This window comes from Rhizobium leguminosarum (assembly GCF_001679785.1).
Lineage (GTDB): Bacteria > Pseudomonadota > Alphaproteobacteria > Rhizobiales > Rhizobiaceae > Rhizobium > Rhizobium leguminosarum_R.
Genome location: NZ_CP016290.1, coordinates 399,531 through 457,201 on the forward strand (window position 1 = coordinate 399,531; position 57,671 = coordinate 457,201).

General features: G+C 57.8%; 48 protein-coding genes and 16 pseudogenes (2 of these 64 cut by a window edge). 32 read left to right on the forward strand and 32 right to left on the reverse strand.

Going from position 1 to position 57,671, the window contains the following annotated elements; genetic code table 11:
- The 3 genes and pseudogenes from BA011_RS45735 to BA011_RS43470 all read left to right on the forward strand — a co-directional run.
- Positions 1-1,152, forward strand: the 3' portion of a protein-coding gene (locus BA011_RS45735) for a hypothetical protein (protein ID WP_237352827.1). Its footprint begins 21 nt before the window's first position; 1,152 of the gene's 1,173 nt are visible here — the last part of the coding sequence; the start codon falls outside the window, past its left edge; its stop codon occupies positions 1,150-1,152.
- 13 nt (positions 1,153-1,165) lie between these two features.
- The gene (locus BA011_RS44685) at positions 1,166-1,315 is read left to right on the forward strand and encodes a hypothetical protein (RefSeq protein ID WP_186806625.1); all 150 of its coding nucleotides are present in this window, start codon (positions 1,166-1,168) and stop codon (positions 1,313-1,315) included.
- A gap of 108 nt (positions 1,316-1,423) precedes the next feature.
- Positions 1,424-1,642, forward strand: a pseudogene (locus tag BA011_RS43470) (integrase core domain-containing protein); the annotation flags it as partial.
- A gap of 295 nt (positions 1,643-1,937) precedes the next feature.
- On the opposite strand, the gene BA011_RS36375 reads toward BA011_RS43470, so the two are convergent.
- The 6 genes from BA011_RS36375 to nodD1 all read right to left on the reverse strand — a co-directional run bounded on the left by BA011_RS36375 (position 1,938) and on the right by nodD1 (position 8,896).
- Entirely contained in the window at positions 1,938-2,423 is a 486-nt protein-coding gene (locus BA011_RS36375; protein ID WP_064251338.1) for a MaoC family dehydratase, read from the reverse strand.
- Positions 2,424-2,500: 77 nt separating this feature from the next.
- A complete protein-coding gene (gene glmS / locus BA011_RS36380) occupies positions 2,501-4,327 on the reverse strand; it encodes a glutamine--fructose-6-phosphate transaminase (isomerizing) (RefSeq protein WP_065284383.1) in 1,827 nt (608 codons plus the stop codon).
- 600 nt (positions 4,328-4,927) lie between these two features.
- Entirely contained in the window at positions 4,928-5,500 is a 573-nt protein-coding gene (nodL, locus tag BA011_RS36385) for a nodulation O-acetyltransferase NodL (RefSeq protein ID WP_064251340.1), read from the reverse strand.
- A 382-nt stretch (positions 5,501-5,882) separates the two neighbouring features.
- On the reverse strand, positions 5,883-7,094 hold the full coding sequence (locus tag BA011_RS36390; protein ID WP_065284384.1) for a beta-ketoacyl-[acyl-carrier-protein] synthase family protein: 1,212 nt from the start codon (positions 7,092-7,094) through the stop codon (positions 5,883-5,885).
- Positions 7,095-7,373 carry a phosphopantetheine-binding protein gene (locus BA011_RS36395; protein ID WP_065284385.1) on the reverse strand — a complete coding sequence of 93 codons (279 nt, stop codon included), beginning with the start codon at positions 7,371-7,373 and terminating at the stop codon, positions 7,095-7,097. It lies immediately after the preceding gene.
- Between the two features lie 590 nt (positions 7,374-7,963).
- A complete protein-coding gene (gene nodD1, locus BA011_RS36400; RefSeq protein WP_065284386.1) occupies positions 7,964-8,896 on the reverse strand; it encodes a transcriptional regulator NodD1 in 933 nt (310 codons plus the stop codon).
- A gap of 256 nt (positions 8,897-9,152) precedes the next feature.
- Between nodD1 and BA011_RS36405 the strand changes: the two genes are divergently transcribed.
- The 6 genes from BA011_RS36405 to nodX all read left to right on the forward strand — a co-directional run bounded on the left by BA011_RS36405 (position 9,153) and on the right by nodX (position 14,844).
- On the forward strand, positions 9,153-9,743 hold the full coding sequence (locus tag BA011_RS36405; protein ID WP_065284387.1) for a NodA family N-acyltransferase: 591 nt from the start codon (positions 9,153-9,155) through the stop codon (positions 9,741-9,743).
- A complete protein-coding gene (nodB, locus tag BA011_RS43475) occupies positions 9,740-10,387 on the forward strand; it encodes a chitooligosaccharide deacetylase NodB (protein ID WP_151343752.1) in 648 nt (215 codons plus the stop codon). The genes BA011_RS36405 and nodB overlap by 4 nt, the downstream gene beginning before the upstream one ends.
- A gap of 22 nt (positions 10,388-10,409) precedes the next feature.
- Positions 10,410-11,687 (forward strand): chitooligosaccharide synthase NodC, encoded by a 1,278-nt coding sequence (gene nodC, locus BA011_RS36410; protein ID WP_065284388.1) that lies wholly within the window; start codon positions 10,410-10,412, stop codon positions 11,685-11,687.
- Positions 11,688-11,724: 37 nt separating this feature from the next.
- Positions 11,725-12,759 carry a nodulation factor ABC transporter ATP-binding protein NodI gene (nodI, locus tag BA011_RS36415; protein ID WP_072642689.1) on the forward strand — a complete coding sequence of 345 codons (1,035 nt, stop codon included), beginning with the start codon at positions 11,725-11,727 and terminating at the stop codon, positions 12,757-12,759.
- Positions 12,760-12,762: 3 nt separating this feature from the next.
- Positions 12,763-13,542 (forward strand): ABC transporter permease, encoded by a 780-nt coding sequence (locus BA011_RS36420; RefSeq protein ID WP_062944505.1) that lies wholly within the window; start codon positions 12,763-12,765, stop codon positions 13,540-13,542.
- Positions 13,543-13,740: 198 nt separating this feature from the next.
- The gene (gene nodX, locus BA011_RS36425; protein ID WP_065284389.1) at positions 13,741-14,844 is read left to right on the forward strand and encodes a nodulation protein NodX; all 1,104 of its coding nucleotides are present in this window, start codon (positions 13,741-13,743) and stop codon (positions 14,842-14,844) included.
- Between the two features lie 223 nt (positions 14,845-15,067).
- Here the strand turns inward: nodX and BA011_RS45740 are convergent.
- Positions 15,068-15,258: pseudogene (locus tag BA011_RS45740) on the reverse strand (transposase domain-containing protein); the annotation flags it as partial.
- 93 nt (positions 15,259-15,351) lie between these two features.
- On the opposite strand from BA011_RS45740, the gene BA011_RS44690 reads away from it, so the two are divergent.
- A complete protein-coding gene (locus BA011_RS44690; protein ID WP_186806626.1) occupies positions 15,352-15,510 on the forward strand; it encodes a hypothetical protein in 159 nt (52 codons plus the stop codon).
- Positions 15,511-15,512: 2 nt separating this feature from the next.
- On the opposite strand, the gene istB is transcribed toward BA011_RS44690, so the two are convergent.
- From istB to tnpB (BA011_RS46705), 3 genes are all read right to left on the reverse strand, one after another.
- Complete coding sequence (istB, locus tag BA011_RS36430; protein WP_065284017.1) at positions 15,513-16,289, reverse strand: IS21-like element helper ATPase IstB; 777 nt, start codon at positions 16,287-16,289, stop codon at positions 15,513-15,515.
- A gap of 16 nt (positions 16,290-16,305) precedes the next feature.
- Positions 16,306-17,859, reverse strand: a complete 1,554-nt coding sequence (gene istA, locus BA011_RS36435) for an IS21 family transposase (RefSeq protein ID WP_065279982.1) — start codon at positions 17,857-17,859, stop codon at positions 16,306-16,308.
- A gap of 136 nt (positions 17,860-17,995) precedes the next feature.
- Entirely contained in the window at positions 17,996-18,223 is a 228-nt protein-coding gene (tnpB, locus tag BA011_RS46705; RefSeq protein WP_151343753.1) for an IS66 family insertion sequence element accessory protein TnpB, read from the reverse strand.
- On the opposite strand from tnpB (BA011_RS46705), the gene BA011_RS46710 reads away from it, so the two are divergent.
- The 3 genes from BA011_RS46710 (at position 18,129) to BA011_RS36445 (ending at position 21,539) form a co-directional block, all read left to right on the forward strand.
- Positions 18,129-18,488, forward strand: coding sequence for a DUF5372 family protein (locus BA011_RS46710; RefSeq protein WP_420493456.1), 360 nt, complete (start codon positions 18,129-18,131; stop codon positions 18,486-18,488). The two genes, tnpB (BA011_RS46705) and BA011_RS46710, sit on opposite strands and share 95 nt — an antisense overlap.
- Positions 18,489-18,667: 179 nt before the next feature.
- Entirely contained in the window at positions 18,668-19,129 is a 462-nt protein-coding gene (locus BA011_RS36440; protein WP_065283427.1) for a helix-turn-helix domain-containing protein, read from the forward strand.
- Positions 19,130-19,340: 211 nt separating this feature from the next.
- The gene (locus tag BA011_RS36445; protein ID WP_237352828.1) at positions 19,341-21,539 is read left to right on the forward strand and encodes a recombinase family protein; all 2,199 of its coding nucleotides are present in this window, start codon (positions 19,341-19,343) and stop codon (positions 21,537-21,539) included.
- On the opposite strand, the gene tnpB (BA011_RS36450) is transcribed toward BA011_RS36445, so the two are convergent.
- On the reverse strand, positions 21,510-21,755 hold the full coding sequence (gene tnpB, locus BA011_RS36450; protein WP_151343754.1) for an IS66 family insertion sequence element accessory protein TnpB: 246 nt from the start codon (positions 21,753-21,755) through the stop codon (positions 21,510-21,512). The two genes, BA011_RS36445 and tnpB (BA011_RS36450), sit on opposite strands and share 30 nt — an antisense overlap.
- On the reverse strand, positions 21,752-22,024 hold the full coding sequence (locus BA011_RS36455) for a hypothetical protein (protein WP_237352829.1): 273 nt from the start codon (positions 22,022-22,024) through the stop codon (positions 21,752-21,754). The genes tnpB (BA011_RS36450) and BA011_RS36455 overlap by 4 nt, the downstream gene beginning before the upstream one ends.
- A 147-nt stretch (positions 22,025-22,171) precedes the next feature.
- Here BA011_RS36455 and BA011_RS45745 point away from each other — a divergent pair.
- Positions 22,172-22,503 (forward strand): annotated as a pseudogene (locus tag BA011_RS45745) (hypothetical protein); the annotation flags it as partial.
- A gap of 84 nt (positions 22,504-22,587) precedes the next feature.
- Here the strand turns inward: BA011_RS45745 and BA011_RS36460 are convergent.
- The 11 genes and pseudogenes from BA011_RS36460 to BA011_RS46715 form a co-directional block, all read right to left on the reverse strand.
- Positions 22,588-23,637, reverse strand: coding sequence for a class I SAM-dependent methyltransferase (locus tag BA011_RS36460; RefSeq protein ID WP_065284391.1), 1,050 nt, complete (start codon positions 23,635-23,637; stop codon positions 22,588-22,590).
- Positions 23,638-23,773: 136 nt separating this feature from the next.
- Positions 23,774-23,980 (reverse strand): putative nitrogen fixation protein NifT, encoded by a 207-nt coding sequence (nifT, locus tag BA011_RS36465; protein WP_065284392.1) that lies wholly within the window; start codon positions 23,978-23,980, stop codon positions 23,774-23,776.
- A 272-nt stretch (positions 23,981-24,252) separates the two neighbouring features.
- Entirely contained in the window at positions 24,253-24,447 is a 195-nt protein-coding gene (locus tag BA011_RS43495) for a 4Fe-4S binding protein (RefSeq protein ID WP_017958634.1), read from the reverse strand.
- Positions 24,448-24,463: 16 nt separating this feature from the next.
- A complete protein-coding gene (gene nifB / locus BA011_RS36470; protein ID WP_065284393.1) occupies positions 24,464-25,957 on the reverse strand; it encodes a nitrogenase cofactor biosynthesis protein NifB in 1,494 nt (497 codons plus the stop codon).
- Between the two features lie 214 nt (positions 25,958-26,171).
- Complete coding sequence (nifA, locus tag BA011_RS36475; protein ID WP_065284466.1) at positions 26,172-27,731, reverse strand: nif-specific transcriptional activator NifA; 1,560 nt, start codon at positions 27,729-27,731, stop codon at positions 26,172-26,174.
- Between the two features lie 195 nt (positions 27,732-27,926).
- Positions 27,927-28,223, reverse strand: coding sequence for a ferredoxin family protein (locus BA011_RS36480; RefSeq protein WP_065284394.1), 297 nt, complete (start codon positions 28,221-28,223; stop codon positions 27,927-27,929).
- Between the two features lie 12 nt (positions 28,224-28,235).
- The gene (locus BA011_RS36485) at positions 28,236-29,543 is read right to left on the reverse strand and encodes an NAD(P)-binding protein (protein WP_065284395.1); all 1,308 of its coding nucleotides are present in this window, start codon (positions 29,541-29,543) and stop codon (positions 28,236-28,238) included.
- Complete coding sequence (locus BA011_RS36490) at positions 29,530-30,666, reverse strand: electron transfer flavoprotein subunit alpha/FixB family protein (RefSeq protein ID WP_065284396.1); 1,137 nt, start codon at positions 30,664-30,666, stop codon at positions 29,530-29,532. The genes BA011_RS36485 and BA011_RS36490 overlap by 14 nt, the downstream gene beginning before the upstream one ends.
- Before the next feature lie 17 nt (positions 30,667-30,683).
- Positions 30,684-31,535, reverse strand: coding sequence for an electron transfer flavoprotein subunit beta/FixA family protein (locus BA011_RS36495; protein WP_065284397.1), 852 nt, complete (start codon positions 31,533-31,535; stop codon positions 30,684-30,686).
- Between the two features lie 176 nt (positions 31,536-31,711).
- Positions 31,712-32,257, reverse strand: a complete 546-nt coding sequence (locus tag BA011_RS36500) for a TlpA disulfide reductase family protein (RefSeq protein WP_065284398.1) — start codon at positions 32,255-32,257, stop codon at positions 31,712-31,714.
- A 274-nt stretch (positions 32,258-32,531) separates the two neighbouring features.
- Positions 32,532-32,641 (reverse strand): annotated as a pseudogene (locus BA011_RS46715) (nitrogen fixation protein FixA); the annotation flags it as partial.
- A gap of 907 nt (positions 32,642-33,548) precedes the next feature.
- Between BA011_RS46715 and nifH (BA011_RS43500) the strand changes: the two are divergent.
- From nifH (BA011_RS43500) to BA011_RS36510, 3 genes and pseudogenes are all read left to right on the forward strand, one after another.
- Positions 33,549-33,638, forward strand: a pseudogene (gene nifH, locus BA011_RS43500) (nitrogenase reductase); the annotation flags it as partial.
- 50 nt (positions 33,639-33,688) lie between these two features.
- A pseudogene (locus tag BA011_RS36505) lies at positions 33,689-34,952 on the forward strand (Glu/Leu/Phe/Val family dehydrogenase).
- A 581-nt stretch (positions 34,953-35,533) separates the two neighbouring features.
- The gene (locus BA011_RS36510) at positions 35,534-36,760 is read left to right on the forward strand and encodes an ATP-grasp domain-containing protein (protein WP_065284399.1); all 1,227 of its coding nucleotides are present in this window, start codon (positions 35,534-35,536) and stop codon (positions 36,758-36,760) included.
- A gap of 25 nt (positions 36,761-36,785) precedes the next feature.
- Here BA011_RS36510 and BA011_RS43505 read toward each other — a convergent pair.
- Positions 36,786-36,929, reverse strand: a pseudogene (locus BA011_RS43505) (ISNCY family transposase); the annotation flags it as partial.
- A gap of 194 nt (positions 36,930-37,123) precedes the next feature.
- Between BA011_RS43505 and BA011_RS36515 the strand changes: the two are divergent.
- Both BA011_RS36515 and BA011_RS43515 read left to right on the forward strand, forming a co-directional pair.
- The gene (locus BA011_RS36515; RefSeq protein WP_237352830.1) at positions 37,124-37,642 is read left to right on the forward strand and encodes a peptidase S14; all 519 of its coding nucleotides are present in this window, start codon (positions 37,124-37,126) and stop codon (positions 37,640-37,642) included.
- Positions 37,643-37,995: 353 nt separating this feature from the next.
- Positions 37,996-38,298 (forward strand): annotated as a pseudogene (locus BA011_RS43515) (IS110 family transposase); the annotation flags it as partial.
- Between the two features lie 68 nt (positions 38,299-38,366).
- On the opposite strand, the pseudogene BA011_RS36520 reads toward BA011_RS43515, so the two are convergent.
- Positions 38,367-38,842: pseudogene (locus BA011_RS36520) on the reverse strand (Crp/Fnr family transcriptional regulator); the annotation flags it as partial.
- Between the two features lie 7 nt (positions 38,843-38,849).
- Between BA011_RS36520 and BA011_RS43520 the strand changes: the two are divergent.
- The 11 genes and pseudogenes from BA011_RS43520 to BA011_RS36545 form a co-directional block, all read left to right on the forward strand.
- Positions 38,850-39,055: pseudogene (locus BA011_RS43520) on the forward strand (cytochrome C oxidase Cbb3); the annotation flags it as partial.
- 10 nt (positions 39,056-39,065) lie between these two features.
- Positions 39,066-39,250, forward strand: a pseudogene (locus BA011_RS45750) (hypothetical protein).
- 273 nt (positions 39,251-39,523) lie between these two features.
- Positions 39,524-39,637: pseudogene (locus BA011_RS43530) on the forward strand (4Fe-4S dicluster domain-containing protein); the annotation flags it as partial.
- 225 nt (positions 39,638-39,862) lie between these two features.
- Entirely contained in the window at positions 39,863-41,290 is a 1,428-nt protein-coding gene (locus BA011_RS36525; protein ID WP_065279332.1) for an ISNCY family transposase, read from the forward strand.
- Between the two features lie 252 nt (positions 41,291-41,542).
- Positions 41,543-42,901, forward strand: a pseudogene (locus BA011_RS36530) (ISNCY family transposase); the annotation flags it as partial.
- Positions 42,900-43,145, forward strand: a pseudogene (locus BA011_RS46415) (ISNCY family transposase); the annotation flags it as partial. The pseudogenes BA011_RS36530 and BA011_RS46415, both read left to right, overlap by 2 nt.
- A gap of 246 nt (positions 43,146-43,391) precedes the next feature.
- Positions 43,392-44,402 carry an IS30 family transposase gene (locus BA011_RS36535; protein WP_065284400.1) on the forward strand — a complete coding sequence of 337 codons (1,011 nt, stop codon included), beginning with the start codon at positions 43,392-43,394 and terminating at the stop codon, positions 44,400-44,402.
- A 698-nt stretch (positions 44,403-45,100) separates the two neighbouring features.
- Positions 45,101-45,190: pseudogene (nifH, locus tag BA011_RS43540) on the forward strand (nitrogenase reductase); the annotation flags it as partial.
- 50 nt (positions 45,191-45,240) lie between these two features.
- Positions 45,241-45,375, forward strand: coding sequence for a hypothetical protein (locus tag BA011_RS46205; RefSeq protein ID WP_257785331.1), 135 nt, complete (start codon positions 45,241-45,243; stop codon positions 45,373-45,375).
- Positions 45,376-45,568: 193 nt separating this feature from the next.
- Entirely contained in the window at positions 45,569-46,828 is a 1,260-nt protein-coding gene (locus tag BA011_RS36540; RefSeq protein ID WP_065284467.1) for a Glu/Leu/Phe/Val family dehydrogenase, read from the forward strand.
- 174 nt (positions 46,829-47,002) lie between these two features.
- Positions 47,003-48,859: an ABC transporter ATP-binding protein gene (locus BA011_RS36545; protein WP_065284401.1), complete on the forward strand. Its 1,857-nt coding sequence runs from the start codon at positions 47,003-47,005 to the stop codon at positions 48,857-48,859.
- A 248-nt stretch (positions 48,860-49,107) separates the two neighbouring features.
- Here BA011_RS36545 and BA011_RS45755 read toward each other — a convergent pair.
- Positions 49,108-49,301, reverse strand: a pseudogene (locus BA011_RS45755) (IS30 family transposase); the annotation flags it as partial.
- A 56-nt stretch (positions 49,302-49,357) separates the two neighbouring features.
- Between BA011_RS45755 and BA011_RS36550 the strand changes: the two are divergent.
- Together BA011_RS36550 and BA011_RS44705 are read left to right on the forward strand one after the other, a co-directional pair.
- Positions 49,358-50,353: an IS481 family transposase gene (locus tag BA011_RS36550; protein WP_072641005.1), complete on the forward strand. Its 996-nt coding sequence runs from the start codon at positions 49,358-49,360 to the stop codon at positions 50,351-50,353.
- 83 nt (positions 50,354-50,436) lie between these two features.
- Positions 50,437-50,610 (forward strand): hypothetical protein, encoded by a 174-nt coding sequence (locus BA011_RS44705; RefSeq protein WP_155773459.1) that lies wholly within the window; start codon positions 50,437-50,439, stop codon positions 50,608-50,610.
- Positions 50,611-50,673: 63 nt separating this feature from the next.
- Here the strand turns inward: BA011_RS44705 and BA011_RS36555 are convergent, their stop codons facing one another.
- The 6 genes in view from BA011_RS36555 to BA011_RS36580 are tightly spaced (at most 28 nt apart) and all read right to left on the reverse strand, a layout consistent with a single transcriptional unit that may run on beyond the window.
- Complete coding sequence (locus tag BA011_RS36555; RefSeq protein ID WP_065284403.1) at positions 50,674-51,861, reverse strand: serine hydrolase domain-containing protein; 1,188 nt, start codon at positions 51,859-51,861, stop codon at positions 50,674-50,676.
- Between the two features lie 28 nt (positions 51,862-51,889).
- Positions 51,890-52,816 carry a MurR/RpiR family transcriptional regulator gene (locus BA011_RS36560; protein WP_237352831.1) on the reverse strand — a complete coding sequence of 309 codons (927 nt, stop codon included), beginning with the start codon at positions 52,814-52,816 and terminating at the stop codon, positions 51,890-51,892.
- Between the two features lie 15 nt (positions 52,817-52,831).
- The gene (locus BA011_RS36565) at positions 52,832-54,283 is read right to left on the reverse strand and encodes an amidase (protein ID WP_065284404.1); all 1,452 of its coding nucleotides are present in this window, start codon (positions 54,281-54,283) and stop codon (positions 52,832-52,834) included.
- A complete protein-coding gene (locus BA011_RS36570) occupies positions 54,273-55,937 on the reverse strand; it encodes an ABC transporter ATP-binding protein (protein ID WP_065284405.1) in 1,665 nt (554 codons plus the stop codon). Before BA011_RS36570 ends, BA011_RS36565 begins: the two co-directional genes overlap by 11 nt.
- The gene (locus tag BA011_RS36575; protein WP_065284406.1) at positions 55,934-56,785 is read right to left on the reverse strand and encodes an ABC transporter permease; all 852 of its coding nucleotides are present in this window, start codon (positions 56,783-56,785) and stop codon (positions 55,934-55,936) included. Before BA011_RS36575 ends, BA011_RS36570 begins: the two co-directional genes overlap by 4 nt.
- An 11-nt stretch (positions 56,786-56,796) precedes the next feature.
- Positions 56,797-57,671, reverse strand: partial view of an ABC transporter permease gene (locus tag BA011_RS36580; protein ID WP_062940079.1) — the 3' portion only. The gene runs 64 nt beyond the window's last position; the window shows 875 of its 939 coding nt (coding positions 65-939); its start codon lies beyond the right edge, outside the window; it ends in the stop codon at positions 56,797-56,799.

Consider the following 57,671-nt stretch of genomic DNA (forward strand, 5'->3'; position numbering starts at 1 on the left):
TTTGCAACGGGTGCCGTTTTGGCGTTGGCGTCCATAGCCCTCGACGGCTTCGCCCAGTCGGTCGATGCCAACCTGGCAATCAACAGGCCGGACGAGGCGTCCTGGCGTTTCCTCGCTTATGTCGCTGCTCCCGTCGCGGCGACGCCCGGCAAGGTTTTGTTCGAAACATGGGCTTCGAACGAAGATACATTCACCCCGCACCCAATTTTCCCGGGCGCCAAGGGTGACCCGTCCTGTGGACAGTCGGGTGCGGTCGCTGCAGCGGCGGAAATCGCCACTCCCCTGGCCAGCCCAAAAATACTGAGTCTTCCAGCCCTCCAGCAGTTGGCTCCGATGGGCCTCGTCCCGCATGGGTCGCCCGACGGGAGCGAAGAAGTTCGCCGCAACCAGGCGACTTTCGATTACATCGTTTGCAACCAGCTCTTTACCAAGGCCGGTCTGCGATCCTTCTATAATGCCGGCCGGCCGATCTCAGCTCCTGTCGGCGCCATGGAAGTCAAAGCAAATTGGGTACCCGCCGATGAGGTCGATAGCGCCGATTATTATGTCAGTGAGGCACCTGACGGGAAGAAATACGCGCTAATCGCCATGCATATCAGCAGTAAGGTGCTGCCAAACTGGACCTGGGCAACGTTCGAGCACCAGAACAATCCAGGCCGTTGCGATTATACCGGATGCCATGATGCCTATGGTGCGGTTGTCGCCGACGTGGACGCGAATGACGCCCTTGATCAGACCTACAGCGACTGCGCAAAGAACGACGCACTGAAAGCCATGATGAGATCTGCAGGCCTTCCACCCGTGTGGGAACATTACTGCCTGAAGGGCAGCCAGACCGACTTCATCTCGGCGACCGGCTTGCCGACGCATCTTGGCAATTCGGTAACGGAGGCCGGATTCGCCGACACTTCGTCTTGCATCACCTGCCATGCGCGTGCCGCCGTCAACGCAAAGGGAATAAAGACGACGCCAGCAGGATTTGTCGATCCGCCGATCCCGGCGCTCTGCCCCAATCCATCTGGTTCCTGCAGTCCGAATGGCGCGCCGGATCCGAATTGGTTCTGGACCAGTCCCGGCAAGCTCGACCAGGCCGCCGTTGCCATGCAGACGGATTTCATCTGGTCAATTGCCTGCTTTGCAATTGGGCACTAACACCGGCGCTGCTTTGACGCTGCCCGACAAAGCGAACCGCCGAAAGCTGGCCGGCGATGAAGATCTGCGCATGACCGCTATGTTCGCCATCGGCGCCCGGTCCGGCATCGCCCCGGCAGCGGCAGGGTCTCGCCGCGCATGTTTCGCGGAGGACGAGATCTGATCTTGCGCGCGAGCGGCGCAATGTGCTGTCCCAGCCCTTTTCCGGATTCAGGCGGCTGGCGCGGATATCGAAGACCCGGGTTGTGCGCTTCGATATCATCCGCCGCACCCAGGAAAGCCGACGGACAATGCCTTCATCGAAGCATTCAACGGCCGCTTCCGCGCCGAATGTCTGAACCAGCATTGGTTCCTGACCCTTGCGGATACCCGCGAAAAGATGGAGGATTGGCGCAGAGACTACAATGAGGTTCGGCCACATGGTGCCATCGGCAATAAGGTGCCAATCTTACTGATGAATCCGGGAGGCGCAACCAGCCCACCTCCCTGAATGAAGCCGGAAACTCCAGCCTCCGGTGGTCCAGAATCCTGGGGCGGTTCAACACCCGCCGAGGCTCTAACCGCCGCTGGATGAAAGTTCAGTGACAGGTCAAGCGAGCCTGGTGATCTCGCTGATAACGTTATGTCGCGCATGATGCCAGTCTGCCGCCTTGCTTGCGGCGCAAGTCTGGTCAACCGGCTGAAAGCAATAGGCGTTCGTAAGGGAAAACAGACGCCCAATGCAAAACAGCGCGTAGGTCCATGGCGGTTCTATCCGTAGACCAGGCAACTGGCGCGGGCTGGCGTCAAATCCCTTTAGGCCTGTCGTCCGGGTCAAACTGAATGATCGTGATCCAATTGGCCGTGAGTGCCGGTCGGTTCTCGTTCTCGATCTCGACCGTCACCTCGTAGGTGGTCACCAGCATGCTTGCGCCGCGAAATTGACATTCAGAGAGAACGAAGCGACCGCGCACACGGCTGCCGGTCTTGACCGGTGACATGAAACGCACCCGGTCTAAGCCGTAGTTAAGGCCCATGGTCTGCTCGCGGATCCTTGGCATGCCGCTGAAGTTCATCGCCGACAGAAGCGAGAGTGTCAGGAAGCCATGAGCGATAGTGCCACCAAACGGGCTTTCGACTGCCGCGCGTTCCGGGTGCACGTGGATGAATTGATGATCGTGTGTCGCATCGGCAAAGAGATCGATTGTAGTTTGATCGACGGTGATCCATTCGGATTTGCCGAGTTCCTGGCCAATTCGCGACGGCACGTCGGCGAGCGAAAGTTCGTGCATACGACCTCACTTATTTGATGTCTGATCAAGTCGTGGATTTTCTCGGAGGCGAGATGCGATTTAACCAATCGTCACAATCATTCGACTGTGACCGATTTAGCCAGATTCCGCGGCTGGTCCACATCTGCCCCCATGACGACCGCCGTGTGATACGCAAGAAGCTGCAGCGGCAGAGAAAAGATCATCGGCGCGATAATCTCCTCAACGTTAGGCAACACGATAGTGTGCATGGTGGGGAGTTTCGAGATCGAAGCGCCCGTCTCGTCGGTGATCAGAATGATGCGGCCGCCGCGGGCGGCCACTTCCTGCATATTGGAGACAGTCTTATCGAAGAACCGATCATGTGGCGCAATGACGATGACTGGCATATTTTCATCGATCAGGGCGATCGGACCGTGTTTTAATTCTCCCGCCGCATAACCTTCAGCATGGATATAGGAAACCTCCTTCAGCTTCAGCGCACCTTCCATGGCCAATGGGAAATTCGTGCCGCGGCCGAGATAGAGCACGTCGCGGTAATTCGACAATTCCCGTGACAAGAGCTCGATCTTCGGCTTGATGTCGTTCAGCACCCGTCGCATAACGCCCGGCAACGTCGCCAGACTTTGGACGAGCGCCTGTTCCTCGTCGTCTGTGATTGTGCCCCGCGCCTTGCCTGCGCCGATGGCTAGTGCAGCGAGAACAGCAAGCTGGCAAGTGAATGCCTTGGTCGAAGCAACGCCGATCTCCGGCCCGGCGAGGATCGGAAAGATGGCATCTGCCTCGCGGGCAATAGTTGATTCCCGGGTATTGACGACAGCGCCTATTCTCAGACCTTGTGCTTTGCAATAGCGCAGCGATGCAAGCGTGTCAGCCGTCTCACCAGATTGAGAGATGAAGAGTGCTGCCGACCGCGGCGACAACGGGATTTCTCGATAGCGGAATTCAGAGGCGACATCAATTTCAACCATTAAGCGTGCGTAGCGCTCGAACCAATATTTGCCAACCAGCCCCGCCAGATATGCAGTGCCGCAGGCAGAAATTGCGAGGCCCTCAACCCTGGCAAAACCGATGTCGGTTGTCATGGCATTGACCTGATTATCGTTGACATTGATGTAGTGACCAAGAGCACGGGCGATGACCTCGGGTTGCTCGTAGATTTCCTTCTCCATAAAATGCCGGTGATTGCCCTTGCCGACCAGGCCTGCGGTAGCAAGCGATATGTGCCGTGGGCGCGTAACGACTTTGCCTTCCGTATCGAAAACTTGGACACTCGTTTTGCCGACAACAGCCCAGTCGCCATCGTTCAGATATGTGATGTCATTGGTGAACGGAGCAAGAGCGATCGCGTCGGAACCTAGAAACATCTCACCATCGCCATGGCCTATCACTAATGGTGGTCCATTGCGCGCCACCATAATGGTCGCTGGATCATCCTCAAACAGGATTGCAAGAGCGAATGCGCCCTTGACGCACTTCAGCATGGCATGCATGGCCTCAAGGCATCCCATGCCATCCCGACGGAATTTGGTCAGGAGATGTGCAATCACCTCGGTGTCCGTATCGGTCTTAAACTTGACCCCTACCTTCGCCAATCCGTCCTTCAGCTCGGAAAAATTTTCGATGATGCCGTTATGAACAACGGCTACGCCATCGGCAAAGTGCGGGTGAGCGTTGCATTCTGTCGGTGCGCCATGGGTCGCCCAGCGCGTGTGGGCGATGCCGACGGTGCCGCTCAGGGGCTCTTTTTTCAATCTCGTTTTAAGGTTCACGAGTTTGCCTTCTGCCCGGCGTCGGTGCAATTCTCCCTCGAAGATCGTAGCAACGCCGGCTGAATCATAGCCGCGATATTCCAGTCGCTCCAAGGCTTCGATCAGCCGCTCCGGCACGGGCTTCCGTCCCACTATGCCAACAATCCCACACATGCTCGTCACCCATGTCCCAAGAGCCCCCGACCGTAATCAGGAAGGCGGACGCCGCTCGGTGCGTGTCCTCCAGCGCGTGCTAATAACTCTACACAGATTAGTAAAATTGATTGTTGCGATAGCTATCATCCACGTCATGGATGCGGCGTACTCAGAAGGGTCGATAAACGCTTTTACGCAGCGATTGATGCCTTCTGCCAAGTGTCGACAGATAGGCTACGCCCGGATGATGGGCGCCTGCCTCTGACAAAGATGTTCCAGCCAACAGGGATTGGTATTTGCCGACGACATGCCGGGCGCGCATGTCCATTGGACACAACGAATTGTCTTTCATCGAGCGCACGGACTGAAAAAGCAATTCGTTTTTCTAGAGGTGAAGCGGTCTGTGTCTGCGGGTTGACCTTGAGTCGTAATTGCCCCTTTGCATGCAAACGTGATCACGAACCGGTCAGCTCGACTGCCCAGCCGCATTTGCAAAGAGATTTGCGTCAGAGTGAAAGTGCCGACAGTTGGAACCGCAAGGGCCATGGCGGCCCAGAAGTTCCGTTCGCACAAGCAAAGGAACTACCCCTTACCACCGGATTGCCCCAAAGCCTACTTTTATGATTGCGGCGAGCGTCCACCAGCCCTGACCCGAGCTGGATTTCCCATGGCCGTGCTTCCTGCAGGAACATCTCGCGTGACCACGCTACCAGCGCCAATGACAGCGTGATCGCCGATCGTCACGCCCGGGAGAATGATTGCTCCACCGCCAATCCAGGCGTGCCTGCCAATGCTGACAGGTCGTCCCAACTGCAGCCCAGCCTGGCGCTGCTCTGGATCATGTGGATGGTCCGCGGTATAAATTTGCACAGCGGGCCCTATTGCGGTTCCGTCACCGATAGTCACGGCTGCCACGTCAAGAATGACGCAGTTGAAATTGATGTATACCCAAGCTCCGATCCGGATGTTGAACCCGTAATCGCAGTGGAACGGAGGACGAATAGCCGCTCCAAGCCCGACCGCGCCCAATCGTTCTAACAGGAGCGCATGCCACCGCTCGGCGGTGTCGCCCAGCGTGTCATTGTACCGCTTCAGCCAAGCCCCGGTGAGGAGCAGCTCGGCTTGGATCTCGGGGTCCGCTGCGTTGTACATTTCGCCTGCCAGCATCTTTTCTTTTTGGCTGCGTGTCATCGTCTCTTCTCAGATCTTGTTCGTGCGAGGACGGTACTTGAGTGCGACTACTTCGCGATCAAGCTAGCTAGCACCTGGCACGATATCGGGCGCAGGCGGAGGTGGAATTGATAGTAACACTCCTTGTTCGTGGCAGAAAAGGATGAGGCGTCAACTTTAGTCGACCGGCGAGCCGAGTGAGAGCTCCGGCGACGAAAATAGTCAGGCTCCAGCTCCCCGCGACACGTGGTGAAAGCGGAGTAACGTGGCTGCCCGGCGGAACTTTTTTCAGATGCGCGAGTATCTGGGGAATTGCAGCGAAACCTCACTGACGGGAATCGGGGGGGCCTGCTTCAGGCATTTGAAGCTGCCTTACAAGGGGTCAATCGTGACGATCTTCACCTCATTGCACCTGCTTGAACGCAAGGACAGCATTCATGCCGCCCATGGCGAAGGCGTTGCTCATGGCCACGCGCACCCTGCGCTCTCGGGGCACATTTGGCGTGATGTCCAGATCACAATCGGGGTCTGGCTCGCGATAGTTGGCGGTGGGCGGCACGACATCTTCTTGGATCGCCATCACGCAGGCTATCATTTCGAGCGCACTTGCTGCCCCGAGGCAGTGCGCGTGAGTGGATTTGGTAGAAGAGATGGACATCGATCGAGCATGGTCATCAAAGACGCGCTTAATCGCCGTCGTTTCGATCTGATCGTTGGCCTTGGTGCCGGTGCCATGGGCGTTGAGGTAGTCTACATCCTCGGCATTTAAACCCGCATCAACAAGGCAGGCGCGCATCGCCGCCTCCGGCCCATGCACAGCTGGTGCAGCGATGTGGTAGGCATCGGCGGAAAGGCCGACGCCGGCGACCTCGGCAAGCATCGTTGCACCGCGGGCGGCGGCATGCTCATAGCTTTCCAGCACGGCCATGCCCGCACCCTCGCCCAAAACTAGTCCTTTCCTGTCTGCGGAGAATGGCCGGCAAGTATCTGGAGCGAGTACGCGCATTGCTTCCCATGCCTTAAGCACGATCCAGACGAGTGGCGCGTCACTTCCTCCAGCTAGCATAACGTCCGCCCTACCGAGCTTGATCTGGTCTACCGCTGAAGCGATCGCGTGGTTGGCCGAGGCGCAGGCGGAGGTGGCACCGAAGACTGGCCCCCGCAGCCCGAGGTTCATGCTTACCTGACAGGCAGCCGCGCTAGGCATTGCCTTTACCCCAGTGAATAGCTCAGTGCGGGTCGCGCCGCCCAATAGGAGGGTGCGGTAGGCCTTCTCGGTAGCGTCCCATCCGCCAAAGCCAACGCCCACTGTCGCGCCGAAACGGTGGGCATTTCCTTCATCGCACGAAAGTCCGGCCTGTAGCATGGCTTCTTTAGCTGCAAGCACGGCAAGCAGGCTGAAGCGGTCCATGGAGATGAGCTGCTTGCGATCAATGTCGTGTTGAGGCAGCACCTTGATCTCGGTCCCGATCATCCCCTTCAGCTCATGAATCTCTGAATTTGAAATCGGGCCGATGGCGGAGCGGCCTTCGCGCATCTCCGTCCAGATAGAGGAAGCATCGGTGCCCAGTCCGCACAGTCCGCCCAATCCGGTGATAACGACGCGCTTGTCCATTTAGACCTCCCTAGTGAGCAAGCCACGGACGGCTTCCACCACGTCGCCGATATTGTTGAGGTTCGACCAGGCATCCGCCGTATTCATCTCGATCTTAATGCCGTAGATTTGCTCCAGATCCCAAAGGACATCGGCCAAACCCAGCGAGTCGATGCCAAGCGAAGTCAACTCCGTGCCAGTCGTGATTTCGCCGAGCGCTACGGTCGTTCTCTCGCCGTTTTCAGCTTTGACGAGCTTATTGATCGCACTGATAATTTCCAGTGTGAGTTGATCAGCCATTTGTATTCCTTTCCATCATGCCTAATTTCGACAAGCCAACGGCCTTGCGAGAAGGCTCGATCTAATTGCTGCTAACATCGGAAGATGTTCCGGCTCGTCTGCGAAGTGACGACAGAAACCGATAAACTTACCGGAACGTCACCGCGCGGTTGCCCTGCTATGGATCATATGGAATGATTGGTAAAATTGATTGTGTGGATCAAAAGCATCCACGCTATGGATTGTGGCTCGGGCATTGCCGCAGCTGAATTCATGCGCCGGCGCAGTTGCAACCCCTCCAGGAAAAGCGTGATTACGCGGATCGAAAGTAATTGAGCTTTGGCCCCTTTCCCGGGCCGGCGCGTTATCAGTGCGGCGCAGGAAGCATGTGCGGGAGGTCGGTGAAGTCGCCGCGGCATGATGCTGGTTTTCAGCAATGAGTCGAACATCAGTGACAGGAATAAAGTTTTGAATCATTTTGCATGAGACCAAACTGGGGCAGCGGGGCTCGCCTGTAACGTGATGCCTCGTTTGGGGACCGAATGCATAGTTTCCAATGATCAGCGCCCATCTAACTACTGGGGCTGTGAAATGAACCCCGGCGGTGCCGCTTACGACCTACAACTTTCCATCTCAGATTCCATGCGCGAAGCCTCTTTGATCATAATCTTGCGCATCCAAATGTTTCCAGGATCAGTGTTGTGAAGAGCCGGCCATTGGACAGCCTCAGTGAACGAAAGAAGTGGCAAAGGATGCTCGATGATCCGTAAGGGGATAATTTGTTCGTAATGTTTGACCAGCCGGAGTGGGATGGTTGCTATTCGGTTAGTGCCTGACAGCAACGGCGGGATCAAGTTAAACCCCGGCACGACGAGTTCAATACGCCTCTTGAAGCCGTGCTCCAGCAATAACCATTGCTCAACAGAAGGCTTAAGACCACGTCCGAACTTAGCCGCAACATGCCCCATGGACATATATTGCTCCAGGGAGAGCTTCCCTGGCAGTTGCTCGTTCGTAGGGCAGCCGACACACACCAGTTCCTCTTCGAAAAGCCTTGCTTTTGGGTGGGCGCCAGACATGAATAAATCCGGAAGGATCAGAAAATCAACATCCCCACGGCGGAGAAGCTCCTCGGGATCGTCGTCAAGCGGCAGCAACTCGAAGCTGACCCCCGGCGCCTCTCGAGCTAAGCGCAAGATGATCTTGTCGAAGAAGACTAGTGCCATGAAGTCTGAAAGGATAATTCTGAATCGGCGATCGGACTCCGCAGGGTTTATTGGATCCCATGCGATGACGGAGAGCTGAATATGCAAGAGAGCATCACGAACAGCGGGGGCGAGTGCCTCCGCACGCGGGGTCGGAATTAGCTCCCGTCTCTGCATGATGAAAAGCTCGTCGTTGAAATAGGCGCGCAACCTGGAGATGGCAGCGCTCATGGCCGGTTGGCTGAGGTTGATGCTGCGTGCCGCTGCTGTGAGCTTGCGCTCGGTCATTAGAGCGTCGAGCGCTACAAGAAGGTTGAGATCAAGGCCTTTAAAACGCATGGGTGTATATCCATTCCACAGATGATTGCCATCCAAACAATCAATTTTACCAATCTTTCGGACCGCTTATAGAAAAGCCGGAACTTGATCAATATCAAGGCCGGGAACGAAAAATCGAAATGCCGGGCAAGGGCCCGATTTCAATTCTTTACTTCTCCTAACCGCGCGATTGTCTAACTGGCAATCCAATAGTCGTGCGCAACAATCTGCGCGGCTTTGATCGTGGCTGGGTGAAGAAACAACGTGGAGCTTTTGGATGTCTTCTGAAGTGCGGTGGAAAATATGCTGGGAAAATGAGCTGGAAGCCTCAGACCACGCGGAACTCGCTGATTTCTTTTGCAAGACCTATGGACCGACGGGAGCTTTCAATGCCAAGCCGTTCGAGACTGGCCGAAGCTGGGGTGGTGCGAGGCCCGAACGCCGCGCAATCGCATATGACTCGCGCGGCGTCGCTAGCCACATGGGCTTGTTACGCCGCTTCATAAAGGTCGGTACGACTGATTTGCTTGTGGCCGAGCTAGGCCTGTACGGAGTGCGACCGGATCTAGAAGGATTAGGAATCGCTCACTCGGTCCGCGCTATGTTTCCGGTTCTGCGCGAGTTGAGCGTTCCATTTGCTTTTGGAACAGTTCGCCACGCCATGCGAAATCACATGGAAAGATACTGCCGAGATGGTACCGCCAATATTATGACCGGGCTGCGTGTGCGCTCCACGCTTCCAGACGCGCATTCCGACCTGCCAGCCACGCGCACTGAAGATGTCCTCGTATTGGTAGTTCCCGTGGACCGTCCGATGACTGAGTGGCCTGCGGGCTCGTTGATTGAACGAAACGGGTCGGAACTATGAAGCGGCCTGCCTATATGAGCGAAGTACCGGTCAGTCAAAGCGGCCAGGAAGATCGCTGCGTTTATTTGACGTTCGATGATGGTCCCAATCCATTCTGCACGCCGCAAATCCTTGATGTTCTAGCTGAGCACCGTGTCCCGGCGACATTTTTTGCTATCGGTTCATACGTGAAGGATCACCCCGAACTCATCCGGCGTCTTGTGGCGGAAGGTCATGATGTCGCCAATCATACCATGACGCATCCCGACCTCGCCACCTGCGATCCCAAGGATGTCAAACGTGAAATAGACGAGGCGCATCAAGCTATTGTCTCGGCCTGTCCCCAAGCCTTGGTCCGGCACTTACGAGCGCCTTACGGGGTTTGGACTGAAGACGTGCTTTCAGCATCGATGAGCGCTGGACTTGGCGCCGTTCACTGGTCGGCCGACCCTAGAGATTGGTCTTGCCCGGGCGTCGACGTGATCGTTGATGAGGTGCTTGCTGCTGCTCGGCCTGGGGCAATCGTGCTTTTGCACGACGGGTGTCCTCCCGATGAGGTTGAGCAATGCTCGCTTGCCGGATTGCGTGACCAGACGCTTTTAGCACTCTCTCGAATTATTCCGGCACTGCATAGCCGCGGATTCGAAATTCGTTCCCTTCCCTGAAACACTGGACAAACGAGAAACCATGACCCTGCTCGCAACAACCAGCATCGCCGCCGTCTCGCTTTATGCAATGCTCTCCACTGTATATAAGAGCGCGCAGGTCTTTCATGCTAGGCGGACAACGACCTCAACAACACCTGCGAAAGACGTCGAAACCACCCATCTACCAAGCGTTGATGTCATTGTGCCGTGCTTCAACGAGGACCCAATCGTTCTCTCCGAATGCCTCGCGTCTCTCGCGGAACAGGATTACGCTGGAAAATTGCGTTTTTATGTGGTCGACGACGGTTCCAAAAATCGCGAAGCGGTCGTGGCTCAACGCGCTGCCTATGTAGACGATGAGAGATTCAACTTCACAATTCTCGCTAAAAATGTTGGAAAGCGCAAAGCGCAAATCGCCGCTATAACCCAGTCCTCTGGGGACCTCATCTTGAATGTGGACTCAGACACCACGATAGCCCCCGACGTCGTCTCGAAGCTTGCCCACAAAATGCGCGATCCAGCAGTCGGTGCGGCGATGGGCCAAATGAAAGCCAGTAACCAGGCGGACACCTGGCTAACTCGATTGATTGACATGGAGTACTGGCTTGCCTGCAACGAGGAGCGCGCGGCACAAGCTCGCTTCGGTGCAGTTATGTGTTGCTGCGGCCCATGCGCGATGTACCGTCGGTCTGCTATGCTCTCGCTGCTGGATCAGTACGAGACGCAGCTTTATCGCGGCAAGCCGAGTGACTTCGGTGAAGATCGCCATTTGACGATTCTCATGCTGAGCGCCGGCTTTCGAACTGAGTATGTTCCGAGCGCCATCGCGGCGACAGTCGTTCCTGACACAATGGGTGTCTATCTGCGTCAACAACTACGGTGGGCACGCAGCACCTTCCGGGATACATTGCTCGCGCTCCCTCTAATGCCTGGCCTCGATCGGTATCTCACTCTGGACGTAATCGGGCAAAATGGCGGCCTTCTGCTTCTTGCGCTGTCGGTATTGACGGGTATTGGCCAGTTTGCGCTGACCGCCACAGTGCCATGGTGGACGATCCTGGTGATCGGATCCATGACTCTTGTACGATGCAGCGTGGCTGCCTATCGCGCCCGCCAACTTAGGTTTCTGGGTTTTGCTCTCCACACGCTCGTGAACATCTTTCTCTTAATTCCCTTGAAGGCCTATGCCCTTTGTACCTTATCCAATAGCGACTGGCTGTCGCGTGGATCAGTCGCTGTTGCGCCCACTGTTGGTCAGCAGGGCGCTGCTAAAATGCCAGGGCGGGCGACATCTGAAATTGCCTATAGTGGCGAGTGATGGTTGCGTCACCGCAGCTAATAAGTTGGGACAAGAAATGAACGGGCAACTAACGAATTTGAAGACGGCGGCAGCTGATCCGCACCAGCATCATCTCAGCCAGTCGGACCGGCAGGGCCGTTCGAAACTTAAGGCAATGGATTCGCCTTCTGGCTCATTGTCCCCAGTTGCAATCGACCTGGCCGGCGTTTCGAAATCATATGGTGGCAAAGTCGTTGTCAATGACTTGTCGTTTACTATCGCCCCTGGAGAATGTTTTGGTCTTTTAGGGCCGAACGGCGCAGGTAAAAGTACGATCACCCGTATGATCCTAGGGATGACGTCGCCAAGTGCAGGCAAGATCACTGTACTCGGAGCGCAGGAGCCGGGCCAGGTTCGCTTGGCACGCGCGAAAATCGGGATCGTGTCGCAGTTCGATAATCTCGACTTGGAATTCACGGTTCGCGAGAACCTTATGGTATACGGCCGCTACTTCCGCATGAGCACCCGAGAAATCGAAGCGGTCATCCCGTCGCTGCTTGATTTTGCGAGACTTGAGAGCAAGACGAATACGCGTGTGGCAGACCTATCTGGCGGGATGAAGCGGCGCCTCACTTTGGCGCGTGCGCTCATTAATGACCCGCAGCTACTCATTTTGGACGAGCCGACCACCGGTCTCGACCCACACGCGCGCCACTTGATCTGGGAACGACTTCGATCGCTGTTGGCACGAGGCAAGACAATTCTTCTGACGACCCATATCATGGAAGAGGCTGAGCGGTTGTGCGACCGGCTGTGCGTGCTCGAAGCTGGGCGAAAAATCGCCGAAGGCCGACCCCATGCCCTGATCGAGGAGCAGATTGGCTGTCCCGTGATCGAAATTTACGGTGGCGACCCGCAGGAGCTTAGTCTTTTGATCAGGCCGAATGCTAGGCGACTGGAGATCAGCGGAGAGACCCTGTTCTGCTACACGCCTGATCCAGAGCAGGTACGCGCGCAACTGCGTGGATATTCGGGCCTGCGCTTGCTGGAGCGTCCACCAAATCTAGAGGATGTCTTCTTGCGGTTAACCGGACGCGAGATGGAGAAGTAGACGATGAGCGTAGCAGCATTACCCGCCGGCGGTTTGAACTGGCTTGCAGTTTGGCGCCGAAACTATCTGGCTTGGAAAAAAGCGGCGCTGGCATCCATTCTGGGAAATCTAGCCGATCCCATAATATATCTATTCGGACTCGGCGCTGGATTGGGAGTGATGGTAGGGCGCGTTGACGGCGTATCGTACACTGCATTTTTGGCGGCTGGAATGGTCGCGACGAGCGCGATGACTGCTGCAACCTTCGAGACTATCTATGCGGCCTTTGGCCGAATGCAGGGCCAGCGCACCTGGGAAGCAATGTTGTACACACAGCTCAGGTTAGGGGATATCGTCGTTGGGGAAATGGCGTGGGCAGCAACTAAGGCGTCGCTCGCAGGCACCGGTATTGGTATTGTCGCTGCCATGTTGGGATACACTCACTGGCTGGCTCTTCTCTATGCTCTTCCGGTCATTGCCCTTACTGGCTTTGCCTTTGCGAGCCTTGGTATGGTGGTCACGGCTCTCGCGCCCAGCTACGACTATTTCATATTTTATCAAACGCTTGTCATCACACCGATGTTGTTCTTATCAGGCGCAGTCTTTCCCATAGATCAATTGCCTGCCGCATTCCAGCAACTAGCGGCCTTCTTGCCCTTGGCACATTCGATAGACGTTATCCGCCCGATGATGCTGGGCCAACCAATCGCCAATGTCTGCCTGCATATCGGCGTTCTCTGCATCTACATAGTCGTACCATTCCTCGTGTCGACCGCATTGCTTCGGCGGCGGCTAATGCGGTGATGAATGCAACTTTCACAGTAACGGTGCCTTGACCCCACCGTCCGGATCAGCATGTAATCGTTGATGTTGTTGCTGAACGAGGGCAAACGATCTGACGGCAGAGCTGCAGACAACAACGCCGTCCACCGCTACACTGAGTTCTGTTCTCAATAAAGCGCCGAAAGGTTGCGCGGCATCTGCCTGCGCTAATGGACATTCATGGGACCATCCAATGAACACTCATCCGGCCACCGGAACAACTTTGACCTGTTAAGGCTCTTTGCCGCCTGCCAAGTGATGCTTAGCCACGCGTGGAGTTGGCTTCACCTGGGCGATTCTTTGAACGGTACAGCGGTCTTCAATTTGTTGTTTTCGGTGCCGGGTGTTGCGATCTTCTTTGTAATCAGCGGCTTTCTAGTTACGGATTCTTACATCCGCTCATCGTCGGCGGCCTCTTTTTTCGTCAAGCGGTCGCTCCGAATCTTTCCTGCACTGTTCGTCAACATCGCCGTGATGGAACTTGCCCTGCTTGTGACTGGGGGATTAAATGTCACTGGCATCTTGCAGTATCTGTCTTACTTCACGGTCTACATCCTGACCGCTGCACGAATCTGGGCGGTCTACTTCACATACGAGCCCTACACGATGAGCGGCTTTTACGGCGCCTCGGACCCAAGCGGGGTGCTGTGGACGCTGACGGTGGAGCTGACGTTCTACCTCACCCTGCCAATGCTGTTGGAAATTTGGCGGCGGTGGAAACGAGCAGGGGCGCTAGTCGTTGCCGTCGCCGGTCTCGGGTCTTGGGTCATGGCGCAGCACTTCAACATAACTGATAAGTACAATCCGTTCCTGTCGGTGACAGTAGGCCCGACTTTCTGGATTTTTTCGATGGGAGTTCTTGCTCGGCTTTACTGGAATCGCGTCAGCAAGATCTTTGAAGGCAAGCTCTTGTGGTGGCTGGCAACTCATCTCGCGATAACGTGGTGGGTAGCAGGAACGTCCGCTGCATTCATCTCGATCAACAATGCGGCGCCTGCCGATGCATTCCGAATTGCTGTTCTCGCCGGTCTAGTCCTGTCGGCAGCGTACTCATTTCCGCGCCCTAACCTGTTGCGCGGCCAGGATCTCTCTTACGGGATCTACCTCTACCATATGCTCGTCATGCACACGCTGATCGCCATCGGATGGGTCGGCCACTGGTGGCTCTGGATCGCCGAGCCGGTCGGAACCGTGGCATTAGCCGCTCTATCATGGACGCTGATCGAAAAGCCGGCCATGAAACTTCGCTCATCGCTAGTCGCCAGAAGGCTTTCCGTCGCTTAAACGGAAAGCTCCTGTTAAAAGATCGGAACTCCAATGGAAGCTGCCACATTGGACTGTGGTGTCTGGGATGAATCGGCGTGGGTGAAGGTGACCCCATCTCCATCCCAGGCCCGGTTGGGCCAGAAGGACCACCGGGGCCGAAAGTCGTTCCGGGTGAACCTGGACCAATGCGCGGCAGGTGGGCTGGTAGCGAGCCACGGTTCGTGCGCCGCCTGGCGACTTACGGCTGGTGAAGGGCAGTGGTGGCTTGTTCCTTCTCTTCCAGCCCCGCAGCCTCGACTTGCTCGGCCCTCTTCAAACCCAAGCAGAAGCTGGTCCTCGGGGAGCGTCTCTGCCCGTCGCCAAAACGGTGGCGCTGCAATTCCTTGATGATCTTACGTAGCCGGGCATTCTCCGCCTCACGCGAAGCACCATGGCTTTCAGCGCGTTCAGTTCATCCGGAAGTTCGTCCGGGTTATCGTCACGCGCTAAGAACAGCATCTTTTTCCTCTCGGAACGAGAGGCTGGATGATGCTGATTCAATTGGTCGCGGCCGCTAACCAGCCTTTGTTGGCGCTCGCGTTGCGTATTTCGGAAGAACGGGACAGTCGTTTCACTAAATCGCGGACAGTGGTTTCACTAATTCCGGGACAGCATGGTGTGGTCGATTTTCGCCTGCCTGGTTGAAGTCATGAGCGATTGATTTCGCCGTTTTCAGCGCCGGTCAAGTGGGATGGTGTTTTTTGCCGTCGCATGCTGTCGCCTTCAAGGGCAATGCGGTGCGCATTGTGGATGATCCGATCGAGGATTGCGTCTGCGATGGTCGGTTCTCCGATCATGTCATGCCACTGGGCGACAGGAAGCTGCGCGGTGATGAGCGTTGATTTCCGGCGATAGCGTTCCTCGAAGATTTCCAGCAGGTCGAGGCGTTGTTGATCTGTGAGCGTGTGCGTTCCCCAGTCGTCGAGGATCAGCAACTGGACGCGGGCGAGTTTGTCGACCAGGCGTGGAAAGCGGCCGTCAAGCCTGGCAAGGCCCAGATCTTCGAACAGACGCGGCATACGCAGGTAGAGGATGGAATGATCGAGCCGGGCAGCCTGACGGCCGAAGGCGCAGGCGAGCCAGGTTTTTCCCGTGCCGGTCTGGCCGGTGATGATCATATTCTCATCTGCCTTCAACCACGCCCCTTGCGCAAGCGACAGAGTGTTGCGGCGGTCGAGACCACGATGAGCGGCAAAGTCGATGTTCTCGATGCAGGCGTCGGGAAAGCGGAGCTTTGAAGCTGCAAGCCGGTTGGTCAGGCGCTTGTCGGATCGCAGAGCCGTTTCCCGATCGAGCATCAGGCCGAGCCACTCGTCGCGGCTGAGATCGCTGCTGTTGTTCTGAGCGGCAAGTTCGCGATAGGCCGTTGCCATTCCGGCAAGGCCAAGGGCCTGCATCTGATCGAGGGTTGGATGTGTCAGCATGGGTCTTTCCTTTCCTTCACTGGTAATAGGAGCCGCCGCGGATGTTGGTGTGCGGCGGGGTGGGTTTTGCCGGGTCTGTCTGGGGTTTGGTTCGATCGAGACCGGATTTGAGAATGGCGGCGACAGAGGAATAGGTGATGGAGTTGATGACCAGCGCCCGCTCGCACGCCGCTTCCAGGCGATCCGTCTCGTAACGGCGGGCAAGGGACAGAATGCCGAAGGCCGAGCGATATCCTTGTTCGGGATGAGGACGATCGCGCATCATCCGCTCGACCAGAATGGCGGTGTTCACCCCGATCCTTGCCGCCTGGTTCAAAAGCGATGCCGGCGTCGTGTTGGCATAACGCTGGTGGGATTTGGGCATATGCTCGTTGACCGTCACATGCCCGGATCGCTGAGAACGCCTGATATGGCTGGCAATCCGCTTGTGATCGAGAAATACCTCGACCACCCGGTGGGTCAGACGCACATCAACCTGTCGGCCGATCAAGCGGTGCGGCACAGAGTAGAAGGTCTTGTCGACCTCGACATGGTAATCGGGATGGACCTTCGCCGATTTCCATTCCGCATAGTCGAACGGCGTTGCTGGCAGCGGCGCAAGCGCCTTTCTCTCTACCTCCTCGAACAGGTCTCGGCGCGACTTTCCGATGTGGCGCATCGGGCGGTTGTTCAAGTCGTCAAGCAGAACCGAGATCGCGGCATTCAGATCAGCCAGACTGAAGAAGCGTCGGTTTCTGAGGCGAGCCAATATCCAGCGCTCGACGATCAGCACTGCACCTTCGACCTTGGCTTTGTCACGCGGCTTGCGGCTTCTGGTCGGCAGGATGGTCGTATCGTAATGTTCGGCCATAGCAGCGAAGGTGGCGTTGAGCGTCGGCTCGAACCACAGCGCCTTGGCGACGCCTGCCTTCAGGTTGTCGCACACGATCGCCTTCGTGACGCCGCCGAAGAAGCTCAGCGCGCGTTCCTGGCCCTCGATCCAGTCCGGCAGTTTCTGGCTGAAGCTGGCACAGGCGAATGTCAACGACGAGGCGGGAAGCATCGCCACAAAGATTTGTGCCGAATGGATGACGCCGGTCGAAGGGTCGATGATGGGGATGGTGTGGCCGGCATAATCCGTCTGCATCACCGCGCCCGCCTCATGACGGTTGCGGAACGTCGCGTGAGCGCGGCGTTCGAAGACGGCAAAACGGTCGCAAAACCATGTGTAGCCGTAGCCGTCGGGATGGCTCGCCCTGTATTCCTGCCAGAGCAGCGTCAGCGTTACACCCTTGCGCTTCAGCTCGGCGGAAACGGACCGCCAATCCGGCTCGACCAAGTCCTGTGGCGGCCGGCCAACGCGCCGGAAAAGATGTCGCTCCAGCGCGGCATCATCGTCCAGGCCCGCAGGCAACGGCCAGACCGAAAGTCCGGTCTCCCTCGCTCGCAACAGATACGTCGCCACAGAGGTTTTGCTGATCTTCAGGCGTTCCGAAACGGCGCGAACCGAAAGGCCCTGCTCGTGCGTCAGTCGCAGTATCGATCGAATGTCTTTCACTGTCGTTCGTCTCGCTTGCTTCCGTCTTGGCATGGCCCCTCTCAACCGATGATGAGGAGGCAATCTGCCAGAACGGCGCTTGCGAAAATCGACCTTAAATCCACGTCCGAGACTGTCCCGGAATTAGCGGAATCGCTGTCCCGTATTTACTGAAATCGCTGTCCGCGAATTACCGGAATCGCTGTCCCGAAATTAGTGAAACACGCACTCGCGTTTCGCTTGGTGCATGAACGCGTTTCCAGTCCAGTCCCTCGAACAGCGCCGAGAACTGCGCGGATGTCAGATGCATCGCGCCGTCCTGCATCCGGGGCCAATGGAACCGCCATCCTCCAGCTTCTTGTACCTCACACAGGAATGCAGCCTCTACCAACGCAGATACGCAGTTAGTACGGGTCACGCATCCGTTTCATCCTCTATTCCCACGGCAGTTGCCGTGTGTCGGCAAGCGCTACAATCGGCATGGTGAACGCCTTTTGCTGCAGACCGAGGATGCCACCGTTTGGTCGGTTCCCCCGCAATGGACTGATCTTGTGAGCCCGGATCCTGAAGTTGCCATGAGCAATGGACGATCGCTCTTGCGTGTCGCCGACTTAATGGAATTGACCGCCCTGGTGGAGCGCCTTTCAAGCAAGTCGGGCACGCGACGACGCGCCAGGATGTAAAGATAAATATGCCGCTTCTGTAAAACAGATTATGCCGCAGAGGGTGATATTCATGAGGATTTACGCTTGTATATATGACGGAATGCCGGTGATAAGCCATAGAGATTGCCTTGACGAGGCGGTAAATTGCGTCATAATTAAACTTACGATAATGTCGCTTCACGCCCTCGGAGCCATTGATGTCTGCGAAGTACGACAGCAAGCGCACAAAGACGGATGTCCTCATCGAAGAGGGCACGTTCAACCCAACCCCCGAGAAGGTGCGCGATCCAAAGTTTCGGGGCAGCGAGTTCTTCGATCCACACGACGCCGTGCAGGTCAAATACGAGATGCTGCGTCGCGTCTCCATCGACAAACTGTCGGTGACGGAGGCCTCCGACGAGTACGGCGTTTCCAGGCCGACCTACTACCAGGCCAAGGTGAACTTCAATATGGCCGGCATTGCCGGACTGGTGCCGACGAAGCCGGGGCCCCGCGGTCCCCACAAGATCGACGACAAGGTCGTGGCATTTCTGCAGGCGCATCTCGCCCCAGGCGAACCCGTCCGCGCCCGGGAACTTGCCAAGCTGCTCCGCCAGGAACTCGATATCGAGCTTCATCCCAGATCGATCGAGCGGGTTCTAAAAAAAAGCGGCAGGTAGACATTGCCGCGACGGCGGCATGCCCGATCCAGCCGTCAACCATCGCGTCCCAGTACGAGGTATTGCGCAAGGCTGCTCTCGGCGCAGCGTTGCCGCTCATGGCCCGTAGCGGCCTGCTGCTCTTTTTGCGCCGGGGCATGTGGGGATGGGCTCAGGCGTTAGCCTCAACAGCAATCACCCCGCGAGAGCAGAATTACCCGTCGTCAATTGCTTGGCCGCTGCACCGCGGACACAGCACCGTCGTTCACGTCCTTGCGACAATCGCCATGAGCATCAACGATCGGAGATCACGATGAATGTACATCTCAAAGTCCAGCCTCATCACCTCGAACGCGGCGCCTATCTGTACATCCGCCAGTCTTCCATGCGGCAAGTCGTTGAGAACGTCGAGAGCGCCGGGCGGCAATATGCGCTTCGGGGGCGTGCTGTCGCCCTCGGATGGCGCGACGAGCAGATTATCGTCATCGACAACGATCAAGGAGAGTCCGGTGCATCGGCCGCCTGGCGTGAAGGGTTCCAGCGCCTGGTCAGCGACGTCGGCATGGGGCATGCCGGGATCGTCATGGGCCTGGAGGTCTCTCGTCTCGCGCGTAACAATGCCGACTGGCAGCGATTGCTAGAGATTTGCGCCCTTGCCGATACACTGATCCTGGACGAAGACGGCGTCTATGATCCGGCAAGTTTCAACGACCGGCTCCTGCTCGGCCTTAAGGGAACGATGAGTGAGGCCGAACTGCATGTGATCAAGGCCCGGCTACGCGGCGGCATTCTCAATAAGGTGCGGCGCGGCGAGTTTCGTTGCCTGCTGCCGACCGGGCTGGTCTATGACCATTTCGGTCATGTGACGCTTGATCCAGACATGCAAGTCAGAGAAACGATCATTCATTTCTTTGAGATGTTCTCTCGCCTCGAGTCCGCCTCCCAGACCGTCAAGGTCTTTCGCAATGAAGGCCTATTGTTTCCGTCGCGCCTACACAACGGCGACACGCTGTTTCGGCCGCTGACCGCGTCGACGGCGATGCGTGTCCTGAACAATCCGCGCTACGCTGGCGCCTATACCTATGGCCGACGACAGTTTCGACGTACCATCGACGGCAAGAAGACTTTGCGTGCGCGCGACATTGATGACTGGCCGGCCTGCATGCCCGATGCCCACCCCGGTTATATCAGTTGGGAGCGACACCAGGAGAACCTGAAGATTCTCAAGGCGAACGGCCGTGGATTTGAAGCGGCACGAGCGTCAATCCCAAGGGAGGGCCCGGCGCTACTGCAAGGCCGGGCAGTGTGTGGGCAATGCGGCAACCATCTTAGGGTTCGCTATGCGGCCCGGCGTGGCCGGCAGGAAGCCTGGTACATTTGTAATCGTGACCATATCTATCGTGGGGAGCCCATGTGTCAGTCGATTGCCGGGCCACCCGTCGATGAAGCCATCGGCATGCTGATTGCCGAGCAGATGACGCCAGCGGCCGTCGAACTGGCACTCGACGTCCGCAAGGAGATCCAAGCTCGCCATGAAGAAGCAGACCGGCTGCGCTGTCGCGCGATCGAACGCGCCCAAACGGAAGCCGATCTCGCCCAGCGCCGCTTCATGCTGGTCGATCCCAATAACCGCCTCGTCGCCGACACGCTCGAAGGTGAATGGAACGAGAAGCTACGCATACTGGCCAATGCTCGCGAAGAACGCGAACGTGGCCGAGAGCACGATCAATTCATTCTCGATAAAGCTGTCCACGAGCGGTTGGTCGCGATGACGGCCGACTTCAACGAACTCTGGAAAGATCCAGATACCCCAAGTCGCGAACGCAAGCGACTGCTGGCCCACATCATCGAGGACGTCACGCTCTTAAAGCTGCCGGCGGAAGGAACCACCAAGCTTCACGTTCGCTTCAAGGGTGGCAAAATCCAGACGCTCACCACCATGAACCCACAGTCCTCCGCTCAGCAGATCAAGACAAAGCCCAATATCGTTGAACTGATCGATAAGCTTCTCGATGATTACATTTATCCAGAGATCGCCGAGATCCTGAACGAGCAGGGTCATCGCCCAGGTGGAACAGCACGTCGCGGCTGCCATGATGCCCGCTTTACACCTCTCAAAGTCGCCTATCTCATCCACGAATATAAGCTGCAATCACGATATGATCGGCTGCGGCAGCGAGGAATGCTGACGAGACAGGAAGCGGCAGTGCACCTCAACATCAGTGAGCAAACCGTCGCAAGATGGGCCAAGTATGGCCTCATTGCCAGACATGCCTACAACGGGCACTACAGCCTGTACGAAATCCCCGATGGAGACTTGCCGCAAAAGCAATGCAGCCGTTGGAACCAACTCCAAGATCGGACTGCTGCGCGCCAACAAACGCAAACTGAGCCAAGAACATCAACTGGCGAGGAAAGAGGTGTAGTATGAACGCTGATCGTTGTAGGCCATCACCAGACCGCTGCCATCCCAGTAGATCAGCTTCAACCGGTCGGCCTTGCGTGACTGGAATACGAAGACCGTCCCGGTAAACGGGTCCTTGTGCAGCTCGTTCTTGACCAATGCCGCCAACCCATCATGGCCTTTGCGGAAGTCGACCAGCTTGGTCGCCACCATGATCCGGACGCGGTTCGATGGAAAGATCATGTCGGAAACGCGCAGGCACGCGCTACAGCGCCGATCCGGGCAGCAGACGCGCCATCCTCCAAACGGATAGTGACGGAGCCAACGACGATCTCGGGACGGCTGGCTTTCTTGATCGGCGGCTCCGAAACAGGTGGGTCGACGATCACTGCTGCAAACTCCACCGCATCGACGGGCGCAGGCAGAACCAGCTTGCCCTGCCGCGCCATCGTGCGCCAAGTCGAATGACGGTTCGCCCGCAATCCACAGCGCTCCGCGACCACATTCTCCACCTCGCCGGGCCTCAAGCTTCCGAAACGATCTGCGCCTTGACCTCATCAGGCCAATGACGGTGAATCTCACGTCCAGACTTCCTGATTGTGAGAACCTCCATCGTAGTCTCCATGGAGAAACTCCCGTTGCTCGTCCATGGAAAGGCGATGACATGTCACTGCGAGGGAGACAACGTGGGAGCGGAACACCGGTTACACTTCACATCATCATCATCATCACTCACGCCGGTTGGGTTTGCTTTGCGAGGCCCGGCATCCCGCAAGATCGCATGGACGCTGGGCGACGCGGCGCGTCTCCTGATCAACGACGCTATGACGGCGAGGAATATGTGGCTGCCGTTGCGTCGACGCATTGAGCGGGAAGACTGCCCCGGAACAACTCCCGCAAGCGCTTCTGCATGTGGCCGATGAGACGGGTATCGCCGCTCTCTCTCGCCCGGCAGGGAGTTGGAGCGCGACGACCGGATCTGCCCTCAAGCCCAAAGATAGTCCGAATCTCAAAGGCTACCCGCTTTCGACATCAGTTTTGCGCTGGCCGGACACGGACGCGCCACTCCTTGCCATCAGGTTGCTTCGAGCACCATGTTGAGCGAGCTCTCGGCCACGCGCCTGATATGGGTGAAGCCGCCGGACCGGATCACCTCGGTCAACCGCCGTTCGCCTGCCTGCGCGCCTAGCGCCAGCCCTGTCTCCTGCGCAAGCGAGGTGGGAACGCAGATCATCGTCGACGCCGAGTAGTAGAGGCGCCCGACCGGATTGATGTTCTCCTCCAACGTATCTCCCGCGATCGGCTCGACGACCATCCAGGTGCCGCCGTCCTTCAGCGCCTTTCTGATATGAGACGCCGCAGCTTTCGGGTCGCCCATGTCGTGCAGGCAGTCGAAGCAGGTGATCAGATCGAAGTCGCTTCCGTCGAAGTCCTGCGCCCGGCCTACCTCGAACTGCACGTTCGCCAAACCGTGCGCCTCAGCATGCGCTTTCGCAGCCGCGACCGAGCCCAAATGGAAGTCGTAACCCGTGAACCGGGAGTTGGGAAAAGCCTGCGCCATCAGCACCGTTGATACCCCGTGCCCGCATCCGACGTCGGCCACCGTTGCACCCGATTTCAACTTGTCGATCACGCCATCGAGCGCCGGCAGCCACTCCTGGACGAGGGCATTGACATAACCAGGGCGGAACAGCCGCGCGACAGCGCAGAACATGCAGCCCGCTTGGTCGTCCCAGGCAACGCCTCGGCCGGTTTTGAAGGCGGCTTGCACCTTCAGTTGGTTTTCGACCATCGCAGCAGCGGTATCGAACGCGCCGATCAGATTGACCGGGCTGTCCGGCTCGGCAAACACGAAGGCCTGCTCGGGCGTCAGGGAGAACAATCCTTTCTCATGGTGCACATAACCTGAGGCAGCCTGTGCCGCCAGCCACTCGCGCACATAACGAGGTGCGCATCCCGTAGCATCGGCAAGTTCGTGGGCCTTCACCGGCCCGATCTCCTTAAGTGTCCTGTATAGCCCGAGAGCCTCTCCAATCCGTACCAGCGGCACGCTGACCGCTCCGCCAATATCGCCAAGGATGCGGTCCACGAGGTCCTTGAGCGTGGTTTCGTTGAGTTGCGTCATATCGGATTCCTCCTGATTTATGGGCGGCCTCCTGCCGATGACCGCCTTCAAGGGATCGTGAACTCGATGCCCTATATTCGGGGTGTATGCCCGCTTGCGCTTCGCATCCACGCACATCTATCAAGCCGCGCACACGCTAACTGGGTAGCCTCCTCGCGTCGACAGTAACGGGCAGCCGCCTGTTCTGCGATAGGTCGGGGAGGGCAATCCGCCATCCATTTTTAAGCAAAATGAAGCCGCCCCATAGGTTTTTGTGCTCAACCGAGATGATCGGTTCCTCAAGGTCTTTCTTGTGAAGATAGACCGATAAGCCAACGTCAGTTCTACTGATTGTCACTCTCATGCATGTCCCTTCTCGCTACGGCGGCTTTGAAGATCGAAAGTCGAGCGTTATCAAAGCCTATTATTTTGGTACGGCATATGCCCAGGCCGACACCTCCGTTATGGCTCTGTCTGAGGTTTGGACGGCATGCGTTCCGGGCCCACGACGCTACTCAGGTTGCGCGCATCGCTCACTGGATGTGATATTGATGGGTGCATGAATTTTTAACCGCATGTTCGCCTAGGAGACCACTGATCGCTCGTCGCATTCTTTGCGCTTTAGTCCGGTGGCGATCAGGCAGGGACGCAGGTCTTCGGCATCGGACACACCGAAGCGCATTGCTGTGTGTCAAACTCACCCTTGCACTCGGTACATTTTTTTGAATCCACAACATATCCCTCACCTTTGAAACTGATCGCATCTGAGGGACATTCAAATTCGCAAGCGCCGCACTGGGTGCATTGGGATACAATGATCTTGAAGGCCATGGTTTTAGCTCCTGACTCAATTAGAGGGGCCTAAAGCTGTCGGCATCGCCGGTTTGCCGCCAAACTCGGCGGCGTATAGCGCGCCAATCGCAGTCTCGATGTAATCATAGGAAAATGCGTCACTGGCTCGCACGCCAGTTTCTGCCAACCGCTTCTTTGGGCAATCGCCGATTTTGGAAGAAAGCAGAATGTCGATGCCGTCGAGTGCAACGATAGTGTGATCGAGAGTGGCCTTCTCGCCTAAACCACCGAGGCAATACTGCTCGACCTTGCGGTGTCCCACCAAGTTGATCCCCTTTGGTGAGACTGCATACACTTGGAATTCTCTTGCCTGACCGAAATGTTCGTTGATCCGGCCGCCACCTTTAGTCGCCACGGCAACAGCAAGGGCTCCCCAAGAACCCAGTGACTTGACTGCTTTGTTCGCGTCCAATTTTGCTGCCAGTTGATCCCGTCGCTCATGCTGAACCAGCCTGCGATAGGCCTCGCGCTTGCTGGTGTCGAATTCAACTTTGGTGGAGATCTGGTCGAGAGCAAACTCTCGCTCGCGATCATTGCCCAGCAAACCGACGGCATCAGCCCGACACTGCTGGCAGTGGCGCATAAGCTTAACGTCACCATCGAGACAGTCTTGAAGTGCCTTCAGTTCGAACGGCTCCGGGCAACGCTGCCCCGTGAGACCGTAATAAGTACCATGCGAAGGCTTGGAAATCAGGGGCACCACATTGTGCATGAACGCCCCGCGGTCTCTGATCCATCGGTTAACTTCCACGAGGTGCGTGTCATTGACGCCTGGAATCATTACCGAATTGATCTTGGTGAGGATGCCGCGTTTGGTCAGCATTTCCAAACCTAACATTTGGCGCTTGTGAAGGATCCTGGCCGCTTCTATGCCAGTGTATCGACGATGCCCGTGGAGTATCCATGGATAGATCTTCGCCCCGACTTCGGGATCCACCATGTTGATAGTGATCGTCACGTGATCGACGTTCATGTCAGCTAGCTCATCGACATGGTCGGGAAGCGCCAATCCATTGGTAGAAATGCATAGTTTGATGTCAGGAATTTCTCTCGAAATTCCCTCAAACGTCGCTATTGTCTTCCTCCAGTCGTAACAAGCGTCGCCCGGTCCGGCGATGCCGATTACGGAAAGCTCCGGTACTTTGCTGGCGACGGCAAGCACCTTGCGTAGGGCCTGGTCGGGAGTTAGCTTTACTGATGCGACCCCGGGACGGCTTTCGTTGGTGCAATCATATTTGCGATTGCAGTAGTTGCACTGGATGTTGCAGGCAGGTGCGACCGCGACATGCATGCGAGCGAAATAGTGATGGGCTTGCTCGGAAAAGCAGGGATGGTCTTTAATTCTCTCCCAGATCCGCGCATCTATGTCATCCGTCACCGAAAGGCCATAAGACGAAGATGCGCGGCCACCGGGCATAGCGGGAGCCATCGGCGCCCGGTGGGAGGGGGCTCTGCTGGTCGTCCCGACCTTTATTTCCGGTTCCGACATCGCACTGTTCCACTGGTGAGGAAAGGTTAGATCTCCAAAAGCAAGAGAGATTCCGGTCGACGAGACATTGATGTTTCAGCGCTTATGTCGCCTTTATCGCCCCTTTTCCCGCTTGCTGCCGGAGGTGTTTCGTAGAAATTAAGGCAGGATCGCGCCCGACGTCGCTTCGCCGGCAACCAACCAAAGCTTACGACGTTCTTGATATCGCTCACCTTCACTCTTTCACCACATCGATACCAAACCGGCGCAGCGCATAGCCGACCTGTCGCGGCGTTTTCCCTAGGATACGAGCTGCTTTGGCCTGTACCCAACCAGCCTTCACCATTGCACTGATCAGTCGATCACGCTCAGTGAGACCCGGTGCCTCCATTGTGGCTGTGGCACCGCTGGGAGTGCCTGCGTAGGGGCCCAGTCCGCTCGACATTGTATCTCGCGGGTTGAGACTATGCACCGCGTCGTTGTCAATACCGTCGCGGGCGTCTTTCCAGAGGAGCGCCGAAGAACACTGGCCTTGCTGACAGGCAAAATCTGATGAAGCGATCGTATTTGAACTGGCGAAAGTAGCGGTCCTTTGTACGCAGTTGTCCAGCTCGCGAACATTGCCGGGGAAGGCGCATTTCGACAAAATGTCTATTGCCGACGGCCCGAACTCGAGATTTCGATCATTTGCCTTGTTGAATTGCTCGAGGAACACTTGCGCTAGAAGCGAAATGTCACCGTCGCGCTGCCGAAGTGGCGGCAAAATGATGGGCACCACATTGATCCGGTAATAGAGGTCGGCTCTGAACTCCCCTCGAAGGACGGCCACTTCAAGGTTTTTGTTGGTGGCGCATATGACTCGAACGTCTACTTTCAATGTCTTCGTTCCGCCGAGACGTTCGAATTCGCCTTCCTGTAACACACGCAATAACTTCGCCTGGAATTGTGGTGATACATCGCCAATCTCATCAAGCAACAGCGTTCCGCCATTGGCCAGTTCGAAGCGTCCAGCTCGTTGAAGGAGAGCGCCGGTGAAAGCGCCCTTCTCATGGCCAAACAATTCGGATTCCAGAACGGTTTCCGACAGTGCGGCGCAATTCAACTTAATAAACGCCTTGCTTTTCCGTATCGACAACGCGTGTATTGCTCTTGCAAAGCATTCCTTGCCAGTGCCGCTCTCTCCTCTCAAGAGCACCGCGGAGTTCGTCGCGGCCACGATCCTGGTGGTAGCCAATACCCTCTTGAGCGCGGGGCTCTTCCCAACGATCCAGTCGATTTTATCGATTTGGGTGGGATGAGACTTCGGCTCGGTTTTCGGAATCTGTCCTGCTTGTTGTTCCTCGGCGACTGAGCCGCCATCGCTGCACAATTCGCGATAGCTAGCTTTGGCGATCAGGTTAGCGATGTGTTTCATAAGCGCCGTCTCGCCGGCCACCGCGCTGCCTTGAAAAGTGCGATCTATCCACAAAGCGCCAATTGCTTCCCCTTTCATTTTGAAGCCTAGAGCAACAGTTTTTTTCACAAAATGCGGCTCACCGCTAGCGAAGGCACAATCTATTGCATCCGACTGTTCAGCCGTAAGAGAACGTGAGCGAACGTCGTGGCCATCGGCATGCCATACGGTTAGCTTGGGCTCTCGTCCGGCGCCGTAAATCACGATCACACCGTCTCGCATTGGCAGATGTCTGTCGAGGGTGTTCATGACCACCTTCAGCGCGATCTCAAGAGGAGAAAAAGATATAAGATCGCTCGCGATTTCGGAGAGTAGCCGGGTCCGCTCGTCTGTTTTCGTCATGCCTGGGAACAGGCTATAGGTCACTGTTTTTTCCACGGGAATTGCGCGAAATACGCCAAAGCATATTTCTAAATTAAACGTGTGCCTGACGGCGTGACAACTTAGCCTTTCGAGGGGTTGATATGTTGATGCACATTCACTTGCCGCTTAAGCAGTTGCATCGGTCGCTGCTATCGCGGCGGAGGTAGGAACTCTTCATCCGAATTTGAAGAGGACCCCGAACCCGCCTCGGGGATAATTCCACTCGATGTCGCCACTCGCTTCGCATAACACTCTGCATGTGCCGCATTCCAAGCAGCCATCGGAAACAATCGCCACCTGACCAATTTCGTTAAGCTCGTAGCATTTGGCCGGACAGATTTGCGTCAAGGCGAGGAGGTTTGGGCTTGGCGACAGATGCGGTCGCACCGCAATGTGCGGACGTCCAGTATCGACGAGATATCGGTTTTGGTACAGCTTATCTTCAATGCGCTCAATGATGGTCGCCTTCATCCGAATTTTCCTTTAACGCCAAGATACGGCGGAGCGGACCGCGTCGCTAATCAACCCCCAACGGGACCGTGCGTTGATAAAGGCGGCGGCTGTGGCCTTCTCCCCGTTGATTTTAGGTGCACCGTCGACGCGCACAAAATTTTGCGCCGCCTGAGATATAAGCGTTGGATACGTCATGAAAAAATTGTGACTGTCGGTGTGGAGGAGGCTTGGAAGATCTTTGTGTTTCATCAGGTCTTGCATGACGAACGACTTATCCAGCATGCCCTTATAGAGAGAGAGATTGCGCTTCGTCATCAAGCCGCCACGGCTCTTTATCTGAAAGATCGCTTCACCCGCCATGAGGCCCGATGTCATCGCAAGGTTTGATCCCTCGCGATGCACGGCATTGTTTAGTTGGGCCGCGTCGCCCACGACGACCCACCCGTTGCCAAAGAGCTGAGGGATTGCCTTGAAGCCCCCCTCGGGAATAAGATGCGCGGCGTATTCTTTGATCTCTGATCCGGCCAGTAATGGTCGGATCGAGGGATGTTGCTTGAAGGCGTCAAGAAGGCGGTACGGATTTTCCATGTTTGCCGCTAAACCGGAAACGAGGCAGCCGATCCCCACCGAGATTGACTCCTTGTTGGTATAAAGGAAGCCCAGTCCGGCCATTCCGCGTGAGATCGTGCCGCCGGCTTCGATCACACAGCCCTCGCCATCGGTGAGGCCGAAGCGCTCTGCGATGACCTCTTCCGGCAAGAAATGCATTTCTTTGACAGCGAGTGCCACATGTTCTGGCTTCGGCATATCGCGTAAGCCGGCTCGTGTTCCAAGCAGTCCGTTCACGCCCTCAGCGAGGACGACTACGTCCGCGAGAATCACACCGCCCTCTCGGTCCGTGTAAACGCCTATTACTCTACCGCTCTGATCTCGAGCGAGTTTCGTCGCTGTCGTTTCACAAAGGACTGTGCCGCCCGCCTCGCGCACCTTGGATGAGAACCACTTGTCAAACTGGGCACGAATGATCGTATACCGGTTTGGCTTCAGTTCATTGAAGTCATCAGAGCGATAGTGCACGCCCGTGTGCGACGAGTCATCCATTAGCCAGAACCGTTGCTCGACCAGATGCCGTTCAAGAGGAGCGTCATCGCGGAAGTTTGGGATAATCGCCCCCAACATGTTGGCGTACAATATAGCCCCTTGAACATTCTTAGAGCCCGGATGTTCTCCGCGCTCCAATTGCAGCACTTTTAGACCGCGACTGGCCATCGAATACGCTGCGGCGTTACCGGACATACCGGCACCAATGACGATCGCGTCGAACTTACTCTTGGTCATCTAGCCTTCCTCGGTCCATACCCTTGATAGAGTTGTGCGGTGGCATTCGCTTGGCGAAAGCTTCTGTCAACGCCGGCAAGAACTCCAGCGCGCAAGCGACAACGCCGATGTGGGCGAAGTCAAAGATCGGAGCGTTCGGGTCGAGGTTGATAGCGACAATCAGATCGGCTCCTTCGACGCCAACGCGATGCTGGACCGCGCCAGATATTCCCGCCGCGATGTAGAGCTTGGGCCTAATGGTATGGCCGGACTGACCAATTTGTCGATCAGCGGGCATCCAGCCTTTTTGGACCAGTGGGCGCGAGCACCCGACTCCCCCGCCAATCGTCGTTGCCAGGTTTCTCAAGTATTGCAGGTTTCCTGCGGCGCCGAGGCCGAGTCCGCCCCCAACCACGATGTCGGAGTTGGCCAGATTGGATTGCTCAGAACCGTCGTTGCAGAGGAATGCGAGGACTTTGGTGACGATCGCTTCCTCGACCATTGCGAGCTCGTGCTGGATAATGCGTCCAATTGGCTTATCCGCACGCTGCGGCGTCGCCATGACCCTGGGCCGCACCGTTGCCATCTGAGGTCGGCTGTTCAGCGTGTAAATCGTGCACAACAAGGACCCGCCGAAAGTTGGCCGCGTCGCTGCCAGTGACCCATCTCCATCAACATCCAGCTCGGTGCAATCAGCCGTAAGCCCCGTCTGCAAGGTCGTTGCGACAGCACCGGCAAGGTCCCGGCCGAGCGTGGTCGCGCCGAGAAGGAGAATTTCTGGTTTGTGAGTAGTGACCAGATCCGTCAAAGCCTTGGTGAAGGGTTCGTTTCGATAGTTGGCGAGGAGGGGCGACTCTACCAGATAGGCGACATCAGCTCCGTATGCGAAGGCCTCTTCGATCGCAGGCTTGGTGCCCACGCCGTCAGACGAACCGAGGATTACCCCGGCCAGTTGGACACCCAGTTTGTCAGCTAGTCTGCGGCCTTCGCCGAGGAGTTCAATCGATACGGGATGAACATTGCCGCCCTCAAGTTCCATGAAGACCCAGACGTGCCGGTGATCTTCGAAACACTTAAGCAGCTTTTTCCCTGAGCTGGCGCGGCCGACCGCGTTTGCCGGCGTATCATTTTTTCTAGCGACCAAAATCTACTCCTCGCTGCTCACCGATTGTCATGGGACGTGAGCTTGCGTTCCAAAACAGGCTGGCGGGCAAAAATTGCAGCGACCGTGTCCGCGGCGACCTCGGCCAATGTTTTGTCGATAATGTCCATTTGCATAGCTTTTTCGGCGCGCGGACCAGGAGCGAATACTCGCTTCACGACCGTCGGCGATCCCCTTAAGCCGCATTTGGTCAACTCCCCAATGCCGGTGTCAGCGGCCCCCCATTTAAGAACCGGGCGTCGCGCGGCACGGAAGGCGTCATCGAGAGAGCCCCTGCGGATAGCATTGACACCTTCCAGCACGGTGATGAGACATGGCAACGTGCTCTTCAGCATCTGCGTGCCGCTCTCCGTGTGCCGTTCAACCATGATCTCGCGCGACGTGGGATCAATGGAGACAATCTTCGTTACGTAAGTCAGTTGCTGCAGGTTCAGCCTCTTTGCAATTCCGGGTCCGACCTGGGCCGTGTCGCCGTCAATTGTCTGCTTTCCCGTAAAGACGATATCAGGCGCCCCATAGCTCTCGCCAATCTTCGCGACTGCTTGAGAAAGAGCATATGAGGTCGCCAGCGTGTCAGATCCAGCAAAGTGGCGGTCGGTCAGAAGCACTGCGCGATCTGCGCCGTGGGTGAGGGCTTTGCGTAGCGCTTGCTCAGCCATGGGCGGTCCCATCGTGAGAACGGTCACCTCGCCCCCATAGCGGTCACGAACCTGGAGTGCCTCTTCGAGAGCAAACAGGTCGTAAGGGTTAATGATGGTCGGTACACCTTGGCGCATGATCGTATTTGTCACCGGGTGGACGCGTATCTGCGCAGAGTCCGGCACTTGTTTGATACAGACCACGATGTGCATAGTGGTTTAAGCTCCCAATCGGATTCGGGCTTTAGGGACCCTGCTAACTCTGAGCACTGCTCGTGCCAATAAAGTTGCGCCGCAAGAAGATGCTGTCCGGGTTCAGGTTGATGCCCTCCTCAATGGCCGAGATCGCCGTCTTCCAATTCTTAATCTCTGTCGCCGCCGAGACCCGATCATGAAACTATCTGCGCAGCATAAGTCTCGCCTTCAGCAATCCGCTCCTTTTCGGCCTTTTCTGCTTCCGCGCTGGCGCGCCAGCTGCCGTCAATCACTTTTGGCAGAACGTCCTCGAGCATAACCAGATCACCGATATAGGCGATGCTACCGTCTCGGTCGACGACGAACGTCTTTGGAACGTGGAACGACAAGCTGGCTTTGAGCCAATCCTCATCGATTTCGCCTGAGTGGTCGAATCCCATCCGAATGTTCGTATTCGGGAGCGATTTGGTTATGGACGCGTCCACCTGGGCTCGGGCGTCGTCATCCGTTGCAGCTTTCTCACTTGCTGCGATCCCGATGCACTCAACGCCCGTGTCACTGAACTTCTTGTGCAACTTCGCCAGGTCGGATAGCTCCGGCCCGCAATAACCGCAGGTGGTCGAAAAGAAGTCAACGATGTATATCTTGCCGAGCTGGAAGTGGGAAAGCGGTTCGCCGCGCAGCCAGTCCAGCGCTTTGATCGAAGGGGCTGGAGAGCCAAGATTTAAACTAGAAGTCACGTCTTGTTCCTCCCTTTATCCGGCGTTCCGTGCGCCAGGAATGCGCTTTTTTTTCCTGCCAAGTATGAGGTCGAGTTGTTTTGATATTGAAAGGCCATCGCGGCGAGCGTTCCATCGGTTGGACAATAAACGTTGGTGATCTCGCTTTGTGAAATGGCTTCTGCGGGTGCGTGACATTGCAAATTCCTTGTTCTGAGAGCGTGACGATAGTCACCGTCGTGACGGGACGATGCCGAGGTCTAATGCACATGCAACACGAGGCCATTCCAGAGCTCCTCGCTATGTAAGTGGATTGCTGGAGGTTCGGGCTCCTTCCGATGCCGGTCAGACCGGGGCCGTGTCGCCGTCAATTGTCTGCTTCCCGACGAAGACGATATCAGGCGTCCGAAGCCCGGCACTTGTTTGATACAGACCACGATGTGCATAGTCGTTTAAGCTCCCGATCGGATTTGGGCTTTAGGGACCCGGCCTACTCTGAGCACTACTCGTGCCAATCAGGTTGCGCCGGTAAGCCTTCGAGATTGCACATGTTTCGTTGTCGCTATGCGGAGGGTTTTGTAGGGTTGCCGACATGTCGTGTCGCAATCCGCCCCGATCACCACCGCGAACGGAGGGGCGGTTCGATAGGCTCCAGGTCGGATAAGTCCGTGATAGCTGCGCCACGAGCCGGAAGATTTCAACGCCGAATAATACGCCTGGAGATAACACGGGGACTGAAGTTCTGGTGCCGTGGGCGTGTATCGAGCTTCGGTTTACCATTGACAATCTGACTAGCGACACCGTATGCGCGATCAGAAGCACAGCGATCGAGAAAATAACGCTGCGGGCGCCTAGTGAGGTTGGACAAGCGGTTTAGCTGATGTTGCGGCGTGAGCAGGATCATTGCCAGAAGCGTGGAGAAACCCTTGCTGGAAATATCAATCGAAAGCCGTCCATAAACGCTGCTGCAGCGCATCGAGCTCTTGGCTTTTCTCCGTCTCAATCGTTTACATCAACGCCGTTCTGATCGGTTGACCAAACGAATAAGCTGAAGCCAGCTTGTGGTCCGTCAGACGCATGACAACGATTTGCGACATTGTCGTCAACTTTGTCAGATCACCGACAAAGGCTACCTCCTCGATCGCGCGCCTTTTTCCGCCCACATAACTGGAATCGCAGCAAATTGTTGTTCGTCAACTCAATCGGCCTGCTTGGCACGAATCTTGAGAGCTATTGCGAGGCAGCGGAACGGCCGCTGCATCCGCATTGCGGGATAACCGCATTGCTTCGAACACATGAAGGAACGCCAAGCATGGCAGCTCTGCGTCAGATCGCATTCTATGGAAAGGGCGGAATTGGCAAGTCCACTACGTCCCAAAACACGCTAGCGGCCCTCGTGGACCATCACGTACCACGGATACCGGTGATCATCCGAATTGGGGGAAACGCTGAATGACCAGCAATTTGAAAAAGGCCCTGACACGTCTTGTTGATGCGGCCAAGCACCTCAACATCAACCCGACAATTCTCGAAAAATGGGAGTTCCCGCGCGAGACCACGCACGCTCGTCTGACGATTCGCATGGACGACGGCTCCCACAAGCACTTACGGGCTTGGCGTTCCCGCTATGACGATACCCGCGGCCCAACCAAGGGCGGCATCAGATACCACCAAAGTGTAACGGCAGATGAGGTAGAGACACTCGCCTTCCTGATGACTGTCAAGTGCGCAGTGATGAACCTGCCGTTTGGTGGCGGCAAGGGTGGCGTGCAGATTGATCCTCGCCATCTCTCCAAGACTGAACTGGAGCGAATTGCACGTGGCTATGTCCAGATCTTCGCCAAGGTCATCGGACCAAACCGGGACATCCCGGCGCCTGACGTCAACACCAATGCGATGACCATGGCGTGGATGGCGAACGAATACGATTCCATCGTGGGCGAGGTGACCCCGGCGGTCATCACCGGTAAGCCGATCAGCCTTGGCGGCTCACTTGGGCGTGATGATGCAACGGCCCGCGGCGGCTATTATCTCCTCCAATTTCTGGCGAAGGACCTCGGCTTTACTCCGGGTGCGCGAGTCGCGATCCAAGGCTTCGGCAACGCCGGATCTCACATGGCGCAGTTGCTCGAATCGGCCGGATACAAGGTCGTGGCTGTTTCCGACTCAAAGGGTGCAATCGGTTGCCCGACGGGCCTCGATATCAAAAAGGTGAATGCTACTAAAGACCGCATCGGAAGCGTTACCAGCTTGGCGGGTTCAGCCGGTGTCTCGAGAATTGCTGCCGACGAACTCATTTCGGTTGATTGCGAACTGCTCGTTTTGGCGGCCATGGAGGACATGATCCACGTGGGTAACGCTGCCAATGTAAAGGCTCCTATCATTCTCGAACTCGCCAACAGCCCGATCACGCCGGAGGCCGATGAGATCCTCAAGAGCAAGAACGTCGTCGTTCTTCCGGATATCCTCGCGAATGCGGGTGGGGTCACCGTCTCCTATTTCGAATGGGTGCAGAATCGGCAAGGATATTATTGGCCCATCGAGGACATACACGCTCGGCTGAAGACGAAGATGGAAGAGGAAGGAGCCGCAATTTGGGCGTATGCAAAGGACAAGAACATCACCCTGCGAAGCGCTGCCTACGTCCACGCGCTCTCGCGACTTGTGGGCGCTATCTATTGAGACGCAAGGCACACAGCAATTCTTTGTCAACTGATTGAGGAAAGGAGACCAACACGAGCCACCGCTGCGCGCTCGCAGCCGTGGTTTGCCGCCACACGGGACGCGCGAATGCTGACATGCGCCATTTCAGATTGGGGCCCATTCGGCAAAGGAACTCTTCCCATCATGATCCCGGAGACGAGGCGAATTTGATGAGGGCGCGCATCTTCCCGGTCAGGAAAAGTCCGCCGAGTTCGTCTTGGGCGATGGCCGGAGCAAAGAAGGCCGACAACATCGATAGTTAATCGCTAATCGGCGAAACCGAAGCGTCCACTGAAGCCAATCCCCTCTCTAGAGATGAGGAAATCACAGTGAGCACTTTCGCACCTGCATCGCAGGTGTCTGGAATCAAGGCTTCGCCGAGCAAGGGCGTCTAGGAACACGTGACGCGCTACTCCTACAGAGGACCCTCGTGTGGCAAATAAATTGCAACGGAATCCGCGAAACCCAGACAAATGCAATTTTCTAAAAACAACGCCCTGCGAATTTGCCGTCGGATATAGGCTCGGACGCAAGGAGGGCAAAAAACCGCGACGAAAAGCACTCCTGCTAATTGAAGGTTCGAGAAGCAATGGTTTGCGGTACGTTCAAACCGCGCGACGTCTTGGATACCAACCGGTTACTCTGGCGGCTGATCCAATCCAGTATGACTACCTTATGGCGGAATACAGTAAGGCGAGACTGGTCGATACTGAAGATTTCGATGCGGTGAGGGATGAGTGCCTCAATCTGGCTGCGACCTATGATATTGCAGGATTTATCGGTTTTGAGACTCGCAGCGAGTCGGTAAATTTGACGGTCGCAAAGCTATGTCGGTGCTTCGACCGACCGGGCCCGAACCCGGTTTCGGTCGAACGCTGCAGCGACAAATTTACTCAACGTCAGCTCCTGACGCAGGATGGCATACTAGTACCGACTTTTCGATGGGCAGCTAGTGCACCCACTGTGGATAGGGCCGCCGCTAATATCGGATTCCCGGTTATTGTTAAGCCGGCAGTGGGCAACGGAAGCAGCGGTGTCCGATTATGTCGCGATGCCGCTGAGTTATCCGAACACACAACCTATCTGCTGGGAGCCACTTACCCCAGGCAGACTTCGCCGACAATACTTGTCGAAGAGTTCGTAGAAGGCCCTTTTTATGACGTTATAACAATGGGGAACGCGGTCATTGCGATTGGTTCAAGCGAATTTGGCTCCCTGCCTCATTTCGTACCTCGTAAGAGCATGTTTCCAGCCAAGCTAACTGATGAGGAGCACGAGCGTATCACGGATGTATCGTTGAGATGCTTGCAAGCACTCGGCCTCGGCTGGGGGCTAGCAAACGTTAAACTACACTGGACAAAACGAGGCCCGGTCGTGTTGGAAGTCAACCCACGTCCTCCGGGTTGGAGCACTTGTCGGCTGGTTGAGCTGGCCTACGGTCTAGATATCATCGAACAACAGATCAGGCTTGCGATTGGGGATCAGTGCGACCTGCGTAAAAGTCAATACCGCACCTCGGTAGCCCGATTTTTCGTGGCCGATCTGGACGGCACACTTGCGCACATCAGAGGTACCGATCTGGCGGAGACTGTACGAGGTATTGCTGAGGCTAGATTTTATGTCGAGCCTGGAGTCTCTCTTGTTCGAAGAGGTGATTACCTAGACATAATTGGACATGTTATTGCCGCTTCGACCGACCCCGCCGAAGCCGAGGCGATTCTTCACCGCGCTTTGGACCTAATTGACTGGGCAGTCGCGCCATCCCCGGGTGAACTGGGTAAAGGAGACTTCGTGGAGGCCTCGCATGGCAGCCGCAGCTGATGAAAAGTCCACCGCTGCTGTGCAGGATCCGCTCCGACAGCCGGCGCACTTGGCGCGTACCCAGATCAAGCACATGCGACGCCGACACCACCGTCATCCAGCCGGCGGTCAACTTCGACAAAATCTCGATCCGTTGCAGGTCGGGCTCGCTCATTGCTATCAGTCCCATCCGCAATCTCCACCGTCATCAAACCCGGGAGAGTGACATTCCAACTTTGCAGAAACAGGACACTTCAACTTTGAACCCACCAGTATGCATATCCTGGTTTGCATAAAGCAAGTGCCGGACACGGCACAGATCCGGTTTTATTCGGTTACGAACACCATCATGCGCCCGAAGCGCATCAAGAGAGGGCTGCTCTAATGACCGTCATCGTCTACGACCGCAAGCGCGAGCTTATGATCGCCGACAGCCGCGCCACTTCCGGCAGCCACCATCCGATCGGCGCGAAGAGGAAGATTAACCGGATCGCGGCAGGGCCACTCAAGGGCGCGCTGCTCGGCGTCACCACCAGACAACCCGGTATGGGTGAACATTTCACGGAGTGGGTGACGGCGGGCATGAGCAAGGATGCGTTCGGCACGCGCGAGTCCGAGGTTGAGGCGATCCTGGTAAAGGTCGATCGCTCGGTCTTTTTCTTCAACGGCTGCTTTTATCCATCGGGCCCGCTCGAAGACGACTTCTTCACCATTGGCTCAGGCAGCGAGTACGCGCTGGGCGCCTTCAGGGGCGGCGCTGACGCGTTCGAGGCGGTTAAGGTGGCAAATCTCGTGCGATCTCTTCTGCGGGCCTCCTATTGTGCACCTGCAACTCGATACGCCCGACGCCTATCAGCGGTCGATGATCCTGCGTGTCACCCGACTTTTCCGAAACTTCGGTAGCGGCACAGCTACCTAATAGGCTCAGGACTCACTGAATCAAAGCCAGAAGATGACGGTCGCTGCGATGCATATGCTTGAGAAGAAAGTGTGGGCGTAGCGATCGTATCTGGTGTGAATGCGCCCAGTCCTGGAGCTGCCGAACATGTTTTCAATCTTGTGGCGCTATTTGTAGAACGTGGATCATGCGGGATCACCACCTTGCGGTTTGCTCTCGAAGGAATACGGGCGGCGATCTTGCGCTCCGCCAGATCCTATGAGGAAGGTGGATGGCGACCTGCACTGGCAAAGTGAGGTTGCTTAAACACCCTACCTCGGAGGCAAGCATGCCGGTTGCAGCTCACCGATCCTAAGCGCTGACCGCTATCCGTACCGATCTTCGCGCAATTTTCATCTCATTGGAATTGAGTCGCTCGAAATGGCTAATCACCTCTCTGTCGCCCGGTGGGGGTGAGAAGATGTCAAAGCTGCAGTGGCGGCCGGTGATGTCGCAGGCATGCTGGACCGGTTTGCCGAGCTCAAGAGAAAGGCTCAGGCGCGGATCGGGCGATGCTTTCCCATCATCGTGATCCAGGAGGCCGGGGTTCGACGGCTTCTGGATTCATCGCGTACTGCAGGCCGAAGAGATCGATAGCCACGTCGTCGATCCGGCGTCGATTGTGACAGGAGACGATGAGGCATGAGGGTCATCCTGACGCTCGGTCTATCAGTGTAGCTTGACCCTATGTCATGGATCTTCAGAAAAATCATTAGCGTCGCCGGACAACTGTATCAATCGGGCGAGGTTGACGATCCGCAGCTCGTGCCTGCCCTCGCAAATAACGATGTTGCGTGATGCCAGTTTCGTGATCGTGGGAGACACGCTCTCGATGGTGAGGCCGAGATGATCCGCAATGTCCTGGCGGTTCATGGGAACGCGCACCAGACAGCGGGGCACGGCGGGATGCGAGCTTGAGGATGAAGCTGCAGAGACGCTACTCCGTATTCTTTTTGAGAATAGCAGCACCATCTGTTCATGCGCAGCGGCCGCTTCCTGGCAAAGAAGGAGATCTAGGCCAAGCCGAACGCTTCTGACTGAGCGACTTCTTCGTGGAAGTTCCTGCGAGACATGCGCCGGATCTTGCATTCAGTGACTGCCTCCGCCGTGAAAATAAAGTCATTTTGCAGGGAAGCGCCAATGAGATCCCGGGCGAAATGAAATGAGTGATCACACGGCGACGACGCCAAAGGAAAGGCCGACATGGGCGCGCCGGATCTCGCCAATGGATCTGGCTGAAGGCACGTGGCGAGGATGCGATCATCCGCCAGGTAGCCGCTCCCAAGCATGGCGTCATGCCTGACTGGGAAGGGCGTCTCGGCGATACGACGGTCAAGGAACTTACCATTTTCGTCCATTCGCTCGGCGGCGGAACCTAAGGAGGAAGCCATGTCAGATCAGGACCACAATTCAATCCTCGGCCTCTACGGCACACGGCGCGCCGCCATCCGATCGCTTATATCGGAGCGCGATAGACGATGCCCCCATCACCGGAGCAGGACAATCCGGCAAAGATCGGCAATTCGATCGTCAGTTTGACTTGTGTCAAAGACCACAAGCAGACGAGCCGTTAGTCCTTGGCTGGTCGAGGACGTGCCAGCCGTGTCTCTCCTCGGCAGCTCCTGCGGGCCACGCCCTCTGTCCAGGGCGTGGCCTTTTCCTTTCGTGAAGATTACTTTCCCACGAGATCGCCTTTTGGCATTTCTTGATCTGCATCAAGAACGGATGCGCGGCAGATGGGACAAGGGCGGGTGAAATCGGATACCTATGAACCTCTACACTGCACCAGATCCCGATAACATCGAGCGGCTCAATGTCGAGCCGGTCAATGCCCGTCGCAACCGGCAGCGGCGCTCTGCATCGACGCCTGCGACGGTGTCATGGACAAGCTCGGAAAGCCTCGCGGCCTGATTGCCTACGCCACGCTGAGCGAATACTCGAGCAACATATCGCTTGCCACGTAGGGTGGAGGAAGGTGTAGACACACGATTGATAAGGCTCGTAAACGTCCTTGTTCCATAATTCAGCTTATGCGAGGGGTGGGTGTAGCGGCTATTTAGTAATGCGACAGTTGGGCCAGTTAGAGATGCGACAGTCTCGCCTCTCTACGCACTGGTCAATGCCAACGTCGGGAGCAAGGATGACGATCTTCAGCCTGGTCGAGACCATGAGCGGTCGGAGTCGTCATGTCCTTTATGATCACCATGTCGCAGAAAGAATTGCATCGCCTCGAAGTTATCCAGAAGATTCGTGACGAGCGCCTGAGCGTCGTCCAGGCCGCCGAACTGCTCGACCTCAGTCGAAGTCAGGTCCATCGGCTGCTGCAGGCTTATGACCGGAATGGTCCAGCCGGCCTTGTTTCCAAGAAGCGATCACAGCCGAGCAACCGGCGCCACAGCGAGGAGTTTCGCAATGCGGCGCTGGATCTGATCCGGGAGCGCTATCTGGATTTCGGTCCGACGCTGGCGCGCGAGAAGCTGATGGAACTGCATCAGATCTCGGTCGCCAAGGAGACGCTGCGGCAATGGATGACCGAGGCCGGCATCTGGATCTCGCGGCGTGAGCGTAAGCAGCGGGTTTTCCAGCCGCGCGGCCGGCGCGACTGTTTCGGCGAACTCGTGCAGATCGATGGATCGCATCACTGGTGGTTTGAGAACCGTGGTCCCAAATGCGCCCTGCTTGTCTATATCGATGACGCCACCGGCAAGTTGCTGCATCTGCGGTTCGCTGGGTCAGAGAACACGTTCGACTACCTGCATGCGACAAAGGCTTATCTGCAGCAATGGGGTAAACCTCTGGCCTTCTACAGCGACAAGCATGGTGTCTTTCGTTCGACCCATGCGTCGGAGAAAGACCGCACGAGCGGCCTGACGCAGTTTGGTCGTGCGCTTTATGAGCTGAACATCGACATCATCTGCGCCAATACTCCGCAGGCAAAGGGCCGTGTGGAACGCGCCAACCAGACGCTGCAGGACCGGCTGGTCAAGGAGATGCGGCTTCGCGGCATCGATACGATCGAGGCGGCCAACGGCTATGCATCAGAATTCATTGCGGATTTCAATTCCCGTTTTGGCAAACCGCCACGCAATCCGAAGGACATGCACCGGCCGCTTGCCGCGCATGAGAATCTCGATGGCGCCATGTGCCGCAAGGAAGTCCGCACACTGTCGCAGTCCCTGACGCTCCGTTACGACAAGGTCTTGTTCATTCTCGATCCGACGGAGCGGGCCAGAGGGCTGGCGGGAAAGAAGGTCGTTGTCTGCGACTACCCGGACGGCCGCCTCGAGATCATGCACGAGAGCTTCACCCTGCCCTACAGAACCTTCGATACATTGCGGTCGGTCCACCGGGCAGAGGTTGTCGAGAACAAGCGTCTCGACGACATGCTTTCCGTCGTCGCCGAGCTGCAGGCTGGGCGGGAACAGCAGCGCAGTAAGAGCGGCCCTCGCCGCACCGGCCAGACGGATCATATGTTCGGTATTCCCGATGGCAGCCAGGGCAATGGTTATCAGAAGCGTGGCCGCAAGCCTGGCCGGCGGACGGACTTCATGAATGATCCGGAGGTCATCGCAAAAAGGCAGAAGGCGCTGGCGCGCATGGAGGCCGCGGAATGATCGCCTGCACTCATAGTCTCAAAGCTAAAGCCGAAGGGTGTTCCTCACCCGCCCCCGCTCCTCCCTTGCAACCCGGTCCAGCCGGTCGGATCGGCGGCTAATCCGAAGCGCAAGTGTCGCGTTTCTAACCGGCTGACAGCGTCGCGCATCTAATCAGCTTTGACAGTGGGTGTAGCCGCAAAGTTGAAGTGTCCTGTTTCTGCAAAGTTGGAATGTCACACTCCCCGGGTTTGATGACGGTGGAGATTGCGGATGGGACTGATAGCGATGAGCGAGCGCGACCTGCAACGGATCGAGATTCTATCGAAAGTGATCGCCGGCCGGATGACGATGGTGTCGGCGGCGCATGTGCTTGATCTGAGTACACGCCAAGTGCGAAGGCTGTCGGATCGGATCAGAACGGCCGGTGCGGCGTCGATCCGGCACAAGGCGATCGGCCGACCGTCGAACAACCGGATCAGCGATGGCGTTCGAGATTACGCCGTGACGCTGGTTGGCGAACGCTATGCAGACTTCGGACCAACCTTGGCGGCCGAGAAGCTTGCCGAGCTCGATGGCTTGCGGGTGTCGCGCGAGACGTTGCGCAGCTGGATGGTGGATGCGGGCCTGTGGCTGTCGCGCAAGCAGCGGCGGACGTTTCATCAGCCGCGCTTGCGACGTGAAGCCTATGGGGAGCTGGTGCAGATCGACGGGTCCGAGCATCGCTGGTTCGAAGATCGTGGGCCGGCCTGCTCGCTGCTGGTGTTCGTCGACGATGCGACGGGCAAGCTGATGCAGTTGCGCTTCGTGCGCTCGGAAAGCGCCTTCAGCTATTTCGAGGCGCTGGAGCTTTATTTGAAGGATCACGGCGCGCCCGTTGCCTTTTATTCCGACAAGCATTCGGTGTTTCGGGTGGCGAAGAAGGATGCCAAGGGTGGCCAGGGCATGACCCAGTTCGGGCGTGCGCTCTCAGAGCTAAACATCGAGATTCTTTGCGCAAATTCGAGCCAGGCGAAGGGTCGCGTCGAGCGGATGAACCGGACGCTGCAGGATCGGCTGGTCAAGGAACTGCGGCTGGCGGGGATTTCCGGCATGGACGACGGCAACGCTTTCCTGTCCGGTTTCATTGAGCGCTACAATGGGCGATTTGCGATTGTCCCTACCCGGTCCGATAATCTGCATCGGCCGATGAATCTTGCGTCGGACCGGCTGAAGGAGATCCTGTGCAAGCGTGAGCAGCGTTATGTCGGGGCGCAGCTGACGTTTTCGTTCGAGCGCCAGCGGATCATGCTGGAAGAGAACGAGGTGACGCGTGGCCTGGTTGGCCGTTATGTCGAGACCTATGCCTTTGCCGATGGCCGGCTGGACGTGCGCTGGAAAGGCTATTCCCTGCCCTACAAGACGTTCGACAAGGACCAGCGGGTGACGCATGCGGCGATCACCGAGAACAAGCGGCTCGGTGACGTTCTGGCCTATATCAAAGAGCGCCAGGATCAGCAGACAAGGCCGAAGGTCAAGAGTAACAGCGAGAAGAATGGCTACACGCCGCGGGGCCGAAAGCCGGGCCGCAAGACAGACTTCATGGACGATCCTGCAGTGATTGCGAGGCGCGAGAAGGCGCTGTTGAGGCAAGCGTCTCGACGACATGCTTTCCGTCGTCGCCGAGCTGCAGGCTGGGCGGGAACAGCAGCGCAGCAAGAGCGGCCCTCGCCGCACCGGCCAGACGGATCATATGTTCGGTATTCCCGATGGCAGCCAGGGCAATGGTTATCAGAAGCGTGGCCGCAAGCCTGGCCGGCGGACGGACTTCATGAATGATCCGGAGGTCATCGCAAAAAGGCAGAAGGCGCTGGCGCGCATGGAGGCCGCGGAATGATCGCCTGCATTCACAGTCTCAAAGCTAAAGCCGAAGGGTGTTCCTCACCCGCCCCCGCTCCTCCCTTGCAACCCGGTCCAGCCGGTCGGATCGGCGGCTAATCCGAAGCGCAAGTGTCGCGTTTCTAACCGGCTGACAGCGTCGCGCATCTAACCAGCTTTGACAGTGGGTGTAGCCGGGGTGGGTTCAAGGATGAAGTGCGACTTGCAATAGATAACAACGGTTTATCCCTGCAAGGAACGAGACATGAAGCGCACCTACTCCCAGATCGATATGGACGAACGCCGCAAGATTGCTCGCTGGCGTACGGCTGGGATCAGCGTTGACGTGATCGCCGAGAAGCTGCACCGACATCGCTCAACGATTTTCCGTGAGCTGCGCCGCAATACGTTCGAGGATGGTGAGATGCCCGACCTCAACGGTTACTACTGCGTGATGGCCAATGACATGGCGCGAGAACGGCGTGCCAAGCTGCGCAAACTTGCCCGGTTCTCGCAGCTGCGCCAATCGGTGATCGAGCGCATCATGCATGGCTGGTCGCCACAACAGATCGCTGGCCGATTGCAGCTTGAGCGCCATCCGATCTCCGTCAGCCATGAGACGATCTATAAGTTCGCCTATTCCTCGGACGGTCATGCGATCAAGCTGTGGAGACATCTGCCGGAGCATCGTGCCAGACGCCGGCCGCGCCATGCCAGGCGCCGCCATGGCAGGCGTTTCACCCCGGATGTCAACATTCTCTACCGGCCAGACGCCGTCGCCGAGCGCAAACAGTTCGGGCATTGGGAATGCGATCTCATCCAGTTTCGCAAGAAGTTCGGAAAGGCCAACGTGACGTCGCTGGTCGAACGGGTCAGCCGATTTGCCGTCTTGCTGCGCAACAACGACCGGCAATCGAGGCCGGTGATGGACGGCCTGATCCAGGTGCTACAATCCCTGCCCCACCTCGCCCGTCGCTCGATCCCCTTCGATCGTGGCACGGAGTTCACCGACTGGCCTTACCTGCAGGCCAGCATCGGAGCGCAGACATGGTTTTGCGATCCGCAATCCCCGTGGCAGAAGGGCACCGTCGAGAACACCAATAGACGGGCCAGGAAATGGCTCTCGAGAGAGGTGGATCCACTGTCTCTCAGCGACCGCGATCTCACCGAGATCTGCAATCACCTGAACGCGACACCACGCAAATGTCTCGGCTACAAAACACCCGCCGAAGTCTTCCGTCAGAAACTCCTCGCGCAAATCCGGCGTACCCGTTAGCCTCTCGAAACCCGCAAGTCGCGGTTCGCCATGAACTCACAACGCCGAACAATGCGCCGGGATAGCACGGGGACTGAAATTCTGGTGCCGTGGGCGTGTATCGAGCTTCGGTTTGCCGTTGATAATCTGACTAGCGACCCCGTATGCGCGATCAGAAGCACAGCGATCGAGAAATAACGCTGCGAGCGCCTAGTGAGGTTGGACAAGCGGTTTAGCTGATGTTGCGGCGTGAGCAGGATCATTGCCAGATGCGTGGAGAAACCCTTGCTGGAAATATCAATCGAAAGCCGTCCATAAACCTGCTGCAGCCTGTCGAGCTCTTGAGTCCTCACCGCCTCAATCGTTACACCAACGCCGTCTGTTCGGTTGGGTGAGCTATCACATGACCGAATGAACAAGCCGAAGCCACTGTATCTGACGGGACCTGCTGCGCGAGGCAGCGCCAGCGCCATCCTTCAAACGCATGACAACGATTTGCGACATTGTCGTCAACTTTGTCAGATCACCGACAAAGGCTACCTCCTCGATCGCGCGCCTTTTTCCGCCCACATAACTGGAATCGCAGCAAATTGTTGTTCGTCAACTCAATCGGCCTGCTTGGCACGAATCTTGAGAGCTATTGCGAGGCAGCGGAACGGCCGCTGCATCCGCATTGCGGGATAACCGCATTGCTTCGAACACATGAAGGAACGCCAAGCATGGCAGCTCTGCGTCAGATCGCATTCTATGGAAAGGGCGGAATTGGCAAGTCCACTACGTCCCAAAACACGCTAGCGGCCCTCGTGGACCATCACGTACCACGGATACCGGTGATCATCCGAATTGGGGGAAACGCTGAATGACCAGCAATTTGAAAAAGGCCCTGACACGTCTTGTTGATGCGGCCAAGCACCTCAACATCAACCCGACAATTCTCCTACCGAGCGCAGCAGACACCCGCTGTCGCAAAACTGACAAAGCTGTCGCACTTTGACCCCTGGCGAAAGCGGATTGGTCTGAAATCCCCAAGGTAATCAGCGCGCCATCGGCCTGGCACGACGAGTGCTAGGAGACACCAAGAAAGGAAGACACCAATGGACCCCCTTCTTGAAAATATTCTCCAGTCCCTTTTGGAAGCAGCCAGGAACCGGGATCTTGATCCCGACGGTCGCGAAAGGAATACGCCAATGGCCACCCTTTTTGACAATACCCTAAAGCGCCTCATTGAAGCAGCCGAGCACCGGGATCTTGATCCAGGTTTTCTCGAAAAGCTGAAAAACGCTCTCGAGATGACGCAGGCGCGTCTGTCGATCCGCATGGACGACGGCTCGACCAAGTGCTTTTTGGCCTTCCGCTGCCGTTATGACGATAGCCTCGGTCCAACGAAGGGCGGCATTCGCTTTCACCAGCAAGTGAACGCCGATGAAGTGATGGCGCTTGCACTAATGATGACCTCGAAGTGTGCCGTGATGGACCTGCCATTTGGCGGCGGAAAGGGCGGCGTGAAGGTGGATCCTCGCGGCCTCTCCAACACGGAACAGGAACGCCTCTCCCGCGCCTACGTCCGGGCTTTCGCCGGGGTCATTGGTCCAGATCGGGACATTCCAGCCCCTGATGTCGGCACCAATGAAAAGACCATGGCGTGGATGATGGACGAATACAGCACCATTGTCGGCAAGAGGACGCCAGCGGTGATTACCGGCAAACCCGTCATGCTTGGCGGCTCGCTCGGGCGCGACGATGCGACGGCACGCGGAGCCTATAACATCATACAACATAAAGCCCGCACTCTCGGATTGAAGCCTGGGGATCGGGTGGCGATCCAGGGCTTTGGCAACGCCGGCATGCACACGGCGCAGTTGATGGCTGCTGACGGATACAAGATCGTGGCGGTCTCGGACTCTAAGGGTGCGGTCCATGCCCCGGCTGGTTTCGACATCGGCGAACTGCTTGACGCCAAGCGTCGCGGCGGAAGTGTCACCAGCATGGCAGGTTCGGCTGGGGTATCCGAGATTCCTGGCGACGCGCTCGTGGCGGTCGAATGTGAGGTCCTCGCCTTGGCAGCCCTGGAGAATATGGTTCACAAGGGCAACGCGGGAAGCATAAAGGCCTCGGTTATTGTCGAACTCGCCAATGGCCCGATCACCCCGGAGGCCGACGAGATCCTCGAGGCCATGAGCGTCGTAATTCTACCGGATATCCTCGCGAACGCTGGTGGCGTTACGGTTTCTTACTTCGAATGGCTCCAGAACCGCCAGGGCGATCGATGGACCCTCGACCAGGTGCATGCGCGGCTGAAGACGGCAATGGAAAAGGAAGCCGAGGCCGTTTGGGCATATGCGCGAGAGAAGAACATCACCCTGCGCACTGCCGCCTACGTTCTTGCGCTCTCTCGGATTGCCGAAGCTATGGAGGCCCTCGGAACGGACAAGTTTTTTAAGGCTTGAGGTGAGACCGCCGGCGCTGCGCTCCAGCGCCATCTGGCACAACGCCTGAAGGTCTTCACAGGTAAAGACGGCAGCTTGTGTGGCTGCCGTCACTCGAGAAACGGCTCAAAACCTGGAGGAAATGTCGTGACGACGATGGGAAAATCAACTGAGAGCAACCGCTTGGAGCAATCAATGTTTGGCTGGTTCGAACAGCGACTCAATCCCTTTCCCAGCGAGGACCCTGTCGCCCCGCCGAAAGGTCTCTTTGCCTTTTGCTGGCATTACAGCAAGCCGGCTGCGCCCTGGCTCGGCCTGATGGCCGTGCTGACCGCGCTGATCGCTATCGGCGAAGTGGCGCTCTTCCAGTTCCTCGGCGACATCGTCGGCTGGCTGACCAATGCCGGCCGCGCCACATTCCTGGAGAGAGAAGGTCACAAGCTTTTCTGGATGGCGGCGCTGGTGCTGGTCGGCCTGCCGCTGACGGCTGGGCTCGAGTCTTTCATCATGCATCAGATGATGCTCGGCAATTATCAGATGAGCGCACGCTGGCAGATGCACCGCTTCCTGCTGCGCCACAGCATGTCGTTCTTCGCCAACGAGGCGGCCGGGTGCGTCGGGACCAAGGTGATGCAGACCTCGATTGCGGTACGCGAAACGGTGATCAGGATCCTCGATGTCTTCGTCTATGTCGTGACCTACTTCCTGACGATGATCGTCGTGATTGCGGCAGCCGACTGGCGGCTGATGATCCCGATCCTCGTCTGGCTGGCCGTCTATATCAGCATCGTTGCCTATTTCGTGCCGCGGCTTCGCAAGATCGCGGCGGCGCAGGCGGATGCGCGCTCAATGATGACGGGACGTGTGGTCGACAGCTATACGAATATCGCGACGGTTAAGCTGTTTTCGCATGCGGGCCGCGAGGAGGTCTACGCCAAGGAAAGCATGGACGAGTTCCTGCAGATTGTGCACAAGCAGTTGCGCAAGGTGGCGCTCTTCCACATCTGCGTCTACCTGAACAACTGTGTTGCGCTCTTCGTCATCTCGGGCCAGTCGATCTGGTTCTGGCTGAGCGGAGCGATCTCGGTCAGCGCCATCGCCATCGCTATCGGTCTTGCCATGCGCTTCAACTTCATGTCGCAATGGATCATGCGGGAAGTCACGGCGCTGTTCGAGAATATCGGTACGGTCTATGACGGCATGGAGATGATGAGCAAACAGCACGACATCGTCGACAAGCCGGACGCACCCACCCTGACGGCGAAGAAGGGCGCGATCCACTACGACCGCATCCGCTTCCACTACGGCAAGAGCAAGGGCGTCATCGACAACCTGTCGCTCGACATCAAGGCAGGCGAGAAGGTCGGTCTGGTCGGGCGCTCCGGTGCCGGCAAGACGACGCTGATGAACCTGCTGCTGCGCTTTTATGATCTTGAGGATGGCCGCATCACCATCGACGGGCAGGATATCGCCGGTGTCTCGCAGGAAAGCCTGCGTTCGCTGATCGGCGTGGTGACGCAGGACACCTCGCTGCTGCATCGCTCGATCCGCGACAACATCGCCTATGGTCGTCCTGAAGCAACGGACGACGAGGTGATCGAGGCCGCCAAACGCGCCAATGCCTGGGAGTTCATCGAAGGCCTCGTCGACATGCAGGGCCGCGCGGGGCTCGACGCACAGGTCGGCGAACGCGGCGTCAAGTTGTCCGGTGGTCAGCGGCAGCGCGTCGCGATCGCCCGCGTCTTCCTGAAGGACGCGCCGATCCTGGTGCTCGACGAGGCAACCTCGGCGCTCGATTCGGAAGTCGAGGCGGCGATCCAGAAAAACCTCTTCACCCTGATGGAAGGCAAGACGGTGATCGCCATCGCCCACCGGCTTTCGACGCTGACGGAGATGGACCGGCTGATCGTACTCGACAAGGGCCGGATCATCGAGGCCGGCTCACACGGCGAGTTGATCGAGGCTGGCGGTATCTATGCCGACCTCTGGAACCGCCAGTCCGGCGGCTCCCTCTCCAATCACGCCGAGGAATCGGAAATGGCGGCGGAATAGGAAGAAATGAGGCCCTCCCCACGGAAGCGGGGAGGGCCTCTTGAATTCTTGCCGGACGGTGCTGAAGACCGGCAGCGGTTACCTCATTTCATAAGCTATCGGCTTGATCGATCACGCCGTGATGTTCGATGAGTGCTCCTTCTGGCCGATCCAAGTGGCAATGGCCTCGGCGACGATCACGTCGCGCGGCAGGAAGGGCGCCGGCAACGCAGCGTCAATTTCAGCAGCCTGTTAAGTCGTCCATCATGGAATCGGATGACCCGTTCGACCAGCGACGTCACGTTGGCCTTTCCGAACTTCTTGCGGAACTGCATCAGAACGCATTCCCGATACCCGAACTGCTTGCGTGCGGCGACCACATCGGGGTTCAGAATGTTGACCTCCCGGCTAAAAACCCGGACATGACGGAGCCTGGCGTACCGGGCCGACGTCTGGCACTATGTGTTTAGTCCCGGCATTTGATGGTGCATTATTTTCCTTAGAATGGAGGGAGGCACTATGGGCCAGGTTCTACACGGGAGCGCCACAACGACAGAGGCAATCCGTCGAGCAATACAAAATAGTGAAGAGAGCCTGAGAGCGCTTTCAAAGCGGTATGGGGTCAATCAGAAGACAATAGCCAAATGGAAGAGACGGACATCATTGGCCGATCTTCCGACAGGCCCGAAGGACCCGCATTCGACAATCCTCTCCCTTGAAGAAGAAGCCGTCATCGTCGCCTTTCGCAGGCATACATTGCTGCCTCTTGATGACTGCCTCTATGCCCTTCAACCGACGATCCCGCATCTGACACGTTCGTCCCTGCACAGGTGTCTGCAGCGCCACGGCATTTCACGCCTGCCGGAAGTGAAAGGCGACAAAGAACCGAAGAAAAAGTTCAAAAGCTACCCGATCGGCTACTTCCACGTCGATATTGCCGAGGTGCAGACGGCTGAGGGCAAGCTCTATCTCTTCGTGGCGATTGATCGCACGTCCAAGTTCGCCTTCGCTGAGCTCTATGCCAAAGCTGGCAAGATGAATGCCGCCCAGTTCCTGCGCAACCTGATCGCGGCGGTGCCCTACACCATCCATACTATCCTGACCGATAATGGCATCCAGTTCACCAACCGGGCCTGTGACCAAAATGCCTTCCAGCACATCTTCGACCGAGTCTGTGAGGAATACGAGATCGAGCATCGCCTGACAAAGGTTAAGCACCCATGGACCAATGGGCAGGTCGAGCGGATGAACCGGACGATCAAGGAAGCGACTGTCAAGCGCTTCCACTACGACGATCACGCACAACTGAAAAAGCATCTCGCCGACTTCATCGACGCCTACAATTTTGGGCGCAGGCTCAAGACACTAAAGGGCCTCACCCCCTACGAGTTCATCTGCAAAAGGTGGACTTCCGAGCCAGATCGATTCATCATCGATCCTATCCATCAAATGCCGGGACTAAACAACTATGTTCCGGCAGATGTCGCACAGCTTGATCGCATGGCACTCCGCTGAATAGGCGAACTTTTAGATCGTCTCATGACTGACAGAGATCGGATGCAGCTCCAGGCGCCGGCAATCTGCTGCGGCGACGAGCCATGCAGGATGCGCTCGATCACCGATTGGCGCAGCTGCGCGAACCGGTCATGTTTGCCCAACTTGGCACGCCGTTTTCGCGCCATGTCATTGGCCATCATGCAATAGTAACCGTTGGGGTCCGGCATCTCACGACCCTCGAAGGTATTGCGGCGCAGCTCACGGCGAATGCTTGAGCGATGTCGGTGCAGCTTCTCGGCGATCACGTCAATCTGAACAGGAGAATAGCCCGATTGCGACTACAACAGCGCTTCTCTTACAGCCCTCACCGCCGCCAGCGCTGTCCGCGTCCGCGTCGTGCTGACGAATTCCGGCCAACTCGACAGGACAATCGCCGCGAAGTCCGCCCCCGGGTCGATATAGATCAGTTGCCCGAAGACCCCGCGGGCCATATACACGCCGTGTGCCGTATCCTCGATCCAGAACTGGTTGTGATACGCGCCGGCGGGCAGAACCTCTTGATAGATGCCACCGAAGAGTCTCGGATCAGCATCGAACCGTGTCCCGGCAATCCACTCGGTCGGCACGATGCGCCGGCCGTCGATCTCGCCGCCGCGAAGGTGCAGTAGGGCGAGACGCGCATAGTCGCGAAGCGTCGCATTGAACCCGCCATCACCCAAAGCATAGCCGGCAGCGTCCACGGTAAAATAGGCGTCTTCCTCCGCCCCCATCGGCGCCCACAATTCACGGCTGACGAGTTCTGCAAGCGGGGTAGCGGCGGCACGCTGTAGAACGAAGGACAGTACATCCGTCTCGATCGATCGATAGCGGAAGGAGGTACCGTGCGGGCACTCCAGATCCTTCAAAGACAGCATCAGGTCCCAGACATTCGTATGCCAGTTCGGGTTGACAAGCTTCTTCCAACCACTGGCGACATCCAGCTGCGCCATGTGGGAATCGAGCGCAGTATAGGTCTCGTCGAAGGCCACGCCGCTTGTCATGTCGAGCACGTGCTGCACGGTCGCGCCGTTGTAGGCCGTCGCCTCCAGCTCGGGGAGATAGTGCGTCAGAGACGCGGTCGGGTCGACCATCCCGCGGCCGATCAAGATGCCCGCAAGGGTGCCGACGACCGACTTGGCGACCGATTGCGACAGGTGCTGGGTATACGGTGTCATACCGTTCAGGTAACGCTCGGCGACGATCTTACCGCCATGAAGCACCAGGAAGCCATTGGCATAGCTCGTCTCGAGGAAGCTGCCAATGGTATAAGCCTGCCCCTCCGCCTCGAAGGGGATGACGTCGATATCCCGAAGATCGGCCGGCAACACGCTTGCCGGACCCGCTCCACGCCAGACCTGCGTTGTCGGCAGTATTTCCCGGACATGCTGGAAGGTCCAGCGATTCCAGGGCGCGCGGTCCCAGTCTTGGATTGGAATGCGAATATTGCAGGGTAAAGTCGGATCACGGAATGGCGAAATACTGGTCATTCATGCTCTCACTTGCGGTTGAAATGGATCAATCGTTGCGGCGGAGATAGCTGCCTCCGACGAACTCCCCGAAGAGGGTGCCCATGTCGCTCATCTTGGCGAAGTTACGCTTAGCCTTCGGCCCTAATTTAGTGGCAACGGCGTCGATGAGCAGGTTGAGTACGACACTGAGGCTTGCCGTAGAATCCCAGAAGGTTTTCACATGCGTATGCGCCTCGAAGACGAAGCGCGTATAGGCAAAAGCCCAGTGACTGAACTTGTCGGTGACGATGACCAGCGGCATGTCCATCGACTTCAGCTTCTCCACCAGCTTGATGCCGCGGGTCGCGTACGAGGCCGTGTCAACGAGGACGACGGCGCTCTGCTTGGGATCTGCATTGATGATCTCGCCAAACGTGCCCGAGGCGTTGTCGATGAAAATCACGTTGGAGCGCGCCCAGAGCAGGCGGCTGGCGAAATCCATGGCCAGCCCCTTCGAGGCCTGGAAGCCGACGACATAGATGGTGCGCGCCTTCACGAGCAGGCTTGCGGCCTCGTCCCACACGTCCGTGGTAGTCAAGGCGTAGGCTTTCACGATAGCGTCGAGTTCCAGCCGCAGGCTTTCCTGCAGCATCTGCTGTCGGCCTTCGCGCATTTGAAAGCGGGCCATGTAATCGTCGACTTCGCTGTCCTTGTCCGCGACCGCGACGCGCAACCGCTTCTTGAGGTCGCGCAGGTTCTCGAAACCGAGGCCACGAACGAACCGCGTGACGGTCATTTCGCTGACGCCCACCGCCTCAGCTATGCTGCTGCCGGTCTCGAAGGGCAATATCTGAATATTATCCAAGATATAAGCCGCAAGGCTTTGCTCCGAGGGCGAGAAACCGGACATGCGGTCGCGCAGGATCGCTTCGATGTCTATTTTCTGCTCGACGTCGCTCGATCCGTTAGCATCCTTGCCGCTTCGTGCTTTCACCACAGTGACAGACTCCTAGAAATTGCCGGCGTGAATGGCTGGACGCCCCTGCCCCCAGACGCCGGGAGCGCTGTCCACTTCTTCCTCGATTTGCCGCGCCGCCGCAAGCAGCAGATCCTCACGTCCAAAACGGGCGACAAGCTGGATCCCGATAGGTAGACCATCCCGGCTGCTTCCAAGCGGTAGGGAGATCGCGGGCTGTCCCGTCGCATTGAACAACGCAGTATAAGTCTCCTTCGGCGCAAGATCATTGAATACGCCTTCCGCATCGATGCCCGCTCGATCGGGATCGAACGTGCCGATCGGTTCCGGCAGCATTGCGCTGGTCGGTGTCAGCAAAAGATCATATCCGGCAAAGAAGCGCCCGACCTGCCGCGTCACCCGGTCATAGACGGCAAGCGCGTCGATAAGCTGTGCACCGCTGATGCCGAGCCCCCATCGATAAAGAGCATATACGCTTGTGCCAAGCGCTTCCTCGAGCGAGCGATTCATATGCCGCGCCATCGCCGGCATATGTGCGGCGGCGTCGGCTGCCCAGATGACCTTCTGCGCCTGGAGGAAGGCCGGATAATCAAAATCCGGCGAGGCCTCTTCGACATGGTGGCCAAGGGATGAAAGCCGCTCCGCCGCCGATCTTGTCGCGGTGACAACCTCCGGGTCGATCTGCACACCGGACCATGAGCGCGTGCACAGGGCGATGCGCAGCCCCTGCGGCCGGTGCTTGATGGCGTCGAGATAGGTGACCACTGGCGGCACGATCTCATAGCCGTCGCCGGCATCCGGGCCATGGCACAGGTCGAGCAGGGCTGCGGTATCGCGGACTAAGCGTGTGAGCATGAAGGCTGTTGCCAGGCCCAGAAGCGGGGCATTCCCATTCGGCGCGCCGGTAACCCGCCCGCGTGAAGGTTTCAGACCGATCAAGCCGCAGAACGCGGCCGGATTGCGAATTGATCCACCCCCGTCGCTGCCCTGTGCAAAAGGCACGATGCCTGCGGCGACGGCTGCCGCCGCACCGCCGCTGGAACCCGCGACGCCGCGCTCTGGGTTCCAAGGATTGCGCGTTGCGCCATAAAGGGGCGATTCCGTCGCCGCCGGCACGCCGAATTCGGAACTCGTCGTGCGGCCGACATTGTTTAGGCCGCCGGCGCGCAACCGTGTCCAGTAGACGGAGTCATGGCCGGCGCGGAAACCTTGCGCGAGACGGCTGCCGAACTCGGCCGGGCGGCCCGCTTCGATTGGGAAGTCCTTGGTGAGGGTGGCAATTCCGCCGAAGGGGGTGGCGGACGTCACCTCCGGCAGGATCTCGAGCGCGTCCGGATAGAGTTCGATGACGGCGTTCAGCGCAGGGTTCACGGCCGCGACGGCCTGTTCGACGCACCGGCCGAGCTCCTTTGGCGTGACCTCGCCTTTCGCCAGCAGGTGGGCGAGGCCGGTTCCATCATGGGCCGCATACTCATTAAGGCGCATGGATCACTACCGGTTGCGAAGGGGGAATTGTCCGGGCCGACGGCAGCCGAGCCAACGAGCCGACCAGCGCCTGCGTATAGGGGTCCTGCGGCGTGGACAGAACCTGCCACGCCACGCCCTGCTCTACAATGCGCCCGGCTTTGAAGACATAGACACGCTGGCAAAGGCTGCTCACCACGGCGAGATCGTGCGAGATGTAGAGCAGCGTCAGCGAGCGCTCACGCTGGAGCCGCACGAGCAATTCCAGGATCTGCGCCTGTGTCGTGACATCAAGCGCCGAGGTGATTTCGTCGGCGATGAGAAGCTGCGGTTTCAGCGCCAACGCTCGTGCAAGGCCGACGCGCTGACATTGGCCGCCGGAAAGCTGCTGTGGCTTGCGATCGCGCAGGCTGCTCGGCAATTCTACCATATCCAGCAAGACGTCGGCCTCTTTCCGCGCCGCCTTTCGGTCCGCGATGCCATGCCGCCAGATCGGCTCGGCGACGGCCTCGGCAATGGTCAGGCGCGGATTGAGTGAATCGTACGGGTTCTGGAACACCATCTGCACACGGCGACGGAACGCCGTCAGCGCCTCCCCCCCGAATGCGCCGACATCCTGCCCGTCCAGGCGGATCGCGCCACCGCTCGGCGTGTTCAGGCGAATGATCGACCGGGCGAGCGTGCTCTTGCCGGAGCCGCTTTCGCCTACGATACCAACCGTTTCGCCCGTATTGATCTTAAGATCTATGCCGTCGATGGCCCGGAAGGAATTGTCGGTTCCGAAGCCGCTGAGCAGGCCCTGCCCGGCGGGGAACGTCACCGAAAGATTTTCGATGCTCAGCAGCGGCGTTGCCCGATCCGGACCGCTCGCAGTGCCATAGCTCTTGCGGCCTGGCTGGGATTCGATCAGCAGTCTTGTATAGGGATGGCGCGGCCGGTTGATGACGTCGTCGATCGGCCCCTGTTCCACCACCTCGCCATTGCGCATGACCACCACACGCGAGCAGATATCCGCGACGACGCCGAGATCGTGCGAAATGAGGATCATCGCCAGCCCGTTCTTGCGATTGAGCTCCTTGAGCAGTTCCAGGATGCGGGCCTGCACCGTGACGTCGAGAGCGGTCGTCGGCTCGTCGGCGATCAGCAGCTTCGGCTGGCAGCCGATGGCGGCAGCGATCATCGCCCGTTGTTTCATGCCGCCGGAAAACTCGTGCGGATAGGACCGTGCGCGCTTTTCCGGCTCGTGTATACCCACATCCTCCAGCAGCTTAATCGCGCGTTGTAGGCCTTCGCGCTTGCCGATCCCGAGGTGCCGGATCATCGGCGCCGCGACCTGCGGGCCGATGCGGCGCAATGGATCGAGATGCGATGCCGGGTTCTGGAAGATCATACCGATGTCGCGGCCGCGAATGGCGCACAGCTCGTCCTCGCCAAGCGTCAGCAGGTCGCGTCCGTCGAGCCTAACCGTGCCGTCGGCGCGTGCCTTAGCCGACAGCAGCCGCATCAGGGCGCGGCAGGTCACGGATTTGCCCGAACCGCTTTCGCCAACGATGCCGAGGATTTCTCCCGGCTGGAGCGTGAACGATACGTTCTTCACCGCCGCGAAACCACCGAAGCTGACGCACAGATCCTTGACTTCAAGCAGCGGCGGCTTGCCCGTTTCCCCCCCGCTCATGCCGTAACTCCCATCCGCTGTATCTGCCCCAGTCCATCGCCGAGCAGAGCAAAACCGAGGCCGAGCGAAATGGCGGCCAATCCCGGAAACAGGCAGATCCACCAGGCTTGCTGCACGAAAGCCTGACCGTCGGCGATCATCACGCCCCATTCGGCGAGCGGCGGCTGCGCGCCCATGCCGAGGAAGCCGAAGCTTGCGCCGGCGAGCATGACGAGCACCGCGTCGCTGGCTGCATAGGCGATGACCGGTCCGATCGCGTTGGGGAGCACATGATGGCTGAGTATGGTGGCCGGAGAATAGCCGAGGCATTTGACCGCCTGGATATACTCGCTTTCGCGGATCGTCAGGACCTGCGCCCGCACCAAACGCGCATAGCTGACCCAGCCAACGAGGGTCAGCGCCAGGATGAAGTTGACGAGCCCCGGCCCGAGCACGCCGACAATGGCCAGCACCAGAACAAAGAAGGGGAACGCGACGGTGAGGTCATAGATGCGCATGAACAAGGTATCGACCGCACCGCCGAAATAGCCGCTCAACAGCCCGATCGTCGTGCCGATCAGGAGGGGCGGAAGCACCCCGGCCACACACAGCAGCAGATCGACCCGGCTTGCGAAAAGAACCCGCGAGAAGACGTCGCGACCGACTTGGTCCGTGCCGAACAAATGGGCGGCACTCGGCGGCGAAAGCATATTCATGATGTCAATAGCATTGGGATCATAGGGCGCGATCGCGGAGGCGGCTAGCGCCATCACCAACCATCCACCAAGAATGACGGCTGCAATCAGGATGGTAGGGGTAATGCTGCCGACGGGTGGCGCGGTTTGCACAAGAATAGGGCTGTCAGCCATGGGCTATCTCCTCAGAACCGGACGCGCGGATCGATGAAGGCGGTGAGCAGATCCACCATCAGCGTGATCAGGACGGTCGAGACCGCGAAGATCAGCGTCAAGCCCTGCACGACATAGTAGTCGCGGCCGAGCAGCGCGTTGACCATCAGCGTACCGAGGCCGGGCACCGCATAGACGGTTTCGACGATGACGGCGCCGCCGATCATGAAGGCCACCATGACGCCGAGCAGGTTGAGCGTCGGCAGCGCGGCGTTCGGCAACATGGTCTGCCAGAATATCTGCCGCTCTGTTGCGCCCTGCGCCCGCGCGGCGGTAACGAAGTCGGCCGTCGTTTTTTCGATAAGGGCGGCACGCAGGCTCTGAGTCAGAACCGGCACAAGCCAGATGGCCGTCGACAGGGCCGGCAGAAAGAGGTGATGAAGATGGCCTGTGAAACCGGTGCCGTAGCCCGAGACCGGAAACCAGCCGAGGCTGACGCCGAAGAAGCGCGACATCATGATGCCCAGCCAGAATACAGGGATGGTGAGGCCGGCAATCCCCAAAAGGCGAACGGTCTGGTCTGCGATGCCGCCTGGACGGCGGGCGCCGAGGATGGCGAGCACGACCGTCGGCGGGATGGCGAGGCACAGCACATAGCCGGTCAGGAACAGCGTCGGCCACATGAACTGTTTAATAAGCTGGCTCACCGGTCGCTGAAAGCGCAGCGACAGGCCGATATCGCCCGAAGCGAGATTGGCAAGATAGGTCAGGAACTGCCGCCAGAGCGGCAGGTCGAGCCCATATTGCGACCGGATCGCAGCGATGGTTTCAGCACTCGCCCTCTCCCCGGCAAGAAGCCGCGCGGGATCGCCGGGGGCCATGTGCACTAAAAGGAACGTCACGAGGC

Excerpts from the sequence above, each read along its gene's own strand:
- BA011_RS36390 (WP_065284384.1), bottom strand. The coding sequence starts at position 7,094 with ATGGACAAGCGCGTCGTTATCACCGGATTGGGCGGACTGTGCGGACTG.
- BA011_RS36495 (WP_065284397.1), bottom strand. The coding sequence starts at position 31,535 with ATGCACATCGTGGTCTGTATCAAACAAGTGCCGGACTCTGCGCAGATA.
- BA011_RS36515 (WP_237352830.1), top strand. The coding sequence starts at position 37,124 with ATGACCGTCATCGTCTACGACCGCAAGCGCGAGCTTATGATCGCCGAC.
- BA011_RS36375 (WP_064251338.1), bottom strand. The coding sequence starts at position 2,423 with ATGCACGAACTTTCGCTCGCCGACGTGCCGTCGCGAATTGGCCAGGAA.
- glmS (WP_065284383.1), bottom strand. The coding sequence starts at position 4,327 with ATGTGTGGGATTGTTGGCATAGTGGGACGGAAGCCCGTGCCGGAGCGG.
- istB (WP_065284017.1), bottom strand. The coding sequence starts at position 16,289 with ATGCTGACACATCCAACCCTCGATCAGATGCAGGCCCTTGGCCTTGCC.
- BA011_RS36440 (WP_065283427.1), top strand. The coding sequence starts at position 18,668 with ATGTCTGCGAAGTACGACAGCAAGCGCACAAAGACGGATGTCCTCATC.
- nodI (WP_072642689.1), top strand. The coding sequence starts at position 11,725 with ATGAACGGGCAACTAACGAATTTGAAGACGGCGGCAGCTGATCCGCAC.
- BA011_RS43495 (WP_017958634.1), bottom strand. The coding sequence starts at position 24,447 with ATGGCCTTCAAGATCATTGTATCCCAATGCACCCAGTGCGGCGCTTGC.
- nifA (WP_065284466.1), bottom strand. The coding sequence starts at position 27,731 with ATGACGAAAACAGACGAGCGGACCCGGCTACTCTCCGAAATCGCGAGC.
- BA011_RS36550 (WP_072641005.1), top strand. The coding sequence starts at position 49,358 with ATGGGCCAGGTTCTACACGGGAGCGCCACAACGACAGAGGCAATCCGT.
- nodX (WP_065284389.1), top strand. The coding sequence starts at position 13,741 with ATGGGACCATCCAATGAACACTCATCCGGCCACCGGAACAACTTTGAC.
- BA011_RS36480 (WP_065284394.1), bottom strand. The coding sequence starts at position 28,223 with ATGAAGGCGACCATCATTGAGCGCATTGAAGATAAGCTGTACCAAAAC.
- BA011_RS36565 (WP_065284404.1), bottom strand. The coding sequence starts at position 54,283 with ATGCGCCTTAATGAGTATGCGGCCCATGATGGAACCGGCCTCGCCCAC.
- nodD1 (WP_065284386.1), bottom strand. The coding sequence starts at position 8,896 with ATGCGTTTTAAAGGCCTTGATCTCAACCTTCTTGTAGCGCTCGACGCT.
- BA011_RS36485 (WP_065284395.1), bottom strand. The coding sequence starts at position 29,543 with ATGACCAAGAGTAAGTTCGACGCGATCGTCATTGGTGCCGGTATGTCC.
- nodC (WP_065284388.1), top strand. The coding sequence starts at position 10,410 with ATGACCCTGCTCGCAACAACCAGCATCGCCGCCGTCTCGCTTTATGCA.
- nifB (WP_065284393.1), bottom strand. The coding sequence starts at position 25,957 with ATGTCGGAACCGGAAATAAAGGTCGGGACGACCAGCAGAGCCCCCTCC.
- nodB (WP_151343752.1), top strand. The coding sequence starts at position 9,740 with ATGAAGCGGCCTGCCTATATGAGCGAAGTACCGGTCAGTCAAAGCGGC.
- nifT (WP_065284392.1), bottom strand. The coding sequence starts at position 23,980 with ATGAGAGTGACAATCAGTAGAACTGACGTTGGCTTATCGGTCTATCTT.
- BA011_RS46205 (WP_257785331.1), top strand. The coding sequence starts at position 45,241 with ATGACCAGCAATTTGAAAAAGGCCCTGACACGTCTTGTTGATGCGGCC.
- BA011_RS36575 (WP_065284406.1), bottom strand. The coding sequence starts at position 56,785 with ATGGCTGACAGCCCTATTCTTGTGCAAACCGCGCCACCCGTCGGCAGC.
- BA011_RS36460 (WP_065284391.1), bottom strand. The coding sequence starts at position 23,637 with ATGACGCAACTCAACGAAACCACGCTCAAGGACCTCGTGGACCGCATC.
- BA011_RS36535 (WP_065284400.1), top strand. The coding sequence starts at position 43,392 with ATGAAGCGCACCTACTCCCAGATCGATATGGACGAACGCCGCAAGATT.
- BA011_RS44705 (WP_155773459.1), top strand. The coding sequence starts at position 50,437 with ATGCAGGATGCGCTCGATCACCGATTGGCGCAGCTGCGCGAACCGGTC.
- BA011_RS36570 (WP_065284405.1), bottom strand. The coding sequence starts at position 55,937 with ATGAGCGGGGGGGAAACGGGCAAGCCGCCGCTGCTTGAAGTCAAGGAT.
- BA011_RS36420 (WP_062944505.1), top strand. The coding sequence starts at position 12,763 with ATGAGCGTAGCAGCATTACCCGCCGGCGGTTTGAACTGGCTTGCAGTT.
- tnpB (WP_151343754.1), bottom strand. The coding sequence starts at position 21,755 with ATGATCTTTCCATCGAACCGCGTCCGGATCATGGTGGCGACCAAGCTG.
- BA011_RS36545 (WP_065284401.1), top strand. The coding sequence starts at position 47,003 with ATGTTTGGCTGGTTCGAACAGCGACTCAATCCCTTTCCCAGCGAGGAC.
- BA011_RS36555 (WP_065284403.1), bottom strand. The coding sequence starts at position 51,861 with ATGACCAGTATTTCGCCATTCCGTGATCCGACTTTACCCTGCAATATT.
- nodL (WP_064251340.1), bottom strand. The coding sequence starts at position 5,500 with ATGACACGCAGCCAAAAAGAAAAGATGCTGGCAGGCGAAATGTACAAC.
- istA (WP_065279982.1), bottom strand. The coding sequence starts at position 17,859 with ATGCCAAGACGGAAGCAAGCGAGACGAACGACAGTGAAAGACATTCGA.
- BA011_RS36525 (WP_065279332.1), top strand. The coding sequence starts at position 39,863 with ATGTCCTTTATGATCACCATGTCGCAGAAAGAATTGCATCGCCTCGAA.
- BA011_RS36540 (WP_065284467.1), top strand. The coding sequence starts at position 45,569 with ATGGCCACCCTTTTTGACAATACCCTAAAGCGCCTCATTGAAGCAGCC.
- BA011_RS44690 (WP_186806626.1), top strand. The coding sequence starts at position 15,352 with ATGATGCTGATTCAATTGGTCGCGGCCGCTAACCAGCCTTTGTTGGCG.
- BA011_RS36395 (WP_065284385.1), bottom strand. The coding sequence starts at position 7,373 with ATGGCTGATCAACTCACACTGGAAATTATCAGTGCGATCAATAAGCTC.
- BA011_RS36405 (WP_065284387.1), top strand. The coding sequence starts at position 9,153 with ATGTCTTCTGAAGTGCGGTGGAAAATATGCTGGGAAAATGAGCTGGAA.